General features: G+C 52.0%; 48 protein-coding genes, 1 tRNA gene and 1 pseudogene (2 of these 50 running past the window's edge). 23 read left to right on the top strand and 27 right to left on the bottom strand.

What is annotated here, in order from left to right:
- From dppA to JC793_RS00985, 3 genes are all read right to left on the bottom strand, one after another.
- Nucleotides 1-221, bottom strand: partial view of a dipeptide ABC transporter periplasmic-binding protein DppA gene (gene dppA, locus JC793_RS00995; RefSeq protein ID WP_107679951.1) — the 5' end (the start) only. It extends 1393 nt beyond the left edge of the window; the window shows 221 of its 1614 coding nt (coding positions 1-221); it begins with the start codon at nucleotides 219-221; its stop codon lies beyond the left edge, outside the window.
- A gap of 436 nt (nucleotides 222-657) precedes the next feature.
- Nucleotides 658-2205, bottom strand: coding sequence for a ShlB/FhaC/HecB family hemolysin secretion/activation protein (locus JC793_RS00990; RefSeq protein ID WP_218427198.1), 1548 nt, complete (start codon nucleotides 2203-2205; stop codon nucleotides 658-660).
- Nucleotides 2206-2369: 164 nt separating this feature from the next.
- Nucleotides 2370-2446 (bottom strand) — tRNA-Pro (locus tag JC793_RS00985).
- A gap of 267 nt (nucleotides 2447-2713) precedes the next feature.
- Here JC793_RS00985 and JC793_RS00980 point away from each other — a divergent pair.
- Complete coding sequence (locus JC793_RS00980; RefSeq protein WP_218427196.1) at nucleotides 2714-3946, top strand: two-partner secretion domain-containing protein; 1233 nt, start codon at nucleotides 2714-2716, stop codon at nucleotides 3944-3946.
- Nucleotides 3947-4051: 105 nt separating this feature from the next.
- Here JC793_RS00980 and glyS read toward each other — a convergent pair whose 3' ends face one another.
- Together glyS and glyQ are read right to left on the bottom strand one after the other, a co-directional pair.
- Nucleotides 4052-6121 (bottom strand): glycine--tRNA ligase subunit beta, encoded by a 2070-nt coding sequence (glyS, locus tag JC793_RS00975; RefSeq protein ID WP_218427194.1) that lies wholly within the window; start codon nucleotides 6119-6121, stop codon nucleotides 4052-4054.
- 9 nt (nucleotides 6122-6130) lie between these two features.
- Complete coding sequence (glyQ, locus tag JC793_RS00970; RefSeq protein ID WP_046891903.1) at nucleotides 6131-7039, bottom strand: glycine--tRNA ligase subunit alpha; 909 nt, start codon at nucleotides 7037-7039, stop codon at nucleotides 6131-6133.
- Between the two features lie 186 nt (nucleotides 7040-7225).
- On the opposite strand from glyQ, the gene JC793_RS00965 reads away from it, so the two are divergent.
- Together JC793_RS00965 and JC793_RS00960 are read left to right on the top strand one after the other, a co-directional pair.
- The gene (locus tag JC793_RS00965) at nucleotides 7226-7795 is read left to right on the top strand and encodes a DNA-3-methyladenine glycosylase I (RefSeq protein WP_218427192.1); all 570 of its coding nucleotides are present in this window, start codon (nucleotides 7226-7228) and stop codon (nucleotides 7793-7795) included.
- Between the two features lie 455 nt (nucleotides 7796-8250).
- On the top strand, nucleotides 8251-8589 hold the full coding sequence (locus tag JC793_RS00960) for a YceK/YidQ family lipoprotein (protein ID WP_247717298.1): 339 nt from the start codon (nucleotides 8251-8253) through the stop codon (nucleotides 8587-8589).
- 11 nt (nucleotides 8590-8600) lie between these two features.
- Here JC793_RS00960 and JC793_RS00955 read toward each other — a convergent pair whose 3' ends face one another.
- Complete coding sequence (locus JC793_RS00955; protein ID WP_218427191.1) at nucleotides 8601-9881, bottom strand: YidR family protein; 1281 nt, start codon at nucleotides 9879-9881, stop codon at nucleotides 8601-8603.
- A 138-nt stretch (nucleotides 9882-10019) separates the two neighbouring features.
- On the opposite strand from JC793_RS00955, the gene JC793_RS00950 reads away from it, so the two are divergent.
- From JC793_RS00950 to recG, 6 genes and pseudogenes are all read left to right on the top strand, one after another.
- Entirely contained in the window at nucleotides 10020-10637 is a 618-nt protein-coding gene (locus JC793_RS00950) for a trimeric intracellular cation channel family protein (protein ID WP_046891899.1), read from the top strand.
- Nucleotides 10638-10930: 293 nt separating this feature from the next.
- Complete coding sequence (gmk, locus tag JC793_RS00945) at nucleotides 10931-11554, top strand: guanylate kinase (RefSeq protein WP_046891898.1); 624 nt, start codon at nucleotides 10931-10933, stop codon at nucleotides 11552-11554.
- A gap of 54 nt (nucleotides 11555-11608) precedes the next feature.
- Nucleotides 11609-11884: a DNA-directed RNA polymerase subunit omega gene (gene rpoZ, locus JC793_RS00940; protein ID WP_004236565.1), complete on the top strand. Its 276-nt coding sequence runs from the start codon at nucleotides 11609-11611 to the stop codon at nucleotides 11882-11884.
- 17 nt (nucleotides 11885-11901) lie between these two features.
- A pseudogene (gene spoT / locus JC793_RS00935) lies at nucleotides 11902-14006 on the top strand (bifunctional GTP diphosphokinase/guanosine-3',5'-bis pyrophosphate 3'-pyrophosphohydrolase).
- A 9-nt stretch (nucleotides 14007-14015) separates the two neighbouring features.
- The gene (trmH, locus tag JC793_RS00930; protein WP_107679908.1) at nucleotides 14016-14711 is read left to right on the top strand and encodes a tRNA (guanosine(18)-2'-O)-methyltransferase TrmH; all 696 of its coding nucleotides are present in this window, start codon (nucleotides 14016-14018) and stop codon (nucleotides 14709-14711) included.
- Between the two features lie 18 nt (nucleotides 14712-14729).
- Nucleotides 14730-16811, top strand: a complete 2082-nt coding sequence (gene recG / locus JC793_RS00925) for an ATP-dependent DNA helicase RecG (RefSeq protein ID WP_218427189.1) — start codon at nucleotides 14730-14732, stop codon at nucleotides 16809-16811.
- Between the two features lie 48 nt (nucleotides 16812-16859).
- Here the strand turns inward: recG and gltS are convergent, their stop codons facing one another.
- Nucleotides 16860-18092 (bottom strand): sodium/glutamate symporter, encoded by a 1233-nt coding sequence (gene gltS / locus JC793_RS00920; protein WP_046891894.1) that lies wholly within the window; start codon nucleotides 18090-18092, stop codon nucleotides 16860-16862.
- 242 nt (nucleotides 18093-18334) lie between these two features.
- Between gltS and JC793_RS00915 the strand changes: the two genes are divergently transcribed.
- Both JC793_RS00915 and JC793_RS00910 read left to right on the top strand, forming a co-directional pair.
- Entirely contained in the window at nucleotides 18335-19720 is a 1386-nt protein-coding gene (locus tag JC793_RS00915) for a uracil-xanthine permease family protein (RefSeq protein WP_218427187.1), read from the top strand.
- Between the two features lie 129 nt (nucleotides 19721-19849).
- Nucleotides 19850-21610, top strand: coding sequence for an AsmA family protein (locus JC793_RS00910; RefSeq protein WP_218427185.1), 1761 nt, complete (start codon nucleotides 19850-19852; stop codon nucleotides 21608-21610).
- 235 nt (nucleotides 21611-21845) lie between these two features.
- On the opposite strand, the gene fabY is transcribed toward JC793_RS00910, so the two are convergent.
- From fabY to typA, 4 genes are all read right to left on the bottom strand, one after another.
- The gene (gene fabY / locus JC793_RS00905) at nucleotides 21846-22763 is read right to left on the bottom strand and encodes a fatty acid biosynthesis protein FabY (RefSeq protein WP_046891891.1); all 918 of its coding nucleotides are present in this window, start codon (nucleotides 22761-22763) and stop codon (nucleotides 21846-21848) included.
- Between the two features lie 50 nt (nucleotides 22764-22813).
- The gene (dtd, locus tag JC793_RS00900; RefSeq protein WP_032098009.1) at nucleotides 22814-23251 is read right to left on the bottom strand and encodes a D-aminoacyl-tRNA deacylase; all 438 of its coding nucleotides are present in this window, start codon (nucleotides 23249-23251) and stop codon (nucleotides 22814-22816) included.
- A 33-nt stretch (nucleotides 23252-23284) separates the two neighbouring features.
- A complete protein-coding gene (yihX, locus tag JC793_RS00895) occupies nucleotides 23285-23902 on the bottom strand; it encodes a glucose-1-phosphatase (protein ID WP_046891890.1) in 618 nt (205 codons plus the stop codon).
- 221 nt (nucleotides 23903-24123) lie between these two features.
- Nucleotides 24124-25944: a ribosome-dependent GTPase TypA gene (typA, locus tag JC793_RS00890; protein ID WP_107679901.1), complete on the bottom strand. Its 1821-nt coding sequence runs from the start codon at nucleotides 25942-25944 to the stop codon at nucleotides 24124-24126.
- Between the two features lie 562 nt (nucleotides 25945-26506).
- On the opposite strand from typA, the gene glnA reads away from it, so the two are divergent.
- From glnA to glnG, 3 genes are all read left to right on the top strand, one after another.
- A complete protein-coding gene (gene glnA, locus JC793_RS00885) occupies nucleotides 26507-27916 on the top strand; it encodes a glutamate--ammonia ligase (RefSeq protein ID WP_107679900.1) in 1410 nt (469 codons plus the stop codon).
- A gap of 154 nt (nucleotides 27917-28070) precedes the next feature.
- Nucleotides 28071-29120, top strand: coding sequence for a nitrogen regulation protein NR(II) (gene glnL, locus JC793_RS00880; protein WP_046895002.1), 1050 nt, complete (start codon nucleotides 28071-28073; stop codon nucleotides 29118-29120).
- A gap of 18 nt (nucleotides 29121-29138) precedes the next feature.
- On the top strand, nucleotides 29139-30593 hold the full coding sequence (glnG, locus tag JC793_RS00875) for a nitrogen regulation protein NR(I) (protein WP_218427183.1): 1455 nt from the start codon (nucleotides 29139-29141) through the stop codon (nucleotides 30591-30593).
- Here the strand turns inward: glnG and hemN are convergent.
- The 3 genes from hemN to yihI form a co-directional block, all read right to left on the bottom strand.
- Nucleotides 30590-31960: an oxygen-independent coproporphyrinogen III oxidase gene (gene hemN, locus JC793_RS00870; RefSeq protein ID WP_166706831.1), complete on the bottom strand. Its 1371-nt coding sequence runs from the start codon at nucleotides 31958-31960 to the stop codon at nucleotides 30590-30592. The genes glnG and hemN overlap by 4 nt on opposite strands.
- 138 nt (nucleotides 31961-32098) lie before the next feature.
- The gene (locus tag JC793_RS00865) at nucleotides 32099-32377 is read right to left on the bottom strand and encodes a SemiSWEET family transporter (RefSeq protein WP_046895005.1); all 279 of its coding nucleotides are present in this window, start codon (nucleotides 32375-32377) and stop codon (nucleotides 32099-32101) included.
- Nucleotides 32378-32640: 263 nt separating this feature from the next.
- The gene (yihI, locus tag JC793_RS00860) at nucleotides 32641-33144 is read right to left on the bottom strand and encodes a Der GTPase-activating protein YihI (RefSeq protein WP_166706830.1); all 504 of its coding nucleotides are present in this window, start codon (nucleotides 33142-33144) and stop codon (nucleotides 32641-32643) included.
- A gap of 216 nt (nucleotides 33145-33360) precedes the next feature.
- On the opposite strand from yihI, the gene JC793_RS00855 reads away from it, so the two are divergent.
- The gene (locus tag JC793_RS00855; protein ID WP_218427181.1) at nucleotides 33361-34833 is read left to right on the top strand and encodes a glycosyltransferase family 39 protein; all 1473 of its coding nucleotides are present in this window, start codon (nucleotides 33361-33363) and stop codon (nucleotides 34831-34833) included.
- 73 nt (nucleotides 34834-34906) lie between these two features.
- Here JC793_RS00855 and JC793_RS00850 read toward each other — a convergent pair whose 3' ends face one another.
- The 4 genes from JC793_RS00850 to JC793_RS00835 all read right to left on the bottom strand — a co-directional run bounded on the left by JC793_RS00850 (nucleotide 34907) and on the right by JC793_RS00835 (nucleotide 38794).
- Nucleotides 34907-36241: an NCS2 family permease gene (locus JC793_RS00850; protein ID WP_046895008.1), complete on the bottom strand. Its 1335-nt coding sequence runs from the start codon at nucleotides 36239-36241 to the stop codon at nucleotides 34907-34909.
- Nucleotides 36242-36370: 129 nt separating this feature from the next.
- Nucleotides 36371-37144 (bottom strand): amino acid ABC transporter permease, encoded by a 774-nt coding sequence (locus JC793_RS00845; RefSeq protein ID WP_218427180.1) that lies wholly within the window; start codon nucleotides 37142-37144, stop codon nucleotides 36371-36373.
- Nucleotide 37145: 1 nt separating this feature from the next.
- Nucleotides 37146-37883: an amino acid ABC transporter permease gene (locus JC793_RS00840; RefSeq protein WP_218427178.1), complete on the bottom strand. Its 738-nt coding sequence runs from the start codon at nucleotides 37881-37883 to the stop codon at nucleotides 37146-37148.
- 77 nt (nucleotides 37884-37960) lie between these two features.
- Nucleotides 37961-38794, bottom strand: a complete 834-nt coding sequence (locus JC793_RS00835; protein ID WP_046895011.1) for an ABC transporter substrate-binding protein — start codon at nucleotides 38792-38794, stop codon at nucleotides 37961-37963.
- A gap of 631 nt (nucleotides 38795-39425) precedes the next feature.
- On the opposite strand from JC793_RS00835, the gene JC793_RS00830 reads away from it, so the two are divergent.
- The 5 genes from JC793_RS00830 (at nucleotide 39426) to JC793_RS00810 (ending at nucleotide 45081) form a co-directional block, all read left to right on the top strand.
- Nucleotides 39426-40013, top strand: coding sequence for a fimbrial protein (locus tag JC793_RS00830; protein ID WP_046895012.1), 588 nt, complete (start codon nucleotides 39426-39428; stop codon nucleotides 40011-40013).
- Nucleotides 40014-40068: 55 nt separating this feature from the next.
- Nucleotides 40069-40761 (top strand): fimbrial biogenesis chaperone, encoded by a 693-nt coding sequence (locus JC793_RS00825; protein ID WP_218427176.1) that lies wholly within the window; start codon nucleotides 40069-40071, stop codon nucleotides 40759-40761.
- 14 nt (nucleotides 40762-40775) lie between these two features.
- A complete protein-coding gene (locus tag JC793_RS00820; RefSeq protein WP_218427175.1) occupies nucleotides 40776-43286 on the top strand; it encodes a fimbria/pilus outer membrane usher protein in 2511 nt (836 codons plus the stop codon).
- 9 nt (nucleotides 43287-43295) lie between these two features.
- Nucleotides 43296-44375: a fimbrial protein gene (locus tag JC793_RS00815; protein WP_218427173.1), complete on the top strand. Its 1080-nt coding sequence runs from the start codon at nucleotides 43296-43298 to the stop codon at nucleotides 44373-44375.
- Between the two features lie 124 nt (nucleotides 44376-44499).
- The gene (locus JC793_RS00810) at nucleotides 44500-45081 is read left to right on the top strand and encodes a fimbrial biogenesis chaperone (protein ID WP_247717297.1); all 582 of its coding nucleotides are present in this window, start codon (nucleotides 44500-44502) and stop codon (nucleotides 45079-45081) included.
- Nucleotides 45082-45113: 32 nt separating this feature from the next.
- On the opposite strand, the gene JC793_RS00805 is transcribed toward JC793_RS00810, so the two are convergent.
- From JC793_RS00805 to greB, 9 genes are all read right to left on the bottom strand, one after another.
- Nucleotides 45114-45365: a zinc-ribbon domain-containing protein gene (locus tag JC793_RS00805; RefSeq protein WP_247717296.1), complete on the bottom strand. Its 252-nt coding sequence runs from the start codon at nucleotides 45363-45365 to the stop codon at nucleotides 45114-45116.
- A 123-nt stretch (nucleotides 45366-45488) separates the two neighbouring features.
- Nucleotides 45489-46259, bottom strand: a complete 771-nt coding sequence (gene phoU, locus JC793_RS00800; protein WP_107679949.1) for a phosphate signaling complex protein PhoU — start codon at nucleotides 46257-46259, stop codon at nucleotides 45489-45491.
- Nucleotides 46260-46272: 13 nt separating this feature from the next.
- Nucleotides 46273-47049, bottom strand: coding sequence for a phosphate ABC transporter ATP-binding protein PstB (gene pstB, locus JC793_RS00795; protein WP_004237979.1), 777 nt, complete (start codon nucleotides 47047-47049; stop codon nucleotides 46273-46275).
- A gap of 31 nt (nucleotides 47050-47080) precedes the next feature.
- Entirely contained in the window at nucleotides 47081-47968 is an 888-nt protein-coding gene (gene pstA, locus JC793_RS00790; protein WP_107679889.1) for a phosphate ABC transporter permease PstA, read from the bottom strand.
- A 1-nt stretch (nucleotide 47969) separates the two neighbouring features.
- Nucleotides 47970-48926, bottom strand: coding sequence for a phosphate ABC transporter permease PstC (gene pstC / locus JC793_RS00785; protein ID WP_054423462.1), 957 nt, complete (start codon nucleotides 48924-48926; stop codon nucleotides 47970-47972).
- Between the two features lie 84 nt (nucleotides 48927-49010).
- Nucleotides 49011-50051 (bottom strand): phosphate ABC transporter substrate-binding protein PstS, encoded by a 1041-nt coding sequence (gene pstS, locus JC793_RS00780; RefSeq protein ID WP_107679888.1) that lies wholly within the window; start codon nucleotides 50049-50051, stop codon nucleotides 49011-49013.
- 295 nt (nucleotides 50052-50346) lie between these two features.
- On the bottom strand, nucleotides 50347-51681 hold the full coding sequence (gene envZ, locus JC793_RS00775) for a two-component system sensor histidine kinase EnvZ (RefSeq protein ID WP_166706823.1): 1335 nt from the start codon (nucleotides 51679-51681) through the stop codon (nucleotides 50347-50349).
- Nucleotides 51678-52397 carry an osmolarity response regulator transcription factor OmpR gene (gene ompR / locus JC793_RS00770; protein ID WP_046895021.1) on the bottom strand — a complete coding sequence of 240 codons (720 nt, stop codon included), beginning with the start codon at nucleotides 52395-52397 and terminating at the stop codon, nucleotides 51678-51680. Before ompR ends, envZ begins: the two co-directional genes overlap by 4 nt.
- 50 nt (nucleotides 52398-52447) lie before the next feature.
- Nucleotides 52448-52933 (bottom strand): transcription elongation factor GreB, encoded by a 486-nt coding sequence (gene greB / locus JC793_RS00765; protein ID WP_052927185.1) that lies wholly within the window; start codon nucleotides 52931-52933, stop codon nucleotides 52448-52450.
- A 185-nt stretch (nucleotides 52934-53118) separates the two neighbouring features.
- On the opposite strand from greB, the gene JC793_RS00760 reads away from it, so the two are divergent.
- The 3 genes from JC793_RS00760 to feoB all read left to right on the top strand — a co-directional run.
- On the top strand, nucleotides 53119-55446 hold the full coding sequence (locus JC793_RS00760; RefSeq protein WP_052927184.1) for a Tex family protein: 2328 nt from the start codon (nucleotides 53119-53121) through the stop codon (nucleotides 55444-55446).
- 325 nt (nucleotides 55447-55771) lie between these two features.
- The gene (feoA, locus tag JC793_RS00755) at nucleotides 55772-55999 is read left to right on the top strand and encodes a ferrous iron transporter A (protein WP_186725358.1); all 228 of its coding nucleotides are present in this window, start codon (nucleotides 55772-55774) and stop codon (nucleotides 55997-55999) included.
- An 85-nt stretch (nucleotides 56000-56084) separates the two neighbouring features.
- On the top strand, nucleotides 56085-57671 hold the 5' portion of the coding sequence (gene feoB, locus JC793_RS00750; RefSeq protein ID WP_052927183.1) for a Fe(2+) transporter permease subunit FeoB. Its footprint extends 735 nt past the window's final position; only the first 1587 of its 2322 coding nucleotides appear in the window; it begins with the start codon at nucleotides 56085-56087; its stop codon lies beyond the right edge, outside the window.

The raw sequence follows: 57671 nt of genomic DNA, 5'->3' as shown, positions 1-57671 counted from the left end.
TCTGTCGTACCGGCCTTAAACTCCACCAGCCGGTTATACAGCGGCACAGAGCTGGCATCATAGGTGGTTCCTGAGGTGAACAACTGCGGGTTAAATCCTTCCGGTGATCCCTCAGAACAAAAAACCAGTGTTCCCGCCGCATTGACGCTTGCTGACACCGCCAGGGCAACCAGTGTAATGCCCAGCTTCGCTAATCCTGTCTTACGTTTGGCGCTTCTCATCATCATTATCTCCGCCTGTCGTTGAATGTCGTGTTTGCTCTGTCGTCCGGCAGCGCCGGACCACAGATTTCAGTTTGTTTATTATTTTCTGACACTTCACTAAATCAACTGTCACAGAGGCAGTCAATACTATTGACTATGGATGATGACTACACATAAAACACATAAATCAAACGTTTTAATAACAAAAACAGCTAAAATGTTTGAGCAGGCGCACACCTGAGCATTTATTCACCTGCCCGGTAAAACGTTCACAGAATAAACAGCTGACAAAAATTATCCGGATTTTGTGACTGAATGCTTAATTACTGCGCGATTATTTTGTCTGATATCATTGTCACAGTGTTTTCCGTTGCACCTTTTGCCACGTTTGCCGCTGTAATCCGCTTCCGGCCTGATATACAGCGGAACTATCACGCAATGAAAGCAATTATCGTCAGTAGCTGACACTAACCGAGATCCCGCCCACCGGGGAAAATGCCCGCACACCCTCAGCCTCTTTCAGCGGCATACCGGCAAAAACCTGATAGCTCAGCGACTTGTAAAATCCCTTAATCCCGGTTTCAACACCCGCCAGGCCGTGTGACCGGGTTCCTCCGGACATCTTAACGCCGGGAAGTGCGGCATCCGCTGCCAGATACAGATTATGCCCCGGTAATACCTGCTGCCAGACCACTTCATTGCGGCTGATAAATGCCCGCGCAGAACTCATACTGTGGGAAAACGGATAACCGCGGACCGAATAGCGGCCGCTCAGCGATTCATAATCCATCTCATCCGCTTTATCCGCATTAACAGAGCCGCGCATCACATTTTCATAATAAAATGACTGACCGGCCAGACGGAACGGCACTGTCAGTGTTGTTTCCGCGATCAGCTGCCGGGTATGTTTCAGTTTTTTTTCTGTTACCGGCAAAGCACCAAAACGGTTCAGTGAATGTTTATACTGAACCTGATACTGAAGGGTGAAGGCCGGATGATGCCAGCGATGATTCAGCCCGGCGTTCCAGTAAACAGAACGACGCTCAGGTAATATCAGCGGCGAATGCCCGAGCGTAACCTGCCGGGTTACCGCAGAAATGCCGCTGCTGAGGGTGACATCATGCGCCGGGGTCAGCAACAATTTGCGGCCGAGATTCAGATCCAGTGTTTTACTGCGGGTAAAATAGTCCAGTGATCCCCGGTACACCGGGTATTGCTGCTTTTGTTCACTGTAACTGCCGCCTGCCGTAAATTCCCAGTGCCGGAAAGGGATTCGGTACTGACCATAAATAAATTTCACACCGGCAGAATGATCGCGGTCCATATCCCGCAACGCATAAATAAACAGACGATCATACAACTGCAACGGGTTCTCAATACTGAGCCGGTTACTTATCTGACTGCTGCCGGTTGACGGGCTGCCGTAATTGTTAACTTCAAACGAGCCGTTTATGCTGCGTTTTTTCTGCTGTGTAATCGTGATCACACTATTACCGGGATTCAGCGGATCGGGTTCCACTGCCGCCTGAGCCCCCAGTCCGGGCAATTGATTCAGATGTGTCATCCCCAGTTCGGTATCGCGGATATTCAGTTGCCCGTCAGACCGCTGCGGAAAAATCAGATTCAGACCGAATCGTGTATCCCCGCTTTCCTTATCGCGGTAACCGCTCAGATAACCGGGTTGATAGTGGAGTGTCAGCGTACCGTCACTGACATTCTGCGGCGGCACACTGATTTGTGCCGTAATAAACCCGGCCTCGTGCACCGCTGACTCCAGCTCAATAACCGCTTCCGCCATCTGTTCTGATGTCAGACAGTGCCCGGTAACGTTCTTTTCAAATTGATCCGCCAGATAAGATGGCCCGATTAATTCCCTCTGCTCAATCACCACCTCTGACAGTATGGCGCAGGATGCCGGAGAAACCGCAGAAGAAGTGTATGTGCTGCCCCATGCACAGCCACTGGCTGCCATCGCAACAGCAGCGATTGTTTTTTTTATCATGTATCCGTCCGTCTGATGAAATCCTTTTCAGCGGGCAGTAAAACGGATAACAGAAAACAGAGATATCAAAAAAGCGGCGTAATTTTTGAAAGGAACAGACAGAGGAAAATGCAGGATGCTGAAAAGCAAAAAACCCTGCTGTAAAAGCAGGGTTTTTCTTAATATGGTCGGCGAGATAGGATTCGAACCTACGACCCACTGGTCCCAAACCAGTTGCGCTACCAAGCTGCGCTACTCGCCGAAAGCGGGATGGATATTACTGCCGGAAAGGATAAACGTCAAGAGCTGAAACCGGAATTTTTTGTTTTTCGCCACATTATTTTTGTTTCGCCGGTTTATCCGCCAAATTTCTGTTTTTTATCCTCTTATCGGTAAACGATATGTTTTTTATTTGCTATCGGAATGCTGAAAACTGACAAAAAATAACCACTCTGTTCATATCTCCTGTCAGCGACTTTATTTATCCTGCCCGTGGATTTTATATCTCAACAACAACCAGGGAGTGGTTATGCAAAAAATAGTGAAGTTATCTGTTATCAGTAGTGCCCTTTTACTCAGCCAGTTCGCCTCCGCGGCAAATATTGACGTTAATCCTGCGTCTGCAGAAACAACTAAAGTCGTCCGCCAGGGAAATACTACGACCATTAATGTCGCACCGGCAAATACACACGGCATTTCTTATAACGCCTATGATAAATTTAATGTCGGGAAAAACGGTGTGGTTTTTAATAACCGCGAGTCTGACGCCGATATGATTATCAATGAAGTACTGTCAAATGAAAAATCACGACTGCACGGCCATATGCGTGTTGACGGTAAAAACGCACATCTGATTATTGCCAACCCGAACGGTATTGCCTGTAACGGGTGCAGTGTATCCGGTGCAAAAAAGCTGACATTGGTTGCCGGAAAAACCGGGATCACGCCGGAAGGTGAATTACTGGGTTATTATGATAATACAGGCTCCGTTTACTTTAATAAAATTAACAATAAAGCATTTTCATCAGTTCAGAGACTGGCCGTGATTGCCGGTAATATTAACTTTCGCGACAGTGAAGTCCTGACACCAAATCTGACTTTATTTGCCGGCCATGAATTAGTGAAATATACACCTCATCAGATACGTGACCTGGAAGCACTTCAGAGTAACAGCAAACAGACAGGTAAAGTAACTATCCTCTACGGCAGCCGGATTAAAACAGATGATATGCATATCAGTACAAATAATACTAAGGTAAGAAACCACGGTGAAATTGAAACCGGCCCGATAGGTGACCCGAAGACACAGAGTTATATGAACAGTCAACTGACAATAGACCTGGCGAATTCAACACTGACGAATGGCAGCAAAGGTATTATCCGTACCACCAAAATCGACTCTATACTGGATAACAGCATAATAACCAACAATGGTAACATTCAGGTTGACGGCGGCCATAAAATGGACGTTATTAACCAGGCTATTATTGATAATAAAGGCCATATGTCGGCAACTGCCACACACATCCGGGGATCAGGAAGTACCAACACCGGGATAGGTATTAATAATCATGGTCGTATGTCAGGCAATTTATTTGTCAAGACCAATCAAATTTCATTTAACAATAAAAAGTATCTGGAATCACCTAATATCTCAACCGACAGTGATGTTCTGGTCTATATTAATAATGGTAAAATAATAAATGGCACATCCGGGTTCAAAGCCTACGAGCTTTACCATTCCGGTAACGGGGAAATTTAATCTGCGCCGGTATTCGAATATGAAATAAAAAAACCACTTCCGTAAAAAATAAAGCCCGGCAACGCCGGGCTTTTCACTTTTTAGCTGATTACTGTTTTCAGCCGGTTACTGCAACAGCGAAATATCCGCAACACCCAGGAACAGGTTGCGCAGTTCATTTAATAATGTCAGACGGTTGCGGCGGATGTTGTCATCCTTATCCATCACCATCACACTATCAAAGAACGCATCCACTGATTCGCGCAGAGAAGCCAGTTCAGTCAGCGCTTCCTGATATTTGCCTTCCGCATAAAGCGGAGCCAGTTGGGTTTTCAGGTCAGTCACATACGCAGCCAGACGGATCTCTTCCGGTGCATTCATTAATGACGCCAGAACCGTATCATTCAGTACATCATCACTCTTCGACAGAATGTTAGATACACGCTTATTGGCTGCGGCCAGGGCAGCTGCTTCGTCCAGCGTGCGGAAGTGAGTGACCGCTTTCATACGGGCATCAAAGTCCGCAGGGCGGGTCGGACGGCGCGCCAGAACCGCCTGGATAGTATCAATCGCAAAACCCTGCTCCTGATACCAGGCACGGAAACGGCCTAACATAAAGTCAACCACGTCAGTGACCACATTCGCGTTCGTCAGCTTATCGCCATACAGACGAACCGCTTCCTGTGTCAGCGTTTCCAGGTCGAGGTTGTAACCTTTCTCAACGATGATACGCAGCACACCAAGCGCGGCACGACGCAGTGCAAACGGGTCTTTGTCCCCTTTCGGATGCTGGCCGATACCGAAGATCCCCGCCAGGGTATCCATTTTATCGGCAATCGCCAGTGCATCAGACACCGGCGTTGACGGCAGGTTATCACCGGCATAACGCGGCTGATACTGCTCTTTCAGTGCCAGCGCCACGTCTTCGGATTCACCGTCATGGCGTGCATAGTGCATCCCCATCACACCCTGGGTGTCAGTGAATTCAAAGACCATGTTGGTCATCAGGTCGCATTTGGCCAGCAGACCCGCGCGGGTGGCGTGATTCACATCCGCACCAATCTGCCCGGCAATCCAGCCTGCAAGCGCTTCAAGGCGATCGGTTTTATCACGCAGTGTGCCCAGCTGCTGCTGGAACAGGACGGTGCTCAGACGCGGCAGGTTATCTTCCAGACGTTTTTTGCAGTCAGTTTTAAAGAAGAATTCAGCATCTGCCAGACGCGGGCGAACCACTTTTTCGTTCCCGCTGATGATCTGTACCGGGTCAGAAGACTCGATGTTAGCGACAAAGATAAAGTTCGGCATCAGGTTGCCGTTTTTGTCGTAAACAGGGAAGTACTTCTGGTCACCTTTCATGGTGTAAACCAGCGCTTCTGACGGAACTTCGAGGAATTTTTCCTCGAATTTTGCTGTCAGCACAACCGGCCATTCCACCAGCGAGGTGACTTCCTCCAGCAGGCTGTCAGTCAGATCAGCCACGCCGCCCAGTGCCTGCGCGGCTTTTTCCGCGTCACGTTTAATCATGGCTTTACGGGCATCGTAATCCGCCATCACTTTACCGCGGGTTTCCAGAATAGCCGGATATTCATCCGCATGCGCGATAGTGAATTCCGCTTCACCCATAAAACGGTGACCACGGATAACGCGGTCAGAAGTGATCCCCAGGACTTCACCCGGAATAACATCCGCCCCCATCAGCATCGTGACAGTATGAACCGGACGCACAAAGTGAGTTTCTTTATCACCCCAGCGCATCAGTTTCGGGATTGGCAGTTTTGCCAGCGCACGGCTGACCATACCGGCCAGTAATTCTTTGGCGTTGTTCCCTTTTTCCACCGCGCGGTACAGCAGCCATTCACCTTTATCAGTGACCATGCGATCCGCCTGATCAACGGTGATCCCACAGCCGCGGGCCCAGCCTTCCGCCGCTTTGGTCGGTTTGCCTTCGGCATCAAATGCCTGAGCAATCGCGGGGCCGCGTTTTTCCACTTCGCGATCAGCGGCAGATTCCGCCAGACCGGCAATTTTTACCGCCAGGCGGCGCGGCGCGGCGTACCAGGTCACATCACCGTGAGTCAGGTTAGCCGCGGCCAGTTCTGCGGTCAGGTTAGCCGCAAAAGATTCAGCAAGAGAACGAAGCGCCTTCGGCGGTAACTCTTCTGTGCCGATTTCCGTCAGGAAAGTCTGTTGTGTCATGACAGCCTCTTAGTTCTTTTTACACATCGGGAAGCCCAGTGCCTCACGGGAGGCATAGTAAGCTTCGGCAACGGCTTTGGTCAGGGTACGGATACGCAGGATATAACGCTGACGTTCTGTCACCGAAATCGCTTTACGCGCATCAAGCAGGTTGAAAGAGTGAGCCGCTTTCAGAATACGTTCGTAGGCCGGTAACGGCAGCGGGGTTTCCAGTGCCAGCAGTGCCTGCGCTTCTTTCTCATACTGTTCAAAACAGGTGAATAAGAAATCTACATCCGCGTATTCAAAGTTATACGTGGATTGCTCAACCTCGTTCTGATGATAGATATCACCATAGGTGGTTTTACCCAGCGGGCCGTCACACCAGACCAGATCATAAACGCTGTCCACGCCCTGGATGTACATCGCCAGGCGCTCCAGACCATAAGTGACTTCCCCGGTAACCGGTTTGCACTCCAGGCCGCCGACCTGCTGGAAGTAAGTGAACTGAGTGACTTCCATCCCGTTCAGCCAGACTTCCCAGCCTAATCCCCAGGCACCCAGCGTCGGGTTTTCCCAGTTATCCTCAACAAAACGAATGTCATGAACCGTCGGATCAATACCCAGCTCTTTCAGCGAGCCGAGATACAGTTCCTGGATGTTATCCGGAGACGGTTTGATGATGACCTGAAACTGATAATAGTGCTGCAGGCGGTTCGGGTTTTCCCCGTAACGGCCGTCCGTCGGACGACGGGATGGCTGCACATAGGCCGCCGCAATCGGCTCCGGCCCTAACGCTCTCAGACACGTCATCGGGTGTGAAGTGCCGGCGCCGACTTCCATGTCCAGTGGTTGAACAATGGTACAGCCCTGGCGCGCCCAGTAATCCTGTAATGTCAGGATAAGACCCTGGAAGGTTTTGGTATCAAACTTTTGCATGTTGGATCCGCACGCGAGAAAATGAATAATAAAATAAAAGTCATTCAGTATACCCTCTGACCGCCTGACTATACAGCGCTTCTCTGATCTTTTTCCGCCCGGATCGAAAAACCGGGAACATCCCCGTTTACATGGATATTTATCCAGTATAAATTAATGAAAACGCCGTCTTCCGGGAGAACTTAAATGCCAATATCCGCTGCTGCTCAGACCCGCTGTGCCTGGGTTACTGATGATCCGCTCTATATTCAGTACCATGACACGGAATGGGGTGTCCCCGAGCGGGATAATCACAAGCTGTTTGAAATGATCTGCCTGGAGGGCCAGCAGGCTGGGCTTTCCTGGCTGATGATCCTCAAAAAGCGTGAAAATTACCGGCAGGCATTTTTTCAGTTTGATCCGGAAAAAATAGCCGCCATGACAGATGCAGATACCGACAGGCTGATGCAGAACCCCGGCATTGTCCGCCAGCGGGCAAAGATCAATGCCATTATCAGCAATGCCAAAGCGTATCTGGCGATGAGAGAGGCCGGTGAAGATTTCAGTGAATTTTTGTGGGCGTTCACCGGCAACACACCGCAGATTAATCACCATACAGACAGCAGCACAATCCCCGCGGATACCCCGCTGTCTCATACACTGGCGAAAGCGCTGAAAAAACGCGGATTTAAATTCTGCGGGCCGGTTATCTGTTATTCCTTTATGCAGGCCGTCGGTATGATTGATGATCACCTGGCACATTGCCGCTGCCGGTAAAAAAATCCCCGTTATGTGGTAAGAGCATAACGGGGTAAAGGTATAACGAGGACTTTGGATCTGTTAACTGACATCACTGACCGGTATAAAGCACAAGGCATATTTCCCTCACACCGTTCAGTAATGCGTCCCAGTTTACCCGGAAGATCTTCCCGCAATGGCTAAAATAATCCTGTAATTATCATTATGTTAGCGTCAAGAAATCATACTGTTTAATAAATTTCGTCACATTTTCTGACAGATTATTTTGCCGGTTCTGTTAAAACAGTTTCCGTGAATGATACCCTTTGTCTGTAACCTGTGTGTTTCAGCCGGTAACAGAACGCCGGCGGTAAGCAGAAATCCGGATCACACAAAAAAACAAAAACTTCTCAGTACACTCTATTTATGGAATAGTACGCCGGTCGGGTGAAATAATTACCGGTACCCGCCCGCTGTATATGCAGGGATATGTTATGACGCGCAAATATATGATGATAAGCGGATTGCTGGGACTGAGTACGATACTCGGCGGCTGCTCAAGTATTATGACCCGGACCGGCCCGACAGAGGGCTACTATTCCGGCACCAAAAACAGCATCGCGATGTTGCAGGATGACGAAACCGGCTGGGTAATGAAACCGATTGTCGCCATTGACCTGCCTTTCTCTGCTGTGCTCGATACCCTTCTGGCACCGGTCGATTATGCATTCGACGGTAAAGACAACACTGAGTCATCTCCTGCGGAACGGGTAAAACGCCTGGAAGCAGCGGAAACGGCTCATAATTCCCCGGCACCTGCACCACAGAAGTAATCTGCCCGCCGTTACAGCCCGGTATCTGCCACCCAGATCTGCTGCCAGCCATTTGTACGGCGCAGAAATGCCACCCGGCGGTTATCCGGTGAGAACACTACCGCATCTCCTGAAACCGGTTCTGCCGATGGTGCTGTCACCGCCCGGCACACACCGGTTTCTGCACAACACACCATCACCTGCCCTTTGCGGACAAAAGTCAGATACTGCCCGCGGCTGTCCCAGCTGAATGCAGATGCAATACCGTCACTGCCGGAAGTAACCTGACGCGGCTCTCCGCCTTGCGGGGAAATCGTCCACAGCTGAACAATTCCCTGATCGTCCTGCATCAGAAACGCAATTCTGTCACCCTGCGGTGAACTGCGCAGCCAGAAACGCGGCTGTTTTGCCAGCCCCGGGTATTTGCGCTGATGGGTAAACGTCAGACGTGTCTGAATAACACCGGCCGGTGGTGCGGGCATCGTACTGTCTGTTCCCTCAAGCGGCTGATCACCGGCAATGGCATAATCTTCAGGCATTTCCGGTAAATCGAGACGGAAAACCTCCGGGTTCACTTCCCCGTTTTCTGCCCGGGTGTCACCAATAAACGCAATCGCCCGCCGCTGACGGGTACCGTCGGCACGCAGATACCCCTGCTGACCAATCCAGCCCTCTTCATATGCACGACTGATATCATCACTGCCCGGCCGTGGTGCCGGCGTTGTCCGCGATACCACACAACAGAAAAACTCACCGTCATATTCACGCGGGTGATGTTTCCCTGTACATACCGGATGCAGCGGAACCGCCACCGCCACATTGCGCAGATCCTCCGCCGGATCCCGCTCATGCAGGACATGGTCGTTATACGTGAAACTCAGCCATTCCCCGTCCGGACTGAACACATGCACATGTGTTCCGCCGCGCAGAGCGCCGGGCTGATAAGGTGGTGTAATGCAGAAAGCATCAATATTATGTGCGATATCCGGCGCGTCATCGCTGACCATCACCCCCTGACGGTGGTGAAAATCATACTGCCACTGCTGATCCGGATTCAGCGGCCCGCGGATAAAGGCATAACGCACGGGGAGCTGCGGACTGACAGTCACCACACCGGCACAGGCACCGGCGGTTCCCCGGTAGATTTTACGGATCTCCTGTGTATTCACATGAATTTTTTCTATCGTTTCACCGGTAAATGACGATCCCTGAGGCCGGACATCATAAACAAGCCATTGGCTATCCGGCGTCCATATATTAATATTAGTAAGCTGATGATGACGGGGTGTTGTTGTTATCTGATATTCATTCATTAGAGTGATACTCTCTTTTTATACCATCAGTTCGGATAACCTCAGGTAATCCGATTGGGTCAGACTAAAAAAACTCAGTCGAGACTTACGGCTGCGCTGACTATGCTAACCTTCCGATAAACCGGCAATGATAAAACTATGTTACTCAGTATCCTGTACATTATTGGTATTACCGCTGAAGCCATGACCGGTGCTCTTGCTGCCGGCCGCCGTAAAATGGATGTCTTCGGGGTGATTATTATCGCCTCCGCAACCGCTATCGGCGGCGGATCTGTCCGCGATATGCTGCTGGGCCATTACCCGCTGGGCTGGGTCAAACACCCTGAATATATTATTACGGTTGCCTGTGCTGCCGTTATCACTATCTGGGTTGCGCCGATGATGAAACATCTGCGCCGCCTTTTCCTGATCCTGGATGCCATCGGTCTGATGGTATTTTCCATTATCGGCGCCCAGATAGCACTCGATATGAATTACGGCCCGATCATTGCCGCCATTGCCGCCGTTATCACCGGTGTTTTCGGTGGTGTGCTGCGCGATATGCTGTGTAACACCATCCCGCTGGTCTTCCAGAAAGAATTATATGCCGGCATCTCCTTTGCCGCCGCCTGGCTCTATATGGGATTACTGTTCTACACACCGCTGCCCCGCGATGCCGTCATTATTATTACCCTGGTGGCCGGTTTGTCATCCCGGTTAATTGCCATCCGCTACCGCCTCGGGTTGCCGGTCTTCAATTACGAAAACCAGGATTAGCCGTATCCGCCCCGCCCGGAACCGGACAATATCTGCTCCGGTTCCGGTTATCAGCCCTGTTTATCTGTTTTTTCCGGCTATCCCGCACTGTCATGTAATCCGGGAGTTGTACGTACATTTTTATTCCGCCGGAGCGGAAAAATGAAATATCCGTCCTCATCTGACCGGAAAAATAAGAAATTTTCAGCAGATAATCACCTGAACGCTGCATGTCGCTGCGCGTGTGTGTATACTATATACGGGGATTTATTCCCCGAGGCTTTTTCAACCCCCAATCAGACAAGACATCAACAATGACCCAAGGTACGTTATATATTGTCTCTGCGCCGAGTGGCGCGGGAAAATCGAGTCTTATTCAGGCATTACTGAAAACGCAGCCTTTATATGACACCCAGGTTTCTGTTTCGCACACCACCCGCGGTGTCCGCCCGGGCGAAGTGCACGGAGAGCACTATTTCTTCACCACTGAAGATGAATTCAAAAGCATGATCGGCCGTAATGAGTTTCTCGAGCATGCCTGTGTTTTCGGTAATTATTACGGCACCGCCCGTAAAACAGTGGAAGATATTCTGAACTCCGGTGTTGATGTTTTTCTTGATATTGACTGGCAGGGAGCCCGCCAGATCCGGGAACAAATGCCGGCAGCACGCAGTATCTTTATTCTGCCGCCATCCCGCGAAGAATTGCTGCGCCGCCTGCGCGGCCGTGGTCAGGACAGTGACGAAGTCATTGCCGGACGCATGGCACAGGCGGTCAGTGAAATGCAGCACTATGGCGAGTACGATTATCTGATTGTGAACGATGATTTCAATGTCGCGCTGACCGATTTGCAGACCATTATCCGTGCGGAACGTCTGCGTTCAGGTCGCCAGGTTCAGCGACATGATGCTTTAATCGCCAAATTATTGGCACAGTGATACAACTTTCAGTATCATGCCGAGTCATTTATTTATCTGTGGAGTAGCACACCTATGGCACGCGTAACAGTCCAGGATGCAGTAGAAAAAATTGGTAACCGTTTTGACCTCGTATTAGTGGCAGCACGCCGTGCGCGTCAGTTACAGGCCGGCGGCAAAGAGCCTCTGGTTCCGGAAGAAAACGATAAAGTCACCGTGATCGCCCTGCGCGAAATCGAAGAAAATCTGATCAACGGCCAGATCCTTGACGCCCGTGAGCGCCAGGAACAACAGGAGCAGGAAGCTGCTGAAATGCAAGCGGTTTCTGCAATCGCCGAAGGACGTCGTTAAGTTAAGGTAGGTCTGCCTTGTACCTGTTTGAAAGCCTGAACCATATTGTTAAGGATTATCTGCCGAAAGAGCAGATTGATCTGTTAAAACAAGCCTATGTCGTTGCGCGGGATGCTCACGAAGGGCAGACCCGTTCCAGTGGCGAACCGTATATTACCCATCCGGTCGCTGTTGCCTGTATCCTGGCCGAGATGCGTCTCGACCTCGAAACACTGATGGCTGCACTGCTGCACGACGTCATAGAAGATACACCTGCCACCTTTCAGGACATCGAACAACTGTTCGGCACGACCGTTGCCGGGCTGGTGGAAGGGGTATCAAAATTAGACAAACTGAACTTCCGCGATAAAAAAAGAAGCTCAGGCTGAAAACTTCCGCAAGATGGTAATGGCGATGGTAAAAGACATCCGCGTCATTCTTATCAAGCTGGCAGACCGCACGCACAATATGCGCACGCTCGGGTCTTTGCGTCCCGATAAGCGCCGCCGTATTGCGCGCGAAACCCTTGAAATCTACAGTCCTCTGGCTCACCGTCTTGGTATCCACCATATCAAAACGGAGCTTGAGGAGCTGGGATTCGAAGCCCTTTACCCGAACCGCTACCGCGTCATTAAAGAAGTGGTGAAAGCCGCACGCGGCAACCGTAAAGAGATGATCCAGAAGATTTTATCTGAAATCGAAGGACGTCTGACGGAAGCCGGTATCAGTTGCAAAGTCAGCGGGCGGGAAAAACACCTTTACTCCATCTACCGGAAAATGCACCTGAAAGAGCAGCGATTTCACTCGATCATGGACATTTATGCTTTCCGCGTGATTGTGAGTACCGTCGATACCTGCTACCGCGTACTGGGTCAGGTTCACGGCCTGTACAAACCACGTCCCGGCCGCGTCAAAGATTATATCGCTATCCCGAAAGCCAACGGCTATCAGTCATTACACACCTCCCTTATCGGTCCTCACGGGGTGCCGGTGGAAGTGCAGATCCGTACCGAAGATATGGATCAGATGGCAGAAATGGGGGTGGCGGCACACTGGGCTTATAAAGAGCACGGTGAATCCGGCACCACCGCACAGGTGCGTGCTCACCGCTGGATGCAGAGCCTGATAGAACTTCAGCAAAGCACCGGCAACACCTTTGAATTTATTGAGAGCGTAAAATCCGATCTCTTCCCGGATGAGATTTATGTCTTCACCCCGGAAGGCCGGATTGTTGAGCTGCCGACCGGCGCCACGCCGGTGGATTTCGCCTATGCCGTCCATACGGATATCGGCCACTCCTGTGTCGGCGCACGTGTTGACCGCCAGCCGTATCCGCTCTCCCAGCAACTGACCAGCGGACAAACCGTTGAAATTATTACCGCACCGGGCGCAAGACCGAATGCTGCGTGGCTGAACTTTGTTGTCAGCTCAAAAGCCCGGCAAAATCCGTCAGCTGCTGAAAAACCTCAAGCGCGATGATTCCGTCAACCTCGGCCGCCGTCTGCTTAATCATGCCCTCGGTAACGGTCGCAAGATCACCGACATTCCGCAGGAAAATATCAGCCGTGAGCTGGTGCGGATGAAACTGGCCACTCTGGATGATCTGCTGGCGGAAATCGGTCTGGGGAATGCCATGAGCGTGGTGGTTGCCCGTAACCTGCTGAATGAACCGGAAAGTAACACCGAAGAGAACACCACCCGCAAACTGCCGATCAAAGGTGCGGACGGAGTGTTGATCACCTTCGCCAAATGCTGCCGTCCGGTGCCGGGTGACCCGATTATCGCTCATATCAGCCCGGGTAAAGGTCTGGTTATCCACCATGAATCCTGCCGCAATATCCGCGGATATGAAAAAGAGCCGGAAAAATTCATGGCCGTTGAGTGGGACAGCGACATCGACACGGATTTCATTGCTGAAATCAAAGTGGATATGTTTAACCACCAGGGCGCGCTGGCTAACCTGACTGCCGCAATTAATGATGCCAATTCCAGTATTCAGAGCATGAATACCGAGGAGAAAGATGGCCGCGTTTACTGCGCCTTTATCCGCCTGACCGCAAAAGACCGTATCCAGCTTGCGAATATTATGCGTAAAATCCGCATTATGCCGGATGTCCTGCGCGTCAGCCGCAACCGGAATTAATCACACGGTATGAATTCCCAACGTTATGAGCGCATCTGCCGGATGATGGCGATGCGCCAGCCCGACCTCACTCTGTGTCTTGAGGAAGTGCATAAGCCGCACAATGTCTCCGCCGTGATCCGCAGTGCGGATGCCGTCGGTATCCATGACCTGCATGCCGTCTGGCCGGAAAAAATCAAAACCCTGGTCTCTTCCGCCGCCGGCAGCAACAGTTGGGTGAATGTGCATAACCACGATACACTCGGTGATGCCGTGACTCTGCTGAAATCTCAGGGTATGCAGATTCTTGCCACCCATCTGTCTGACAGTGCGGTTGATTTCCGGGCTGTCGATTTTACCCGCCCGACCTGCATTATCATGGGCTCAGAGAAAACCGGCATATCTCAGGAAGCGGTCAGACTGGCGGATCAGCATATTATGATCCCGATGTCCGGCATGGTACAGTCACTGAATGTGTCTGTTGCTGCCGCCGTGATCCTCTATGAAGCACAGCGCCAGCGCGAGGCAGCCGGTCTTTATGAACATCCCCGCTGCGCCCTGGCACAGGATGAACAACAGCGCCTGCTGTTTGAACGCGGCTATCCGGTGCTGGCACAGGTCGCCCGTGAAAAAAAACTGCCCCGTCCGCAGATTGACGAACAGGGCCATATCATTGCGCCGGACAGCTGGTGGGCTGCCATGCAACAGAAGAAACCATCCGCCTGATACGAAACGGAGCAGAAAATGAAAGGTCAACTGCTTGATGCTATCCCACTCACGACTTTGCACGGCGTCGGGGCCGGACAGGCGGGCAAACTGGCCGGTATCGGTCTGCATACCCTTCAGGATCTGCTTTTCCATCTGCCGCTGCGTTATGAAGACCAGACCCGGCTGTATACCATCACCGATCTGTTACCGGGAATTTATGCCACGGTCAGCGGTGAAGTGCTGCGCACCGATGTGGTCTTTGGCCGCAAACGGATGATGACCTGCCAGATAAGCGACGGCACCGGCATCTTAACCCTGCGTTTCTTTAATTTTTCGGCGGCGATGAAAAATGCACTGGCGGCCGGCAAACAGGTCACGGCCTACGGCGAAATCCGGCGCGGCAAAAACGGCCCGGAAATTTTTCACCCCGAATACAAAGTCCGTCAGAGTGATACTTCCGTTGAGTTACAGGAAACACTCACCCCCATCTATCCGACCACCGAAGGTGTCCGCCAGGCCACGCTCCGCAAACTGCTCGATCAGGCGCTGGAGCTGCTCGATACCTGTGCCATCAATGAATTACTGCCGCCGGAACTGACCCGCTCTATGATGAGTCTGCCGCAGGCGCTGAAAACGCTGCACCGGCCACCGGCGGATACACAGCTTGCCGAACTGGAAAGCGGGCAGCATCCGGCACTGAAACGGATTGTGCTGGAAGAACTGCTGGCACATCACCTCAGTATGCTGGCGGTCAGGGCGGGCGCGCAGCGCTACCATGCACTGCCTCTGCCGCCACAGGAGACGCTGAAAAGTCAGTTCCTGGCACAACTGCCTTTCTCTCCGACTAACGCCCAGCAGCGCGTGGTGGCGGAAATAGAGCAGGATCTGGAAAAACCGGTGCCGATGATGCGCCTGATTCAGGGGGATGTCGGTTCCGGGAAAACGCTGGTCGCTGCGCTGGCGGCACTCCGTGCTATCGCACACGGCAAACAGGTCGCGCTGATGGCACCGACAGAGCTGCTGGCTGAACAACATGCCAATACCTTCCGTCAGTGGCTGGAGCCGCTGGGTATCAGTGTCGGCTGGGTGGCCGGAAAACAGAAAGGCAAGGCACGGCTGGCGCAGGAAGAAGCCATTGCCGCCGGTGATGTGGCGATGGTTATCGGCACGCACGCCATATTTCAGGAACATATCCGTTTTCATTCCCTGGCGCTGGTGATTATTGATGAGCAGCACCGCTTTGGTGTCCACCAGCGGCTGGCGTTATGGGAAAAAGGCGAACAGCAGGGATTCCATCCGCATCAGCTGATTATGACAGCCACTCCGATCCCGCGTACCCTGGCCATGACCGCCTATGCGGATCTCGACACCTCCGTTATCGATGAACTACCGCCGGGCAGAACCCCGGTGACCACGGTAGCCATTCCGGACAGCCGCCGCCATGAGATTATCGAACGGGTGCGCAGCGCCTGTCAGGATGAAAAACGCCAGGCCTACTGGGTCTGCACACTGATCGATGAATCTGATTTGCTGGAAGCACAGGCCGCTCAGGTGACGTTTGATGAACTTTCCGCCACTTTGCCGGATCTGCGGGTCGGGATGGTGCACGGCCGCATGAAACCGGCAGAAAAGCAGGCGGTGATGGCGCAGTTTAAGGCCGGAGAACTGGATCTGCTGGTCGCAACCACGGTTATCGAAGTCGGGGTGGATGTGCCGAATGCCAGCCTGATGATCATCGAAAACCCGGAACGGCTGGGCCTGGCGCAACTGCATCAGCTGCGCGGCCGGGTCGGACGCGGCTCTGCAGTCTCCCACTGTGTGCTGCTGTATAAAACCCCGCTGACCCAAACAGCAAAACTGCGTCTTCAGGTACTGCGGGACAGCAACGACGGCTTTGTTATCGCGCAGAAAGACCTCGAAATCCGCGGGCCGGGTGAACTGCTCGGTACACGGCAGACCGGTAATGCGGAATTTAAAGTCGCGGATTTACTGCGCGATCAGGGCATGCTGCCGGAAGTACAGCGTGTGGCACGTCATCTGCACCAGAATTACCCGGAGCAGGCAAAAGCGCTGATCGAGCGCTGGCTGCCGGAACGCACGCAATACACTAACGTATAACGAAAAAAGCCACCCCGGAAGGTGGCTTGCCTGCTTAAGCGTTGTTTGTTACCCGCCCGCAACCGGGAAGATAGGTAATGCCAGGAAGAACGGGATAACCAGTGCGTTAATCAGATCGAGGAAGAACGCCCCCACCATCGGTACCACCAGGAAAGCCACATGGGAAGGACCGAAACGATCCGTCACCGCCTGCATGTTGGCAATCGCGGTTGGTGTGGCCCCCATCCCGAAACCACAGTGACCGGCCGCCAGAACTGCCGCATCATAGTTTTTGCCCATCACACGGTAAGTGACGAAGACAGCATATAACGCCATCACGATAGTCTGTACCGCCAGGATGACCAGCATCGGGACCGCCAGAGAGGCAATTTCCCACAGTTTCAGGCTCATCAGTGCCATCGCCAGGAACAATGACAGACTGACGTTACCCAGTACCGATACCGCCCGCTCAAACACACGGTAAAAGCCCATCAGTGACAGACTGTTGCTCAGGATAACCCCGATAAACAGAACACACACGAATGCCGGGATCTGGAACTTCCACTGCATCGACGTGAAGAAATCCGTCAGAACACCATACAGATACGTTCCTGCCAGCAAACAGATAGCAATCAGTGCAATTGTTTCAAGCAGAACCATTGAAGTGATCATGCGTCCGGCCTGCGGTTTTTCAAACGCGGTCGGTGCTTCATCATCCTGTAATTTCACATCGCTCATGGCCGTTTTTTTGATCAGGAAACGGGCTACCGGACCACCAATCAGGCCGCCGAGTACCAGACCAAAGGTTGCGCAGGCAATCGCGATTTCTGTTGCGGAGCTGAAACCATAGCTGTCGCTGAAAATTTTACCCCATGCAGCCCCGGTACCGTGACCACCGGAGAGCGTGATAGAACCGGCCAGCAAACCAATCAGCGGGTCAAGCCCCATCATTTTTGCCAGAGAGATACCGACTGAGTTCTGCACAATCAGTAAACCCACAACCGCAATCACAAAGATAAATAACGTTCTGCCGCCCGCCTTAAGGCTGGCTAAGTTGGCGTTTAAGCCGATGGTGGCAAAGAAAGCCAGCATCAGCGGGTCTTTGAGTGAATCATCAAATTTCACTTCCAGATCCATACCGGATTTGAACCCCAATAATACGATCGCAACCAGAAGACCACCGGCCACAGGTTCAGGAATTGTATACTTTTCGAGGAATGGTACAGTTTTTACGAGTTTACGTCCCAGTAATAGGACGAGTGTGGCCGCAACCAGCGTGCCGTAAACGTCGAGTTGATACATTCACGTACCCCTTTTATTGTTGGTATTTGTTACATCAATATCGCGTTAATAACGTCCCTGTTACGCAAAAAGAAAAAGCAGGTATCCGGATTAAAGAAAAAAAAAGCGGATAAAGACAAGTTAAAATAAATAAAACTGTGATTATATTCCGCTATAAAAAATAACATCTCATCGGCGCAAACGATTGCTTTTGTGCCCCGGATCATTAAAATACGGTAATTGCTTATCCCGGACCTGTTGATATGAACTCTGCAATTTCTGATAAAACCAGTGAAAATCCCGCAACTAACACAAATAGTGAACTCATCTACCGGCTGGAAGATCGTCCGCCGCTGCCGCAGACGCTCTTTGCCGCCTGTCAGCATCTGCTGGCGATGTTTGTGGCAGTAATTACACCGGGGTTGCTTATCGCCCAGGCGCTCGGCCTTTCCGCCCACGACACCCAGCGGATTATCAGTATGTCACTGTTCGCCTCCGGACTGGCATCACTGCTGCAAATCCGCACCTGGGGGCCGGTCGGTTCCGGGCTGCTCTCTATCCAGGGCACCAGCTTTAACTTTGTGGCTCCGCTGATTATGGGCGGTATGGCGCTGAAAAATAATGGTGTGGATACCGAAGGGATGATGGCTGCACTGTTCGGCACTCTGATGCTGGCGGCCATGACAGAAGTGATCCTCTCCCGTTTTCTGCATCTGGCTCGCCGCATTATCACGCCGCTGGTTTCCGGTGTGGTGGTGATGATTATCGGGCTGTCGCTGATCCAGGTCGGGCTGACCTCCATCGGCGGCGGTTATGGTGCCATGGCGGATAACACCTTCGGCTCTGCCAATAATCTGATCCTCGCCGGTATTGTGCTGGCGGTGATTGTGCTGCTTAACCGCCAGAAAAACCCGTATCTGCGTGTCGCTTCTCTGGTACTGGCGATGACAGCAGGCTATCTTGCTGCCTGGTGGATGGGTATGCTGCCGGATAACCATGCGGAAATCCCGGAGGAAGTGGTGGTGATCCCGGCGCCGCTCTATTACGGCTTATCCATTGACTGGAACCTGCTGCTGCCGCTGATCCTGATCTTTATGGTGACTTCGCTGGAAACCATCGGTGATATCACCGCGACGTCCGACGTCTCCGAACAGCCGGTATCCGGCCCGCTCTACATGAAGCGTCTGAAAGGCGGTGTGCTGGCAAACGGCCTGAACTCCGCCCTGTCGGCGGTCTTTAATACCTTCCCGAACTCCTGTTTCGGGCAGAATAACGGGGTGATCCAGCTGACCGGCGTTGCCAGCCGCTATGTCGGTTATGTGGTGGCGCTAATGCTGATCGTACTGGGGCTGTTCCCGGCCGTCGCCGGATTTGTGCAGCATATTCCGGAACCGGTGCTCGGCGGAGCCACCATTGTCATGTTCGGGACGATTGCAGCATCCGGTGTGCGGATTGTCTCACGCGAAACCCTGAACCGCCGGGCGATTATGATTATCGCGCTGTCACTGGCTGTCGGCATGGGCGTTTCCCAGCAACCGCTGATCCTGCAATTTGCGCCGGACTGGCTGAAAACCCTGCTCTCTTCCGGGATTGCGGCGGGCGGCCTGACCGCGATTGCCCTGAACCTGATTTTCCCGCCGGAGAAATAATCATCTGTTTAACCGCGTGACCGGAAACGGTCACGCGTGCTGCTCTGTGCGGAAAAACCGCGATAATCCTTGTCACCGTAAAGAGCCTCACGCTAGTATGCCCTCAGGATTATCTCTCGGGAGCGCATTATGAAATGGTTGGGACGGGCTGTTTTCTGGCTGATAACACTGGTCATTATTCTTATCGTTGCCACTGCCCTTGTGGTGCAGACATCATGGGGTACAAAACAGATTTCAGCCCTTATCAGTGACAATACACGCTACAAGGTGTCACTTTCTGCGATAAGTCACTCGCTCTCCTCCCCTTCACTTATTTCACTCAGTGATATCAGTATCAGCACGGTATCGGGAGATTTTGCCCTGGAAGCAGCCAATGTTGAGCTGACGCTGGACTGGCGCAGTTTCTCTGAACCCGGCTGGTTTGCCCGCATTATTGTGCAGAAAGGGGATATCGAAATTTCTGATGCTGCTGACAGCGGCACACTGCCGGTCAGCGCCGGGTTATTGCAGCTCAATCAGACAAATGTCCGCCGCACCGACGGCAACCGCAGTATTGATGCAGAGGGCGTCACCGGAGGTATCACCCCGTGGCAGCCGCAGGGCAGCAACCTGACCGGTAACGGCAAATATCAGTTTTCCGCTAACGGCCTGAATTACTACGGCCTGCCGCTGAAAAATATCCTGACGCAGGGTGAGGTCAGCGGAAAACAATTCACGTTTGATAACCTGACCGCCACCCTGGAAAACGGGCTGATCACCGCGACCGGCCGCCGCAGCGCCGAAGGTCAGTGGCAACTTGATACTCTGCTGCTCAATGACATCCGCTGGCAGACACCTCAGTCTCTGACACAACTGGCAGACAGTACAGAAAGTCTGCCGGATATTCAGGCCAAAAATATCACTGCCACCAATATTAAACTTGAAGGCCATCAGTGGGCGGTTAACTATCTGGAAGGCACGATCAAAAATCTGGCCTTTAAACAGGGACGCTGGCAGACGGACAACGGACAGGCAGATATCGCCGCAGCGGATCTGACACTCAGCGGGCAGCACTTTTCTGACATTATCAGCACGCTGGAACTGCGCGGCGATCAGATTGACGTCAACCGCCTGACCGGCCGCTATGACAAGAGTATTCTGCGCTTTACCGGGAACTGGAACCGCGCCACCCGGACACTCGATATCACCAGCGGCGTTACCGACAATCTGCTGTACAGCTTCCCGGAACAGTGGTTCTCTGCATTACAGGAAGCGGCCCCGCAGGGGATTGATGCTATCCGCTTGCAGGATATAAAAGTCTCCAATGCCCTGCTGATTGATACACAAGCGATTTTTCCGTTCCAGCTCACCAATGTGAACGGCTACATCAAAACCATGCAGATCCTGAAATCCGGTCAGTGGGGATTATGGGACGGCGAACTGTCGGTCAGTGCGGGCAATGCCACCTTTAACCGCGTCGAACTGCACCGTCCGTATCTGACACTGACGGCCGGGGCGGACAGCGCGGCAACCACACAATTTGCGGCTTCCGCCGGAGAGGGACTGCTGAAAATGCAGTTTCAGGTCACCCCGTCCGGGACTGCGCCTTTCCGTTTCGCATTACAGGCTACCGGGGCTGACAGCCAGATCCTGTCACAATGGGGCTGGCAGCCTGCTCCGCTGACCGGCAGTGCCAATTACACACTGCACCTGAACGGACAACTGCGGGCAGAGGATATCCGCAGCACACTGAGCGGTATGCTCTCCGGACAGGATAAACAGGGGAATCAGATAAACCGGGCTATCACGCAGGGGCAGATGGATAACGCCCCGGTATCCGCAGAGCCGGTACCTTCAGCTCCGCCGGTACAGCGGGTGATCCCGGATAGCGGGGAAACCGGGGAAATTTAGCAGCACCTGCTGATACAGAAACAGCGCCGTAAGGCGCTGTTTTTCTTTATCGGTAACACGGCGGGTTATGTACCGTGATGATAACAGGCAGGCAAACGAAAAGCGTAAGCGCCATGGATGGCGCGATCCGAGCGCACAGGGATGTGTTTACAGCGTCTTTTCGTTTTGCCTGTTATCAGAGCATCCCGGATCTGACAAATTCGATCAACAGCGTCGTAAGACGCTGTTTTACCCGTTACTCCGCGCTGTGTTTCTGTCCGGGCAACACCATATAGGTGCCGGTAAAGACCGCACCGACCTCATCGCCCTGTCCGACGGTCACTTCCAGCTTAATCCGCGCCTTACTGCCGCGCGCCAGGCGATCCAGATCGCCGCTGAGTTTATCGCGGGAAGCAATCGCCTCCGGCCGGCCTGCCACTGCCTTGCGGTAACGGATGTTGGCATCCACCAGCACGATATCGCCGTCCAGTGAGTTCTCCTGTAACAGCAGCCAGATAAGTCCCCAGCCGGTCAGTGTCGCCATAGAAAACTGGCTGCCTGCAAAAATTGTCTGATGCAGATTCTGATTCGGGCCTTCCGGCATGGTGGTCATAAATTTCTGACCGGTATACTGCGTAATACGAATCCCCATTTTTTCACTCAGGGGGATGGTTTCATACCATGCTTTCTGTAACTCAGCACACCAGTCGGGACGATGCAGAATCGCATCGAGGGTTTCAACGGATTTAATCATAAAAAAATGACGAACAGGCGTCGTTTGCGGGCCTGTAATCGGTCCTCTGTTTTCAAAACCTGATTTTTCAAAAAATGCGACCGCTTCCTCACGGGCACTGCACACAATCCGCTTCACGCCCTCCTGACGGGCCACTGACTCCAGTGCGCGTGCAATCAGTGTTCCGAACCCGCGTCCCTGCATCTGCGGATCAACAGCCAGAAAGCGGATCGCGCCTTCATTTTCTGCATTGATATACAAACGGCCGACAGCCACAGGCTGCCCGGTTTCATCCACCACCATCTGATGATGTGCATAGGTATCATAGCCGTCCTTTTCCGACCCCTGCGGCTGATTCAGCGGTTTGCGCAGCATCGCCCAGCGGAAATGAAAATAGCTTTCCAGCTCCTGATCGGTTTTGGGTACCCGTAAATGATACATTGCACTTTCTCCTGTCAGTGGTAACCGGTGACCGGCCTGAGACTGTTGTATCATACCTGCAGCCAGAAAGTGACCGGACCATCGTTTGTCAGACTGACCTGCATATCTGCCGCAAACCGGCCTGTTTCCGTCACCATTCCTGCTGCCCGGCACTGTGCCACAAAGTGCTCATATAAGGCATTGGCTTTTTCCGGTGCCGCGCCGTTTGAAAATCCCGGGCGCATTCCTTTTTGTGTTTCTGCTGCTAACGTAAATTGTGACACGACCAGCAGCTGACCGCCGGACTGCGCCACATTCAGGTTCATTTTTCCGTCCGCATCACTGAAAATGCGGTAACCCATCACTTTCTCACTCAGGCGTTTCGATTTCTGTTCGTCATCATCCCGCTCAACACCCAGCAGAACCAGTAATCCGGGACCGATTTCACCGGCAACTTCCCCGGCGATCCGGACATCCGCGCGGGTCACACGCTGTATTAATGCAATCATGTCATATCCGTTTAAAAAACAATCAAATCTGAATTATTCAGTCACTTCTGCGGAAAAATCATATTCTGCAAAATAACGGGAGACAGTATCGCGATCAGTAACAAGCACGCCTTTGATACCGAGTTCGGTTGCCGCATCCACGTTCTCACGGACATCATCGAAGAACACGACATCCTGCGGTTCAAACTCTTCGGTTTCAAGCACATACTGATAAATATCCGGGTCCGGCTTGCGCAGCCCCAGATCCTGGGAAAGATACAGAAAATCGGCGGAAGCGGCGATTTCCGGATAGTGCTGCGGCCAGTAATCCTGATGCAGACGATTAGTGTTAGAGAGTACCACCACGCGGTGTCCCTGCTCACGCAGCCTGTTCATGATATCAATCACATCAGGGCGGACAGAAATAAAGATGGCCTGCCAGCCTTCGGCAAACTCATCGAAACTCAGCGACATTCCCAGCTCATCATTAATGGCTTCGGCAAATTCAACATCGGAAATTTTGCCGCATTCATGCTGTTTAAAGGTTTCGCCGTGAATAAAATCACTGCTCAGTTCAGACAGCGGCTTGCCGCTCAGATTACTCCAGACTGATAAAACACGTTTAAAATCAATATCAATAATGACATTACCCATGTCAAAGATATAAAGCATACCATCCCTCCGGGTTGATGAATTATTTTTACTCTACCCGCAGACTCTCTTCCTGAACAGAGTGAAAACCGTTTTCGGTGAGAAAAAATATCCGGGACTGCGATCCCCGCCCATATTTCCGCACGGTTATCAGCCTGTAACCTGTATGTAACGGCAGACAGAAAAAGCTCAGGGCGCCCGGAGGCGCCCTGAGTGGCATGAATCAAAACAACCGGCAGAGATTAATCTTTGCTGCGGTGTGCGCGTTTGCGGTCGTTTTCAGTCAGGTGGCGTTTACGCAGACGGATAGACTTCGGCGTAACTTCCACTAATTCGTCGTCATCGATAAATTCTAACGCCTGTTCCAGGGTTTTCTCGATAAACGGAGTCAGTGTGGTCGCTTCATCTGTACCGGACGCACGCATGTTGGTCAGTTTCTTACCGGTCAGGCAGTTAACTGTCAGGTCGTTTGAACGTGAGTGAATACCGATCAGCTGGCCTTCATACACTTCTGTACCGTGACCGACAAACAGCTTACCGCGATCCTGCAGGCTGTACAGTGCATAAGCAACTGCTTTACCCTGACCGTTGGAAATCATCACACCGTTCTGACGGCGGCCGATTTCACCCTGTTTCACATCATCATAGTGACTGAATGTGGCATACAGTAAACCGGTACCGGAAGTCATGGTCATGAATTCAGTACGGAAACCGATCAGACCACGGCTAGGGATACTGTAATCCAGACGTACGCGGCCTTTGCCATCCGGCATCATGTTACTCAGTTCGCCTTTACGCTCACCGAGTGCGCGCATGACATCACCCTGATGCTGCTCTTCGATATCCAGAGTCACCTGCTCGAACGGCTCTTGTTTACGGCCATCGATAGTACGGAAGATAACGCGCGGACGGGATACCGCCAGCTCAAAACCTTCACGGCGCATGTTTTCGATCAGAACAGATAAGTGCAGCTCACCACGGCCTGATACACGGAATGCATCCGGGTCTTCAGTTTCTTCAACGCGCAGTGCCACGTTGTGAACCAGTTCTTTCTTCAGGCGGTCAAGGATCTGACGGGAAGTCACATATTTCCCTTCTTTACCGCAGAACGGAGAGGTGTTAACGCAGAAATACATGCTGACGGTTGGTTCATCAACGGCCAGTGGTGTTAATGCCTCAACACAACCGGTGTCACAGATAGTATCGGAGATATTCAGTTCGCCCAGACCGGTCAGTGCGATGATATCACCGGCTTCCGCGATTTCAGATTCAATACGATCCAGACCTAAATGGCTCAGCACTTTACCGATTTTAGCGTTACGGGTTTTACCTTCCGCATCAATAATCGTTACCTGCTGGTTTGGTTTGACTTTACCGCGCTTGATGCGGCCAATCCCGATAACACCTAAATAGTTGTTGTAATCGAGCTGGGAGATCTGCATCTGGAACGGGCCGTCGAGGTCAACCTGAGGCGGCTCAACATATTTCACGATAGCTTCGTACAGCGGGGTCATGTCATCCGCCATATCGTTATAATCGGTACCCGCAATACCATTCAGCGCAGATGCGTAAATGATCGGGAAGTCGAGCTGCTCGTCAGTTGCACCGAGGTTGTCAAACAGGTCAAACACCTGGTCGATAACCCAGTCAGGACGTGCGCCCGGACGGTCAATTTTGTTGATAACAACGATTGGTTTCAGGCCGTTTGCAAACGCTTTCTGCGTTACAAAGCGGGTCTGCGGCATAGGACCGTCCATCGCATCCACCAGCAGCAGTACGCTGTCAACCATGGACATCACACGTTCTACTTCACCACCGAAATCGGCGTGCCCCGGGGTGTCAACGATGTTGATGTGATAGTCGTTCCACGTAATCGCGGTATTTTTTGCCAGAATAGTAATGCCGCGCTCTCTTTCCAGATCGCCGGAGTCCATTACACGCTCTTCCGGTTTTGAACGCTCATCAAACGTACCGGACTGCTGTAATAATTTATCGACCAGCGTGGTCTTGCCATGGTCAACGTGAGCGATGATGGCAATATTTCTTAATTTCTCGATAGACAAAGACTTGTACCGTTTTCGTTAATGGATGGGAATTACGTCACAGATAGCATTCTTTTCAACAACGCCCATCTATGGTGTAGATGTTTGGTGGTATTTTACACGTTCTCTGAGGCAAGTGAAAGAAGTGTGATACATCTCACTTAAAAAATAAATGATTATAAAACATAGAGATAAAATCCATCCTGCCATTTTTTTACAAAATCAGCGGCGCATACCACGCTCAGCGACGAATTCAGAGGGGCATATCATAAACCTATTCAGGATAAAAGAGATACTTTTTTTGCGTTTGCGGCCGGGAAACAAGAGGGCCGTCCTGATTGCACCACATTGGTGCACCAGCATCTCACAGACAGAATCAGAAACGCACCAATATGGTGCAATTTACGACATTTCCGCTATCCTTATTTGAGTAATACGCTGCTGTAACGCGGTTTACCCCCTTTTAAAAAAGTTGGCACGCTTTTCGCTTTATATTTATCAAGCAATGTGAGAACCGCAATCAGTGTCCCTCCGGGTGACCACCAGAGGATTGACGGAACATCCCAAACCAGGAGATCTGAATATGTCTGTTGAACATGTATTGACCATGATGGAAGAGCACAACGTTAAATTCGTGGACTTACGCTTTACCGATACCAAAGGCAAGGAACAGCATGTATCGATCCCTGCTCATCAGGTAGATGAAGATTTCTTCGAAGACGGAAAAATGTTTGACGGTTCCTCAATGGCCGGCTGGAAAGGCATCAACGAATCCGACATGGTACTGATGCCGATTGCGGAATCTGCCCTGATCGACCCGTTCTTTGAAGTCCCGACCCTGGTTCTGCGCTGTGATGTGTTAGAGCCGAACACCATGCAGGGTTATGACCGCGACCCGCGCTCTATCGCCAAACGTGCCGAAGATTTCCTGCGCACCAGCGGTATTGCGGATACCGTCCTGTTCGGGCCTGAACCTGAGTTTTTCCTGTTCGATGACATCCGTTTCGGTGCTGATATCTCCGGCGCTTACTATCATATCAATGATATCGAAGCAGCCTGGAACACCGGTACTGTCTATCCGGAAGGCAACAAGGGCCACCGTCCGCGTGTGAAAGGCGGTTACTTCCCGCTGCCGCCGGTCGATTCCTCACAGGATCTGCGTTCTGAAATGTGCCTGGTTATGGAAGAGATGGGCCTGGTTGTTGAAGCGCATCACCATGAAGTCGGTACTGCCGGCCAGAACGAAATTGCCACCCGCTTCAATACCATGACACTGAAAGCGGACGAAACCCAGATGTACAAATACGTGGTGCAGAATGTGGCGCACCGCTACGGTAAAACCGCAACCTTTATGCCAAAACCGCTGATCGGTGATAACGGCTCCGGTATGCACTGCCATATGTCTCTGTCAAAAGACGGCGTTAACCTGTTCTCCGGGGATAAATATGCCGGTCTGTCAGAAATGGCGCTCTATTACATCGGCGGGATCATCAAACACGCCCGTGCCCTGAATGCCTTTACCAACCCGACCACCAACTCTTATAAGCGTCTGGTGCCGGGCTATGAAGCACCGGTGATGCTGGCATACTCCGCGCGTAACCGCTCGGCCTCAATCCGTATTCCGATTGTGTCCAGCGCGAAAGCCCGCCGTATTGAAGTCCGCTTCCCGGACCCGGCAGCTAACCCGTACCTGGCCTTTGCCGCACAGCTGATGGCCGGTCTGGATGGCATCATCAATAAAATTCATCCGGGTGATGCAATGGACAAAAACCTGTATGACCTGCCGCCGGAAGAAGCGAAAGAAATCCCGACAGTCGCACCGTCTCTCGGTGATGCACTGGATGCGCTGGCAGCTGACCACGAATTCTTAACCCGTGGCGGTGTGTTTACCGAAGATGCGATTAACACCTATATCGACCTGCTGCGTGCTGATGTTCAGCGCCTGAATATGACTCCGCATCCGGTTGAATTTGATATGTATTACAGCGTGTGATTCTGATTGTGCCGCCGTTTGGCGGCACTCAGAGTGACAGGCTCCGGTTTATTTTGTTGCCGTGAAGCACTTGACCCGCCGTTGGGCGGGTCCTTTTCTCCTGCGGGGTAAATACGCTACAATGCACCAAATTGGTGCAAAGAGGTGGATGACGATGAACCCGGATAACAGACCGCAGGCGGAACAACTCCTTGATTCACTGATTAACTGTGTCCTGCTGCTGGATAATGATCTGATTATCCGCTACGCCAATCAGTCGGCCATGCAGTTATTCGCCCAGAGTGCCCGTAAACTCACCGGCACACCGCTCCCTATTTTATACAGTTACCTTTCCCTCGATACCGCCGCCTTTCAGTCCGCACTGGCAGAAGGCCACAGTTTTACTGACAACGATGTGACCCTGGTGGTGAATAATCAGATGCATGCACTGTCCCTGAGTGCACAGCCGGTATCCGGGAATTTTATTCTGCTGGAACTGACCCCCCTCGACAGCCACCGGCGCATTACCCAGGAACAGTTACAGCAGGCGCAACAGGCTGCTGCCCGTGATCTGGTGCGCGGACTCGCTCACGAAATCAAAAATCCGCTCGGCGGGCTGCGCGGTGCCGCACAGCTGTTATCCCGTGCGTTACCGGACCCGTCACTTCAGGAATACACACAGGTTATTATCGAACAGGCTGATCGCCTGCGGGCGCTGGTTGATCGCCTTCTTGGTCCCCAGCATCCGGGCCGGAAAAGTATGCAGAGCATTCACCATGTGGCGGAGCGGGTCTTTCAGCTTATCAACCTGGAAAAGCCGGACAATATCACGCTGGTCAAAGATTATGATCCCAGTTTGCCGGAGTTATCGCATTATCCCGACCAGATCGAACAGGTTATCCTCAATATTATGCGTAATGCCCTGGAAGCCCTGCACGCCTCAGGGGGCACGATTATTCTGCGTACCCGCACTGCATTCCAGGTGATGCTGCACGGCGAGCGCTACCGGCTGGCAGCCAGAATTGATATTGAAGACAACGGCCCGGGAATTCCGCCGCATATCCTGGATACCCTGTTTTACCCGATGGTCAGCGGCCGTGAAGGCGGCTCCGGGCTGGGTTTATCCATTGCCCGTAATCTGATCGATCAGCATAACGGCAAAATTGAATTCAGCAGCTGGCCGGGTCACACCTTATTTTCACTTTATCTGCCAATCCGTCAGTAAGCCTGTTGAGGAGGTCATATGCAGCCGGGAAAAATCTGGGTCGTTGATGATGACAGCGCGATCCGCTGGGTGCTTGAACGTGCACTGAACAGCGCCGGTTATAACTGTATCTGTTTTGACAGTGCTGAAAATGCCCTGGCGGCGCTGAACAGCGGGCAGCCGGACGTACTGATCTCCGATATCCGGATGCCGGGCATGGACGGATTGTCCCTGCTGGCGGCTGTCAAACAGCATAACCCCCTGCTGCCGGTGATTATCATGACCGCCCATTCCGACCTGGATGCCGCGGTGAATGCATACCAGCAGGGCGCGTTTGATTATCTGCCGAAACCCTTTGATATTGATGATGCCGTTACGCTGGTCGCCCGTGCTCTGGAACATTACCGGGAACAGCATCTGCCGGTGCGGCAGGAAGTCACTGCTGATCCGGTTTCCGGTATTATCGGGGAATCCCCGGCAATGCAGGAAGTGTACCGGGTAATAGGCCGGTTATCCCGCTCCTCCATCAGTGTGCTGATTAACGGTGAATCCGGGACCGGGAAAGAGTTGGTGGCTCACGCTCTGCACCATCACAGCCCGCGCGCGGACGCGCCGTTTATTGCGCTCAATATGGCAGCGATCCCGAAAGACCTGATTGAGTCAGAACTCTTCGGCCATGAAAAAGGGGCGTTTACCGGCGCCTTACAGGTACGTCAGGGGCGTTTTGAGCAGGCTGACGGCGGCTCGCTGTTTCTCGATGAAATCGGTGATATGCCGCTCGATATTCAGACCCGGCTGCTGCGCGTGCTGGCGGAAGGCCAGTTTTACCGCGTTGGTGGTTACGCTCCGGTGAAAGTGGATGTCCGGATTATTGCCGCGACTCACCAGGATCTGGAACGGCTGGTAACAGAAGGTAAATTCCGCGAAGATCTGTTTCACCGCCTGAATGTTATCCGCATACAGTTACCGCCGCTGCGGGAACGGCCGGGGGATATTCCGCGCCTGACACGTCATTTTCTGCAAAAAACAGCAAAAGAGCTGGGAACTGAGGCGAAAACACTGCATCCGGATACGGAAAAATTACTGATGCAGCTGCGGTGGTCCGGTAACGTCCGCCAGCTGGAAAACGTCTGCCGCTGGCTGACTGTGATGTCCGCCACTCAGGAAGTGCTGCCGCAGGATCTGCCTGCTGACCTGACAATGACCGCTGCCGGAGAACAAATCCGTTATGAAAACAGTTATGACCCGGCTGCCGGCAGCTGGGATAAACAGCTGGCACAGTGGGCGGATGCACAGTTACAGACCGGAAAAACAGATTTGCTGGCGGATGCCCTGCCGCTGTTTGAACGCACCCTGTTGCAGTGCGCACTGAATTACAGCAACGGACACAAACAGGATGCCGCCCGTCTGCTGGGCTGGGGGCGTAATACACTGACACGGAAACTGAAAGAGGCCGGGATTGATGACACCGCATCAACCCCGGAAGCAGATTAAATCACGCGGGAGAACTGACGCTGCCGCATCTGGTTACGCAGGTAAGTATCAAAACACATACAGATATTACGGATAAGCAGACGTCCGCGCGGCGTGACCACCAGAGCATCGTCGCGGATCTCAACCAGCCCGTCATCGGCCATCGGCTGTAATAATTGCAGATCTTCGGTGAAATGGGTTTTAAAATTCAGGTTGTACTGTTTTTCAATCTGCGCATAATCCAGGCGGAAATTACAGATCAGCGCCTTAATCACATCACGGCGCAGGCAATCCTCTTCCGTCAGCACCAGCCCGCGGCACAACCCGTTGCCGCGTTCTTCCACCTGTGCATACCAGGTTTTCAGGTCTTTCTGGTTCTGGGCATAGTGATCACCCAGCATGCTGATCGCAGAGACGCCAAAGCCCAGCAAATCACACTCTTCATGGGTGGTATACCCCTGGAAATTGCGGTGCAGAATACCGTTATTCTGAGCGATAGCCAGTTCATCATCCGGTTTGGCAAAGTGATCCATCCCGATAAACTGATAGCCGCTGCCGGTCAGGTTTTCAATTGTCTGCTGTAAAATCGTCAGTTTCTGCTCTGCGGATGGCAGGTCTTCATCTTTGATTTTCCGCTGGGCGGCAAACAGGTTCGGCAGATGGGCATAGTTAAAGACACTCAGGCGATCCGGTGACAGTTCCGCCACCCGTTTCAGGGTAAACGCAAAGCTTTCCGGGGTCTGTTTCGGCAGACCGTATATCAGGTCGATACTGACGGATTCAAACCCGGTTTCACGGGCACGCTCCACCAGGGCAAAAATCGTGGCTTCATCCTGCTCGCGGTTGACCAGGCGCTGTACTTCTTTATTAAAATCCTGCACACCCATACTCAGGCGGTTAAATCCTTCCGCCCGCAGATGGTCGATAACATCCAGTTCTATTTCACGCGGATCAATTTCAATGGAAAGCTCGGCATCCGCCGCAAAATCAAAATGTTTGCGCAGCATACCGGTCAGACGGCTGATCTGCGCTTTATCGAGATAGGTCGGCGTGCCGCCGCCCCAGTGCATCTGATGCACTTCGCGTCCGGCAAATAACGGGGCACGGGCGGCGATCTCTTTCTCCAGCACAGCCAGATATTCATCCGCCTTATGCTTCTGCCGGGTGACTAATTTATTACAGCCGCAGAAATAGCATAATTTATGGCAGAACGGGATATGCACATATAACGACAACGGACGCTGCGGATAGCGGTGTGCCGAGGCGATAAAATCACTGTCACTGTACTGCTGATTAAATTCCAGTGCAGTCGGATACGACGTGTATCGCGGACCGGAATAGTTATATTTCCGGATCAATGCCAGATCCCAGATGATCGCGTCAGACATGCTCTCCCCTTTGCTCACCTTTGCAGAATTAATATGTTTCCGTTCTCTGACGGTTTAGTGTGCCGCACAGTTTATCGGATCTGCCGCCCGATTAATATGATCACACCACAGACAGACAATCCGGTGCCGGTGACATAACTACAGAGCAGTCAGCATCGCCGCTAATCCGAACAGAACACCGGGCGCATTGGCGACCGCCACCGGCAGATCTTTCACTTTAATGCCGTAAATCACCCAGAGTGTACAGTTAAATGCGGCAGCCAGCGGCTGTAACGGGGATGTTTTATGCCCCGCCAGATTGTCCATTATCTGAGGAATATACGAGACATACATGCAGAATGCTGTAAAGGTTGCCACCCAGCCAAGGCAGCGGATAAAGCGGCTGTGATCATGCGGCTGACGTTGTGTATTACTCATTGGAATCTCCCGGAGAACCGTATCAGCATAACTTTGCATTATTCTTCAGAATTATTTATTATTTTCAATAATATATCTGCCCGTGCCGTCACAGAAAAAACGCACTGATATTGCAGATAACCACCTTAATGCCGGTATTTAATCCGCTATTAAGGCAGATAACACGGCAAACACGTAGGCTGAATATAAGAAAACCGGCATAACAGTCGCCTGTTACGCCGGTTTTAATGCAGTACCGCCGGTTTCAGCGGAATAACGGAAGATCAGCGCCCTTTCAGCAGTTGCATGATGTCGTCGGTTTTCTCTTCATCATCATCTTCATCAAGAGAAATACCGAGTTTTTCCATCAGCGCATCGATACGTTCAAGCATAGTATCGACGTAAGTATTTTCTTCTGCGGTCAGGGTTTCATTGTTCTCAAGGCGCTGCAGTAATGCATCGAGACGCTCGTCGTTCTCGAGTTTTACCAGCTCATCTTCCGGAGACAATCCGGCTTTGAGCGGCTCAGCCGGTTTTTTTACCGCCGGTTTGACAGAGGTTCTGCCTTCAGCAATCAGCGGAACCGGTTTTTTACTGCCGATACGCGGATCAGCAACCGCATTATCCGTACCACGGCCGGTCTTGCGGGCATCATCCTGCTGACGGGCACCGGACGGATTACCGCGGTGCTTTTTCTGCCGTTTACGTTCACGGCCTTCCGCGTTGAGCTCCTCACGGCTTTTTTTGGGTGTCCGTGACCGGGATGGTTTTTTTGAAATAGCGGCCATATACCTTACTCGCTTAAAAATTAACTGATTAATTTGTGTTAACATTTACCACGTAAATGAACAGTACAAAACTATATTCACGGCTTCCGGGTTACCCGCAGCTATGACAGTGATTCGCTGGCGGCTAGTTTACCCTGATTTCCGTCAAAACGATCTATCATTTCGCCTCCGGGTGAATAATGAACACAGCTATTATTTTAACCAAGATATAGAATTATGCACTTTTCACAACAAACGTCACACCGCCCCGTCTGGTTTTGGGTCGCAGCTTATGTCACGCTCTGGATTATTATCAGTTACAGATTCGATCCGACAGTACCGTATGATGCAGTAGAAGCCCTCAACTGGGGAAAAACCGGTGAATGGGGTGCGCCGAAAAATCCGTGGCTGGTCGGCATGCTGATGTATCCGGTCATCGCCTTCCCTGATCTGATTGCCGCCGATTTCTACTGGTATTTCATCCATTTTACCGGCATCGGTATCGGTATGGGCGGCGTGTGGTATCTGACACACCGCCTCACGCAGCGTACTGATTTTGCCTGGCTGGCACTGCTGTCACTGAATCTGTCGGGGATCATTAATTTTGATTTAATTCCTTATAATGATAACTATATCCTGGTCACCTTCTGGCCATGGGTGCTGTACTTTTTTGTCCGTGCCGTTTATGACAATCCCGCCTGGTGGATGGGTTTTGCACTGACGTCGGGGCTTGCCACCATGGGCAAATATTCCACCCTGGCGCTGGTCGGTATGGTCTTTCTCTTCACGCTGTTTGTACCGAAAGCGCGGGAAAGTTACCGCTCGCCCTGGTTTTATGCCGCTATCGCCCTCTGGTTTGCTCTGGTCATTCCGAATGTTATCTGGCTGGTTAACAATGATTTTGCCGCCTTTAAATGGGTCGATTCACAAATTAAAACCGGTTTAACCCTGAAAACCACCGGTTCACTGTTCACGGTTTTTTATCCGCTGATCATTATTGCCGTCATTATCCGTCTTAAAGGCGGCCGTTTCAGCTGGCCAAAAGAACAGGCAAAACGGCTTATCAATATTATGATTCTGGCACCGCTCGCCGTAATTTATATCTGGTTCACCTTCCATAAAGGCGGACGCATTACCGAGTGGTTACAGCCTTTTGTCCTGCTCAGCATCCCCGCGCTGATCTGCTCGGTGGTAACACCGCCGGTAAAACCGCTGAAAAACGTGATGAACGGGCTGATAGCCTTTGCGGTTATCGTTATCGCAGGCTATGCCGCAGTGATGAGTCTCAATATCCGCGATGCCGGACAGAAAAATATCGGGCTGAAAACCTTTACTGCGGAGGCGGAAACCTGGTGGGAGCAGGAAACCGGAAAACCGCTGAAATATACCGGCGGGGAATACCTGCATGAGTGGCTGACCTTTTACGGTAATCACCAGCCGGAAACTATCCAGCCGTGGATCAATGAGTTTGGCCATACCTACCGGGCAACCAATATTTATAACCTGCATGTCACCCGTGAGAATATCCGCCGGGACGGTGCCCTGCTGATCGGCAAAGCGAACCGCACCTGCGCGGATGAGCCGTTTACCGGCGCGCTGGAAGACTGGCCGGATCTGGTTATCACGAAGCGGAAACAGGTCATATATCAGTCACAGCCCGGCACAAAAGAAGAAGCCGTCTGTCTGGGAATTGTGTATCCCGCCCGCTAAAACAGAGACAAAAAAACCGCGCCGGTATCACTTCACACCGCGCGGTTTTTTCACATCTGACTGACGGCCTGAATCAGGCGTCCACAAATACCATCTTCAGAATAAACAGCAGTGATACCACCACTACACACAGGTTCAGCTCACGCCAGCGGCCGGTGCCCAGCTTCATGGCGCAGTAAGCGATAAACCCTAATGCAATCCCTTCAGTGATAGAGAAACTGAACGGCATCATCACAGCGGTCACAAACGCCGGAACCGATTCGGTCAGATCATTCCAGTTCACACGCACCAGGCTGGAGGTCATCAGCACGCCGACATAAATCAGCGCCCCGGCAGTCGCGTAAGCAGGAACCATCGCTGCCAGCGGCGAAATAAAGATTGCCGCGAGGAACAGCAGACCAACCACAATGGCGGTCAGACCGGTACGTCCGCCGACAGAAACCCCGGAAGTACTTTCAATAAATGCGGTCACGGAGGATGTCCCCATCGCAGAGCCGGCGACGGAGCTGATACTGTCCACATACAGCGCTTTTTTCATGTTCGGGAAACGGCCTTTCTCATCCGCCAGCCCGGCTTTGTCTGTCACACCGATCAGCGTACCGGAGGAGTCAAACAGGTTCACCAGCATAAACGAGAAGATAATCCCGGCGAGGGATAAATCCAGCGCGCCCATGATATCCACATGGCCGACCACAGAGGTAATTCCCGGCGGCACATCAAATATGCCCTTATAGGTGACATCGCCGAGGAAAAGCCCGATGGAGGTGGTCACCACGATTGACACCAGTACAGCCGCGTGGATATTACGGGCAGCCAGAATGGCGATAATAAAGAAGCCCAGTGCGCCCAGCACCACACCGTGATCGGTAAACTTACCGATAGTCACCAGCGTATCCGCGTTCGGCACAATAATACCGGCGTTTTTCAGCCCCATCATGGCGATAAACAGCCCGATACCGCTGGTGATCCCCACCCGCAGACCCAGCGGGATATGCGCAATCAGCCAGTAACGGATGCGCAGCAGGGTCAGGATAAACAGCCCGACCGCCCCCCAGAAAATCGCGCCCATCGCCACTTCCCAGGAGTAGTGCATTGCACCCACCACCACAAAGGCGAAAAAGGCATTCAGCCCCATCGCCGGCGCAACCGCCACCGGCAGGTTAGCAAATAACCCCATCCCGATACTGCCGATGGCCGCAATCAGACAGGTGGTGACAAACACCGCTTTGATATCCATCCCGGCGAACGAGAGGATTTGCGGGTTTACAAAGATGATATACACCATGGTGAGGAACGTGGTCAGCCCGGCAATAATTTCTGTGCGGACAGTTGTGCCGTGTTCCTGTAATTTAAACACGCGCTGGAGCAGGCCCTGATGAGGATCAGTGCCGGAAGTCGGAGTAGTCATGAATAAGGAGTCCCGGAAATTTGTTTTTTTCGGCTTATCCTACCGCATCATTTTCAAAAAGAAAACGTTTGCGTTTCATTGCGGGAAAATCCCGGCCATTAACTGTACCGGGATTGTCACTGATCAAACTTATGATGTACAGGCAGCCGGTTTCTCTGACAACTGTACCGGTTTCTCCCTGCCGCGGCCAAACAGACGGGCGAGCCATGACTGACGGGGCTGCAGCTGTAATGAATAACGGCGCATCAGGGCATTTGCGCCCAGTTCCAGCCCGGAGCACATCACAAAATAGATAAAGGCGACAAACAGGAAAATCTCTGTCGGATACACCATACTGCGGTTATTGACCTGAGTCGCAAGAAACGACAGTTCCCCCACACCGACAATATAGGCCAGCGAGGTGTCTTTAATCAGCGCAATCCACTGATTAATAAAGGACGGGATCATCATCCGCAGTGCCTGCGGTAACACAATATGCCACAGCACTTCCCACCGGCTGAAGCCGAGAGACATACCCGCCTGCCACTGTCCTTTGCCGATCGCCAGAATCCCCGCTTTCACGCCGTGGGCGATATAGGCCGAGGTGACCAGCGCCAGCGCACAGACCACCGTGGTGATTTCCGGCACATCCACACCGAACGCGATAGGCAGCAGGAAATAAACCCAAAATATCAGCATAATGATGGGAATAGCGCGGAAAAAACCGAGAAATGCGGCAAACAGGTTCACCCACCAGCCGCGCAGCATCGCCAGCATCACCCCGCCGATAGTCCCCAGCACCACGGAAATGGCCCCGGCAATCAGGCTGATCACCAGCGTCAGTGCCGCACCTTCCAGCGGTCCGTCAGGAAAAGTGCCGAACAGCAGATATTCCCAGTTATCACGAATTACAGAAAAATCCATCTTAATACCCCCGTGCCAGTGCCCGCTGTGTCCGCCACTGTCCGAATGCTTCCATCACAGCGATAATGGCGATATAGAGGATCGTCGCGACACCGAAAGCTTCAAAAGTTTGTAAGGACTGACTTTCTACCTGACGCGAGGCGTAAGAGAGCTCAGCCACGCCGATCGCCATGGTCAGGGACGAATTTTTCACCACATTCATATATTGGCCGAGCAGCGGCGGCATGGCGATTCTGACCGCCTGCGGCAGCACCACATACCGCATGGACTGCCACGGTGTCAGCCCGAGCGCCAGTGCCGCTGATTTCTGCTGACGCCCGGTACCGGCAATGCCCGCCCGCAGTTCTTCCGCAATAAACGGTGCGGAGTAGAGCGTCAGCCCGAACCATCCGGCGATAAATTCAAATGACGGCCAGGCGAGTGTCAGCCCGGCCAGTTCAATCTCATGCGGCGTATTCAGCCAGATTTTCAGCGCCTGCGGCAGAATTTCCCCCGAGGCGAAATACCAGAAAAACAGCTGTACCAGCAGCGGCGTGTTACGGAATACACTGGTGTAAGCACTGACTAACCAGCGGGTCGGTGCAAACCGGCTGTCCCGTCCTGCCACCAGCAGAAAACCGAGCAGCGTGGCCGCAAGGATTGTCCAGAATGCGATTAGCAGGGTGATAACAAACCCCTGCCCCAGCCATTCCAGATATTCCGGCGCAAGTAAGTGTGTACTTATAAATTGCTCAAACATCCGCTAATCCCGTCTGTTACCGCAGAAATGCAGGAAGCCTCACCGGAGTGAGGCCTGAATCAGATAATACAATCACATTACTTCGGCTGGTCAGCCAGCGGTGCAAACTTAAATTCACCGCGTGGTTGTTCCGCTTTGGTACCCGGACCAAACCACTGGTTATAAATCTGCTGTGATTTGCCGTCGCTTTCGAGTTTCAGCAGGGTTTTATTCACAGCCTCAACCAGACGGGTTTCCCCTTTTGGTGCTGCCAGTGCCTGGTATTCACGGGTCAGGCTGAACGGTGAGAGTTCAAATTCCGCTTTTACTGACTCCGGCAGATTGCCCAGTAACCCGACCAGCTTGGCATCATCCTGGGTAATGGCATCGACGTTACCATTGCGCAGCGCCGCAAAAGCCAGCGGGGTGTCATCATAAGAAATCACTTTGGTGCCCGGATATTTCTCGCGCAGCGTTACTTCCTGAACGGTGCCTTTATCCGCACCGATGCGCAGTTTGGCCACATCTTCCGGCGTTTTCAGCACACCTTTGCGGGCGATAAATTTCTGTCCGGTCTGAAAATCAGGAATGGAGAAATCCACCTGTTTGGCGCGCTCATCCGTAATCGTGAAGTTCGCCCCGATTAAATCCACTTTGCCGGAAACCAGCAGCGGAATACGGTTTGCCGGGTTGGTCGGGCGCAGCTCCAGTTTAACACCCAGGTCATCCGCGACAGCCTGCGCAATATCCACATCATAACCGGCCAGTTTTTTGGTCTGCGGATCGATAAATCCGAACGGCGGGTTGCTGTCAAAAACCGAAATACGGATCACACCGGCTTTCTGAATATCATCAAGCTTATCCGCCTGTGCGGTACCACTTACTAACGCTAAACCGGCAAGCAGAGCCGGAACAAATAATGTCGGTTTCATACACACCCCTGGAATCAGTCACGGAAAACGTCAATTTGTGTAAATCACACTCTCACGCTATCAACTCCTGCTTAGTTCCTGAAATACTAAGAAAGAATAATTCCATAACTTATTGTTCTAAGATGAACATAAGAACAGGTGCTGCTTTTGCAATAACAAGCCATTATCTTTAATTCATCTATTTTTATCAAAAAAACTAATTACATTATTTATGATTATTCACTGAAATAAAATAACACCTTATTTTCCCGGCGGAAATATTCCCGAATCACGATAAGAAACACTTAACAAGCTGTGCAGTCGTTAATTAAAATTAATGACACAGGAAAATTATTCATGAATAACCATTTAAAAAACAACTATATTTTGTAATTTTCACATTTAAACACAAGACACTATCAAAATAAAAAATGAATACTACATTTCATGAAAATGACAAACTATGAAAATAAAAATTTATAAAATTTGATAATAATCACATATCTGTAAAATACAAAATTAAGCACTGGTAAATATACCTGGTGATTCTAGATTTAAAGAGACTAATCCACATAGTCTCTTTAAATGAAAAACCGCAAAAATAGACGCTTATTTTTGTCAGTCTGGTATCTTATTTTTACCGGAGTTAACCATGTTAAAGAAAACGCTTATTACAGCAGTAGTTTCTGCCGCTCTTTTTTCAGGCTCCGCGTCTGCAATAACAGCAGCAGGCGGTATTATTAACATCACAGGTGCTATCAGTGATACTACATGTACTATTAACGGAGGCAACAGCGCCGACTTCGCCGTATTATTAGATCCGATTACCGTAACGGATGCCGGAGTGACGGCAAATACCGTCATTACCAAAAATCAGAAAGCATTTACCATGACGTTCTCTGATTGTGCACCCGCGTCAGTCCCGCCCGGAAGTAACCTGAAAATACATTTCGCATCCCCCAATAATATATCGTCAACCGGGAATTACCTGATTAACGATACTGTTAATGAAGGGGACCCGGCTGTCGCGAAAAATGTCGGGTTCAGTTTATCGTCAACAACCGCACCGTCAGTGGCACTCTCACTGAATGCGGCGTATGACACCGGAGTGAAGGGCGATAAAACGGCACCGGCATCGGATCAGGTGACATTAATTGCCAGTTATTACAAAACCAATACATCTCCTGCAAAAGTCGGGCCTGTACATTCCAACGTGATTTATACAGTCTCTTATTTATAACCATTGTCAGACAGTCAGGCTTGTCAAAAAGCCTGACTGTTTACGGGTGAATATAATGAAACGCCGATTCTTTTTCCTGATAATGCTTATTTTGTCCGGTAATGCCGCTGCAAATATCGTGATTAACGGTACGCGGCTTATTTACCATGAAGAAAATGACAGCATTACTGTTCAGCTGAATAACAACAGTCAGACATCATCATTAGCCCAGAGCTGGACTGATGACGGTGATATTAATGCAACACCGGAAAACAGCAATTCCCCGTTTTATGTTTATCCGCCGATTGTCAAAATAGACGGAATGCAGGGACAGCAGCTTAAAATAAAGAAAAATAATGAAAAACTGCCGGATGACCGGGAAAGTGTCTTTTATCTCAGTGTGCTGGATATTCCGGCCACACCCGCCAATGCCAAAGGAAAAAGTGTGCTGCAGGTAGCCCTGCGGTCACGGATAAAGCTGTTTTACCGCCCTGCCGGGCTGACCGCAAACCCGGAAACCGTCATTGATAATATTCAGTGGCAGCTTAAAGGTGATCATTTATCCGTCACCAATAACTCCCCGTACCATTTTACTATTGCGGCAATCAATGCCAATGACAGCAGCCGCACATGGCTGGCGGCATCCGAAATGATCCCGCCCTTTTCTGAAAAACAATTGCCTCTGAAAAATACACTCCCGGCCCGTAATGCCTCAGTAACCTATGTGGATGATTACGGTGTGTATAAGCCGAAGAATATTACTTTCTGACGGACGATAATAACGTGAAAACACAACATTGCCTGCCGATTCTTATTATTGCCGGATTATGGAGTTATCCCCGCGAAGGCGTTACGGAAGAATTCGATACCACCCTGCTGGCCGGAGAGTCCGCCAAAGGGGATATTTCACGTTTATATCAGGAAAATACACTGCCGTCCGGCAAACAGCTGATGGATGTTTATGTCAATAATACCTGGAAAGGCCAGTTCACCGTTGAGGTGGGAGAACACAATAATACCCTGAATTTTCAGCCGGAAGATATTAATAAGCTCGGGCTGAACCTTTCTGATGATGCAAAAAAATTATCCGCAGAGAAACAGCCGGTTCCGGCAGATACTCTGACATCCGGGCTGACTTACCACCTGAATAAAAGTACATTACGGTTAGATCTGTCCGTTCCGCAAATCGGGGTAAAAACAGCCGATGCCGGTTATATCGATCCGGAATTATGGGATCACGGACAACCCGCCTTTATTCTCGGCTATAACGCCAATTACTATAACGCCAGACAAAAAAAGAATAACAAACAAAACAACGACAGCTTTTTTGCCACGGTAAATACCGGGCTGAACCTCGGTGTCTGGCAATTTCGTGATGAATCCGTTTACTCCGCTTATTCCGGCGGACATAAGGGCTGGAAAAATAACAGCCGTTACCTTTATCGTCCGCTCAGCCGTATTTTATCTGCGCTGACGCTGGGGGATTTTTATCCCCCCCCTTCTCTGTTCGGCAGCTTTAAATTCAGAGGGGTATCACTGGCCACGGATATGAATATGCTGCCGCCGTCCGGCCAGGGATTCGCGCCGATCATCCGGGGTGTTGCCCGGACTAATGCTCTCGTCAGTATTTACCAGAACGGTAATCTTATTTTTCAGGAAAATGTGCCGCCGGGTGAGTTTATGTTCCGTGATATTCAGCCGACCGGCGGCAGCGGTGATTTTTCTGTCGTGATTCAGGAAGCAGACGGCCGGAAAGAATCATTTACCGTCCCCTTCTCCGCGGTACCCGATATGCTGAAAGAGGGGATTTATAATTACAGTCTGACCGCCGGTCAGGCGCGGCTGGATAATACACATTACCGCCCGGAGTTTATTCAGGGAGAATTCCGTTACGGGCTGAATAATACCGTAACGCTCTACACCGGCGGGATTGCCGGAAAAGATTACCGTTCCGTTCTGGCGGGCAGTGCCTGGAACCTGCCGTTCGGCGCGCTTTCCGTGGATGTCACTCAGGCAAATGCGGACTTTAAAACCGGCCGGAAAAGCGGCCAGAGCTACCGTATCGCATACAGTAAGTTTGTCAGCACCACATCCACAAACCTGACGCTGGCGACATACCGCTACTCCACCGGGAATTTTTACAGTTTCACGGATGCTGTCTATCAGCAGGATAATTACCGGGCCTGGGATGCTTACCGCGATGCACAGGAAAATACTCCGGATAACACGCCGCGGCAGATACCGGATCTGATGACACTGGATGCCATGCGTGGTGCACGGGCTAAAAATACGTTCACCGTGAATTTAAATCAGTATCTGGGGGAAAACCGGGGGGTCATTTATATCTCCGGTACCCACCGGGATTACTGGAATTCCGGTGGCAGCAACCGCGAATATCAGCTCGGATATTCAAACAGTTATAACGATATCAGCTATACCGTGTCCGCATCACGGACACGTAATTTCGATGATAAAAATGAAACCCGGTTTTACCTGAATGTCAGCGTGCCGGTTTCTGTTTTCGGCAAAAGTGCATCACTCAGCAGCGGTATTTACGCCACCGATTCCCGTTATCAGCAAACAACAGTCAGCCTGAGCGGTACTGCCGGTAAAGATGACCTGGTCAACTACACGCTGACCGGCTCAAATCAGAACGGCGGCAACAACATGGCGGGCGCGAACCTCAATTACCGCAACCCGTACAGCACGTTGTCCGGCTCATTCAGTGAGGGCAGTGATTACCGTCAGGCGGGAGCCGGGGCGAAAGGCACTATCGTCGCGATCCCGGGCCATATTGCCATGTCCGGTGACACCGGCAATACCTATACCATTATTGATGCCCCGCAGGCCGGTAACCGGATGGTGAATTCGGATAAAGCGTCACTGACAAACAGTGATGGTGTGGTGCTGATGACACAATCCGTCCCTTACCGCACTAATTCATACACGCTGTCAGACACAGAAAAAAGCTCCGGTGCCGAAGTGACCGGTAATATCGGCCAGATCAGCCCGTATAAAGGCGCGGTCAGTTATATCCGCATGGAAACCGATCCGCGGCAGACCTTCATTCTGCGGGCGGCACGGGAAAACGGCGGCACACTGCCGTTCGGTACAGAGGTAACTGACGCGCAGCATCAGTCACTGGGGTATGTCGGACAGTCCGGGCTGCTCTATCTGAAAAGCGGGCAGTTGCCGTCCTCGCTGCTCATAAAACTGACGGCGGACGGGAAACAGCAGTGTGTTATCCGCAATCCGGTGGTGACGCCGGATAAAAACCACAATATCTGCCGGTAAAAGGAAACAATGATGAAAACCTCCGCCGCTGTATTACTTTTATTCCTGACAGTGATAAGCAGCAGGGCGGCTTATGCCACCTGTTCGGTAACATCCACCCAGACAGCACCGGCCGTAATGCTGGATATTTCCACTGATCTGACAGGCGCCACCACACCGGTATCGAAAGTATCTCAGACCAACTTCAGCGGCCAGTTTACCTGTACGACAGCAGTGGTGCTGTTTCCGAATACCATCGGAATCGACTCCCCTTTTAATGGCCGGACAGCGACAATCGGATTTAATAACGGTGCACAACTCGTCAATATCACCCTGACGGCTCAGACAAAAAAGAGTGTTTCCGGCCTGGCGGCAGGTACTCACAACGGGACAGAACTCAATACCGGTTTCACATTGCGTTTTGATCTCGTCACTACACCAACCGGTAACTACACTAAAGTCCCGGGTGACACAGTGACGATTACACCCGTCATTTTTGCCTCTGATGCCACCACGCTGGGGCTGGTCGGCTGGCTGGCCGCGCTTGTCAGTAAGATTCTGCAGTTTTTACTGACACTGCAATGGCCGGCTGACCCGAATGATATGTTTTTGCAGCCGGTGCAGATTACCTACAATCCGCCGGTGACCACCTGTACTTTTACCAACGCCGGGCTGACCGTCAATCTGCCGCTGATGAGTATCAATGCCGTTAAAACCACGGATAAAGCCGGATATACCCCGTTCCGCCTGAATTTTACCTGTGGCGGCCTCCTCCCGGGTAACACCGCGTCCCGGGATATTGCCATGTTCCTGTCGTCGTCAAATTTACAGCCGTCCGATAAAACCGTGCTGACCAATACCGTTTCCGGCGGTGCGGGCGGTGTCGGCTTCCGGGTGGTAAAAGCCAATAACCTCAGCAGCCCGGTACAATTTTCTGACAGTGCCAATGCTCAGGGCAGCGCCACCAGTATTTTCACTGCCGCCAAAGGCAGTGCGGTTTCACCGGCTTTCTCTGTCGATCTCGGTGCATATTACTATCCCTACAGTCCGGGTACGGTGACACAGGGAAAAATGAGCAGTTCCGCGACCCTGGTCTTCTCCTACAACTGAACCGCCGGAGGACACTATGCGGACAGCTGTTTTTATTATCATGCTTATGTGTATTCCGGCGGGATATGCGGGAGTGATGATTAATACAACCCGGGTCATTTTTCCGGGAAATCAGGATAATACTGTGATCCAACTGACCAACAGCGGAGAAATACCATCACTGGTACAGAGCTGGGCAGATGAGGGGGATATCAATTCCTCACCGGAAACGACCGGCGCGCCGTTTATGGTGGTGCCGCCGGTGACGCGGATCGCCGGAGGTGGCGGGCAGCAGCTGAAAATCCGGATTACGGAGAACAGCCTGCCCCATGACCGGGAATCTGTTTTTTATCTCAATGTAGTGGATATTCCGGCGAAAACCGCCGCCACCGGCAATACTCTGCAATTTGCCCTGCGGACGCGGATAAAGCTGTTTTACCGGCCGGATGACCTGCCGCTGCCGCCGGAGGACGTCCCTGAACAAATTTCTGTTTCTCTGTCAGGAGAGACGCTGATTCTGAAAAATCCGTCACCTTACTATTTCACATTATCCGCACTCGTTTCCGGCGGAGATAATACACCGTCACATATCAGCACCGTGATGCTGGCCCCTTACTCAGAGAACCGAGTGGCATATGCAGGGCATTTATCTGCGGGAGAGTCTGTCACACTGATCAGTATTAATGATAAAGGGCACAATACGCGGACAGAGAAAACGCTGAATTGAAAATGCCGGTCAGGTGATGACCGGCATTTGCCTTACGGATTGAGTGTATTCCCGCACCGGCCGCAGAAACGGCTGTCCGGCGGATAGCCGGTGCCGCACTTCTGACAATATCCGCTGATATTCTGCGGTGCTTCCCTGCTGATCTGCTCCGGGTAACCATTATTGTCACGGCCATGCTTGTTGTAACCGGTATTACCGTGTTTGCTGCCATGACCACCGCCGCCGCGGTTTCCGTGACCGGAACCGGAGCCGCCATTAAAAAACCGGTTGAATAAACTCATCATATACACCTCCGGAAACACTGTTTTGTCTGTTTTAAAAAGTATAAACCCCGGAGTTAACTCCAGGGTCAAATCAAAACGGGTACTTTTACAAAAACAGACAATATCGCCGGAGAAGCCGCCCCGTTACGCCGGATCATCCCCTTTTTCACCGCTGTTACTGTGTGCGGAAACTTCAATCACATGCTCACCGAGCAGGATGCGTTCCACATCATCCCCTTTCACATGACGGAAATCCTGTCCCTTCACATAGTAGAAGATAAATTCACAGATATTCTGGCAACGGTCACCGATACGTTCGATAGAGCGGGCGCAGAACAGTGCGGTCAGGACACTCGGGATAGTGCGCGGATCTTCCATCATATAAGTCATCAGCTGACGGACAATCCCCTCATATTCCTGATCGACTTTCTGGTCTTCGCGGTAGATACGGATAGCTTCCTGAATATCCATACGCGCAAAAGCATCCAGGACATCATGCAGCATCTGAATCGCGTGACGGCCAAGGGATTCAAGGCTGACCAGCAGCGGCTGATGCTGTTGTGAGAATTTTTCCAGTGCGGTTTTGGCAATTTTATCACCCACATCGCCAATGCGCTCAAGTTCGGCGATTGTCTTTGAAATTGCCATAATCAGGCGAAGATCACTCGCCGTCGGCTGCCGCTTGGCAATAATACGGACGCAGGCCTCATCAATCATCACTTCCATGATATTGACCTGCTTGTCACCGGCGATAACTTCACGCGCCAGGTCTTCATCCTGGTTATGCATGGCGGTGATCGCTTTGCTGAGCTGCTCTTCCACCAGCCCGCCCATCGTCATCATTTCTGTGCGGATATGCTCTAATTCAGCATTAAACTGCCCGGAAATATGTTTATTGTGATTCAGATTTTCCATGATTGTCTCCGCATCAGCCATAACGACCGGTGATGTAATCTTCGGTTTGTTTCTTACCCGGGGTGGTAAACAGGGTATCAGTATCACTGAATTCAATCAGTTCGCCCAGATACATAAACGCAGTATGGTCAGAACAACGCGCCGCCTGCTGCATGTTATGGGTGACGATCACCACGGTATATTCCGATTTCAGCTCACTGATAAGTTCTTCAATACGGCCGGTGGAGATTGGATCCAGCGCCGAGCACGGCTCATCCAGCAGCAGAACCTCAGGGCGGATAGCAATACCGCGCGCAATACACAGACGCTGCTGCTGACCGCCGGAGAGGCTGTAGCCGCTCTGATGCAGCTTGTCTTTGGTTTCATTCCACAGCGCCGCTTTGGTCAGCGCCCACTGTACCCGCTCATCCATTTCGGCACGCGGCAGTTTTTCAAACAGGCGGACACCGAAAGCAATATTGTCATAAATAGACATCGGGAACGGCGTCGGTTTCTGGAACACCATACCCACTTTGGCGCGTAATAACGCGATATCCTGGGTATCTGTCAGAATATTGGTGCCATCCAGCAGGATTTCACCTTCCGCACGCTGCTCATTATACAGCGCGTACATTTTATTGAAGGTACGCAGCAGGGTCGATTTCCCGCAACCGGACGGACCGATAAAGGCCGTGACTTTATTTTTGGCAATATCCAGCGAAATGTTTTTCAGCGCGTGGAACTGGCCGTAATAGAAGTTCAGATCACGGACCTGAATTTTGCTTTCAGTTACGTTTTGAATTTTACTCATGACTCTCTCTCATTCATCCGCAGTCATTTAATCAGTGCTTTTTCTTCGCAAACAGCACACGCGCCACGATATTAATTAACAGCACACACAGTGTGATCAGCAGAACACCCGCCCAGGCCAGACTCTGCCACTCCGCAAACGGACTCATGGCAAACTTGAAGATAGTGACCGGCAGGTTGGCAATCGGCTGCATCAGATCCGTACTCCAGAACTGGTTGGAGAGGGAGGTAAAGAGCAGCGGTGCCGTTTCCCCGGCAATACGGGCAATCGCCAGCAGCACCCCGGTGATAATCCCGGAAACCGAGGCTTTCAGGGTAATCGCTGAAATCATTTTCCATTTCGGTGTGCCGAGGGCATACGCCGCTTCACGCAGGCTGTCCGGCACCAGACGCAGCATGTTTTCCGTGGTACGGATAACAATCGGGATCTGTAACAGCGCCAGGGCAATCACCCCCGCCCAGCCGGAGAAGTGCTGCATTTGCATCACCACAATGGTGTAAACAAACAGCCCGACCACAATCGACGGTGCGGATAATAAAATATCGTTAATAAAACGGGTCACTTCCGCCAGCCAGGATTTACGGCCGTATTCCGCCAGATAAACCCCGGCGAGAATGCCCAGCGGTGTCCCGATAACCGTAGCCCATAAAATCAGCAGGCCGGAACCGACAATGGCGTTCGCCAGCCCGCCGCCTTCCGTATTCGGCGGTGGTGTCATTTCGGTGAACAGCGCCAGCGACATGCCGTCCATCCCTTTGGTGACTGTCGAGAACAGGATCCAGATTAACCAGAACAGCCCGAATGCCATCGTGGACATGGATAAGAACAGAGCAATACGGTTTTTCTGACGGCGCCAGTACTGACGTTTCTGCCGTGCGCTGATATCCACTTTCGGTTGTTGAATATTCATTTCAGCCATCTCAGCGCCCCTCTTTCTTATTCAGACGCATCACCATAAATTTGGAGATAGCAAGGACGATAAAGGTGATGACAAACAGGATCAGCCCCAGCTCCATCAGTGCTGCGGTATGCAGCCCGGATTCCGCTTCGGCGAATTCGTTCGCCAGTGCCGAGGTAATACTGTTGCCCGGCATATACAGCGAGAAGCTGTCCAGCTGATAGGTGTTACCGATGATAAAGGTCACCGCCATGGTCTCACCCAGGGCGCGTCCCAGACCCAGCATCACGCCGCCGATCACCCCGTTTTTGGTGTACGGCAGCACAATCCGCCAGATCACCTCCCAGGTGGTACAGCCGATGCCGTAAGCCGATTCTTTCATCATCACCGGCGTCTGCTCGAACACATCACGCATGACCGAGGCAATATAAGGGATGATCATAATGGCGAGGATAACACCCGCCGCCAGAATACCGATACCGAATGCCGGACCGGAGAACAGCTCGCCGACAATCGGGATGCTCGACATCACCTCGCCGACCGGCTGCTGGAAATAGGTGGCAAATAACGGGGCAAAGACAAACAGTCCCCACATGCCGTAAACGATACTCGGAATGGCCGCTAACAGTTCGATTGCGATACCCAGCGGGCGGCGCAGCCAGTTAGGTGCCAGTTCTGTCAGGAACAGCGCGATCCCGAAACTCACCGGGACGGCAATCAGCAGTGCGATAACCGAGGTCACGATGGTGCCGTAAATCGGTACCAGTGCCCCGTACTCTTCCGCCGGCGGGTTCCACTCTTTATTCCATAAGAAACCTAAGCCAAATTTTTCAATACTCGGCCAGGACGCAATAATCAGTGAAATAATAATTCCGCCCAGCAACAACAGCGTAATCAGTGCCGCCAGTTTTACCAGGGCACTGAAAAATTGATCGCCGCGTTTGCCGGGTGGTTTCATTGCCGTTTTCAGTTCGGCCATAGTCGCTTCCGTCTTTAACACAGATCCCCCCGGTACGGGGGGATCAATTACTGGTAATTCAAAATCACTTCATCATCTGCCGTATCAGTACAGCGGCTTACCGCTGCTGTCTTTGACACTGGTTTTCCATGATGCACGGACTTGTTCAATCACTTCCTGCGGCAGTACTGCATAATCCAGTTTTTCTGCCTGCTCACCGCCGTTCTTGTATGCCCAGTCAAAGAATTTCAGAACTTCCTGCCCTTTGGCGGCATCTTTCTGATTGGTGTGGACCAGGATGAAAGTGGTGGAGGTAATCGGCCATGCGTTCGGACCCGGCTGGTTAGTCAGATCCTGAGCGAAGCTTTTTGTCCACTCGGCTTTACGTGCTGCGTTACTGAAGCTTTCACCGGTCGGGGATACCGCATCGCCGTCCGCAGAAATCAGCTTGGTGTAAGCCAGTTTGTTCTGTTTGGCGTAGGCGTATTCCACGTAACCGATAGAGCCCGGCAGACGCTGAACAAAGGCCGCAATACCGTCGTTACCTTTACCGCCCAGACCGACCGGCCAGTTAACGGTAGAGCCTGCGCCGACTTTCTCTTTCCAGTCAGGGCTGACTTTGGACAGGTAGCTGGTGAAGACGAACGAGGTGCCGGAACCATCCGCACGGCGGACAACCGCGATATCCTGATCCGGCAGTTTCACTGACGGGTTCAGTTTGGTAATTGCCGGGTCATTCCATTTTTTGATGTTACCCAGGTAGATATCACCCAGGGTTTTACCGTCGAGCACCAGTTCACCGGATTTCAGACCCGGCAGGTTGACGGCCAGCACCACACCGCCGATTACGGTCGGGAACTGGAATAAGTTATCAGCGGCCAGTTTATCTTCGGACAGCGGCGCATCTGACGCCCCGAAATCAACAGTGTTGGCGACAATCTGCTTCACGCCGCCGGAGGAGCCAATCCCCTGGTAGTTTACTTTGTTACCGGTTTCTTTCTGGTAAGTATCAGCCCACTGCGCATACACCGGCGCAGGGAATGTTGCACCCGCCCCGGTCAGACTGGTCGCGGCAAATGCAGAAAATGCAGAGAGAGAAAGTGTCGCTGCCATAACAGTGGCTACTGCGGTACGCATCGGTTTCATGATCCCTCCTGACGGGATTTATAGATAATGACGATAAACGTTGTATCTGGTTAATGTCGGAACATGAGGGAAAATAGGACAATCTGGTGACAATAATATGTAGGTTATATGACAGTTTTATGACACTGCAGGTGCGCGGGAACACAAACGCGGAAAAATGATGCGAAAGAACAAAAGCAGGATATACAACCAACAAACTGATTTTATTGAGATTAAAAACAAAATCCCCGGGATAATCGCTTACCGCGGGGATTTATGACAGCCACATGACGATGACATGCCGCTGTCATAATAATTAATCGTCTCTGTCATCCGGCAGCGGCAGCATCACGCGGATACGGAATCCGCCGCGCTGACTGCGGCCGACCTCGATTTTACCGTCATGCGCATCCACAATACGGCGCAGAATAGCCAGCCCCAGCCCGGTGCCTTTATTGCTGCGCGCTTTCTCACCCTGCACAAACGGCTGGAACAAATGCGGGATATCCGCCTCATCAATACCGTTGCCGTCATCTTCCACCTGAAACCAGGCAAAATGTGCATCCAGACCACTGCTGACACGTATCCAGCCGTTACCGTAGCGGGTGGCATTCACCAGCATGTTGCCCAGCGCGCGTTTAATCGCAATCGGGTTACCGGTGAGATAAACCGGTGCCTGAATAACATCATTCTGAAGTGTGACATCCGAGTGGATGTGCGCTTCAGTCACCTCATTAAGGACAGATGTCAGTTCCAGATGCACCATCTCCATTTCACGGCCGGTACGCAGATACGCCATAAACTGCTCAATGATACCGTCACACTCTTCGATATCATTGTTAATGGATTCCGCCAGATAGTCATCCTCCGGGCTCATCATTTCCGTTGCCAGACGAATGCGCGTCAGCGGCGTGCGCAGGTCATGACTGACACCGGCCATCAGGACAGTACGATCCTGCTCCAGCGTTTTGATATCGCGGGACATCTGGTTAAACGAACGGATCACCGAGCGCACTTCCGCGGCGCCGGCTTCCCGTACCGGGACCAGCGGCCCGCCGGTACCGATTTGCCGCGCAGCGGATTCCAGCTCGGTCAGCGGGCGGTTCTGATAACGGATAAATAACCAGACCCCGGCAAAGACAATCAGCAGAAAGGCAAAAATATAACGGAAGACCGGCGAGAACTGATCCTGACCAATTTCAGTCAGCGGCACTCTCACCCAGACATCCGGCGCAATATAGGAGTTCAGCCACAGCACGGGATAATCACGGCTGACTTCCAGCCGGACATCCGCGTAGCCATCCAGATAATGACTCATCTGTTTACTGAGGGATTCAAAATGACGCGCCCAGCGCAATCCGCCCTCATCAGCTGTTTCTTCGGTAAAAAAGGTAATGCCCAGCTCTTCATAAATTTTCTTACGCAGTGCCGGCGAAACACGTACTGCGGTTCCGTCCTTCAGCACCATTTTTTCGCTCATCAGTGTGCGCACTTCATAAGCCAGAACCCGGTTAAACTGTTGCAGACTGGGCATGACAATAAAGTTCACTACGGCCAGATAACTCGTTGTTATAGTTGCAAACAACAGGAAGATGACCAGAAATAACGAGCGCGAAAAGGTACTTCTCGGCGAGAACCGCAGCCGCTTCATGCTTTATTGCCGTCCGGAACGAAGACGTAACCCAGTCCCCAGACGGTCTGGATATAACGCGGATGTGTCGGATCTTCCTCAATCATGCGGCGCAGACGGGAAATCTGCACGTCGATTGAACGTTCCATCGCACTGTATTCACGGCCGCGCGCCAGGCTCATCAGCTTATCGCGGGACAGCGGTTCACGCGGGTGTGACACCAGCACTTTCAGTACGGCAAACTCACCGCTGGTCAGCGGCATGTTTTCATCTTCGTGGAACATCTCGCGGGTGCCGAGGTTCAGCCGGAACTTACCGAACTGAATCACAGCGTCATCCTGGGACGGCGCACCCGGCAGTTCATTCGCCTGACGGCGCAGCACCGCACGGATACGTGCCAGCAGTTCACGCGGGTTAAACGGTTTCGGAATATAATCATCCGCCCCGATTTCCAGCCCGACGATACGATCCACTTCTTCCCCTTTCGCCGTCACCATAATGATCGGAATCGGGTTATTCTGGCTTCTCAGACGGCGGCAGATAGACAGCCCGTCTTCGCCCGGTAACATCAGGTCCAGGACAATAAGATGAATTGATTCGCGCGTCAGCAGACGATCCATTTGTTCCGCGTTTGCGGCGGTACGGACCTGGAAACCCTGCTCACTCAGATAGCGCTCAAGCAGCGCACGCAGACGCATGTCATCATCAACGACAAGGATCTTATAACTTTCCTGCATGTTTGACTCCCGGGTTCATTTTTTCATGCAACTCTTCAGATTAATTGTGCCTATTCAGCAATCGGCTGATAGCGGATAGACAAAATGACATAATTCACTTCACCGTTAGGTGTTATTACCGTTACTTCATCTTCCGCCTGTTTTCCGATTAATGCCCGGGCCACAGGGGAATCAACTGAAATCCATTTCTTTGCCGGTGAAAATTCATCAGGTCCGACGATGCGAAAAGTCTGAATTTCTTCATCATCATTTTCCAGCTCCACCCACGCCCCGAAAAATACTTTTCCTTCCTGGCGGGGGTCCGGCTCAACTATTTTTAAATTATCCAGACGTTTTGAAAGAAACCTCACGCGTCTGTCAATTTCACGCAGACGTTTCTTTCCGTATATATACTCGGCATTTTCCGAGCGATCACCCTGCGCAGCGGCTTCTGACACTGCCTGAGTGACTTGCGGGCGTTCTGTTTTCCAGAGATATTTTAACTCCTGATCCAGCGCATCCCATCCTTCACGGGTAATCAGGTTACTTTTTGCCATATGTTACCTAAACAAAAAATAAATTATTTAAATAAATTGTAATACTAAATGCATTTTCTGAAAGATAACAGCAATGCATAATTCATTTATATTACTTTATATCGGCTGGTAATTCCCGTTTTGAACACGTATAACTGTCCCCTGAAATTTTTTTACGTCAATTTATCGCAGCCGGAAAGAATATCATGATGAATGAATCTCTGAGCCAGATTATTGCCGGTGAACTGAAGGCACAAACCCGCCAGGTCACCGCCGCAATTACCCTGCTGGATGAGGGAAATACTGTCCCTTTTATCGCCCGCTACCGGAAAGAAGTTACCGGCGGCCTGGATGATACTCAGCTGCGTCAGCTGGAAACCCGTCTCAGCTACCTGCGCGAACTGAACGACCGCCGTCAGACCATCCTCAAATCCATTGAGGAACAGGGCAAACTGACCCCTGAACTGGCGGGGGCGATTAACGGTACTCTCAGCAAAACAGAGCTGGAAGACCTCTACCTGCCTTACAAACCCAAGCGCCGCACACGCGGACAGATTGCGGCAGAAGCCGGTCTGGAACCGCTGGCAGACACGCTGTGGCAGGACCCGTCACAGACCCCGGAAACCCTCGCCGCCACCTATATTGACAGCGAAAAAGGCGTGGCAGACACCAAAGCCGCCCTTGACGGTGCACGCTACATTCTGATGGAGCGTTTCGCGGAAGATGCCGGTCTGCTGGGGAAAGTCCGTGATTACCTGTGGCGTAATGCGCACCTGGTTTCCGTTGTGATCAGCGGTAAAGAAGCGGAAGGCGCAAAATTCAGTGATTATTTTGATCACCACGAACCGATTGCCAATGTCCCGTCACACCGCGCCCTGGCAATGTTCCGCGGCCGTAATGAGGGAATTCTGCAACTCTCCCTCAATGCTGATCCGCAGTGTGAGGAGCCGCCGAAAGAGAGCTATTGCGAAGAACTCATCCGCGATTACCTCGGTGTCCGCTTTAACAATGCCCCGGCAGACAGCTGGCGCAAAGCGGTGGTGAGCTGGACATGGCGGGTGAAAGTGCTGCTGCACCTCGAAACCGAACTGATGGCCGCGCTGCGCGAAAAAGCAGAAGATGAGGCCATTAATGTCTTCGCCCGTAACCTCAGTGATTTACTGATGGCGGCACCGGCCGGTATGCGCGCGACGATGGGACTGGACCCGGGTCTGCGTACCGGGGTGAAAGTGGCGGTGGTGGATGCCACCGGTAAAGTGCTGGCCACTGACACCATTTATCCGCACACCGGACAGACCGCCAAAGCAGCGGCGTCAGTCGCGGCACTCTGCCTGAAATACCATGTTGAACTGGTGGCTATCGGTAACGGTACCGCCTCCCGCGAAACCGAGCGTTTCTTTGCGGATGTGCAGAAACAGTTCCCGGATATCAAAGCCCAGAAAGTGATCGTCAGCGAAGCCGGAGCCTCAGTTTACTCCGCGTCAGAACTGGCAGCGGCAGAGTTTCCGGATCTGGATGTCTCACTGCGCGGGGCGGTTTCTATCGCCCGCCGGTTACAGGATCCGCTGGCTGAGCTGGTAAAAATCGATCCGAAATCCATCGGGGTCGGCCAGTATCAGCATGATGTCAGCCAGACACAACTCGCCCGCAAGCTGGATGCGGTGGTGGAAGACTGCGTAAACGCCGTCGGCGTTGACCTCAATACCGCCTCTGTCGCCCTGCTGACCCGCGTTGCCGGACTGAGCAAAGTCATTGCACAGAATATTGTTGACTGGCGTGATGAAAACGGCCGTTTTGCTGACCGCAAACAGTTGCTGAAAGTCGCACGTCTCGGCCCGAAAGCCTTTGAGCAGTGTGCCGGATTCCTGCGTATCGCGGGCGGAAAAAATGCGCTGGACGCCTCCACTGTTCACCCGGAAGCCTATCCGGTGGTGGAAAAAATCCTTCAGGCCACAGAAAAAACCCTCAGCGACCTGATGGGTAACAGTGATGTGCTGCGTAACCTGAAAGCGCAGGACTTTGTTACTGAACAATTCGGTGTGCCGACGGTTTCTGACATCCTCAAAGAGCTGCAGAAACCCGGCCGTGACCCGCGTCCGGAGTTCAAAACCGCGACCTTTGCCGATGGCATTGAAACCATGAATGACCTGCGTCCGGGTATGGTACTGGAAGGCGCGGTCACCAACGTGACCAATTTCGGTGCTTTTGTGGATATCGGTGTTCATCAGGACGGACTGGTGCATATCTCCTCGCTGGCAAACCGCTATGTGGAAGATCCGCATACTGTGGTGAAAGCCGGGGATATTGTCAGCGTCAAAGTGCTGGATGTGGATATCGCCCGTAAGCGTATCGCGCTGACCATGCGGATGGATGAGGAGCCGGAAACGGCAGCCCGCCGCGGCGGCGGCAGTGATAAGCCACGGGCGGAAAAACGGCAGAACAGCCGCCCTGCCCGTAACGGTAACAGTGACACCTCTGCCGGCAACAGCGCGATGGGTGATGCCCTCGCCGCCGCTTTCGGTAAGCGTAAGTAACTCCCCTCTGTATCCTGTACGCGGCAGCGCCTGCTGCCCGTACTTTCCCCTCCCGTTAGTCGTGTATTGCGTTAATCAGTGGTAAAAATTGTTACTAACGTAAATCAATACGTGAAATATCTGCTCTCAATTGTTTTATACGCCGGATATCTTGATATACATCAAACTTCACTGGTTACTTTTCGGGCTAAATAGGTAAAACATTGTTGGTTATGATTTGCATTTACAGTATCAATTAAGTTTGTAAGGATATTTTTCTGCCGGACTGTTCGTGCGATAATCATTTGCAATATCATTCCTTTTTGCATGGTTAACCGGAGCCTTTATGACACTTCAGCCACAACACAGTTATAAAATTCTGGGCTTTTCCGGGCAAATCAGCCCGGCATACCGTCAGAAATTATTGTCTCTGGGCATGCTGCCCGGCTCCGTTTTCCGGGTGATCCGCAGCGCACCGCTGGGCGATCCGATCCAAATCGAAACCCGGCACGTCAACCTGATGCTCAGAAAAAAAGACCTGGCGCTGCTGATGCTTGATGACGTGCAGGTATAACCCGCCGCACATCCCGCGCTGACTCACTTCTTTCCTTCTGCCTCCGGCAGGAGGGGTTTGTATTTATTGATTGGCATATGACACTATGAAAGCACTCACCCTGGGACTCATCGGTAATCCCAATTCAGGGAAGACCACGCTGTTCAACCAGTTAACCGGTTCCAAACAACGCGTCGGCAACTGGGCCGGTGTGACCGTGGAACGGAAAATCGGTTATTTCACCACACCGGAACACAAGATTGAGCTGGTGGATTTGCCCGGTACCTACTCACTGACCACCATCTCCGAGCAAACGTCCTTAGACGAACAAATTGCCTGTCACTTTATCCTCAGCGGTGAAGCGGACATGCTGATTAACGTCGTCGATGCATCCAACCTCGAGCGTAACCTTTATCTGACACTGCAACTGCTGGAACTGGGTGTTCCCTGCATTATTGCCCTCAATATGCTGGATATCGCTGATAAAGCGAATATCAATATTGATATCAAAGCCCTGTCAGAACGTCTCGGCTGCCCGGTCATCCCGCTGGTCTCCACCCGCGCGTCCGGTATCTGTGAGCTGAAAGCGGCGATCGATAAACACTCAATGGCACCACATGACGTGCTGGTGAACTATCCGGCGGCACTGCTCGACAGCATGAACAGCCTCGCACAATCTATTCCCGCAGAGGAATTCAGTGCCACACAGCGCCGCTGGCTGGCACTGCAAAGTCTGGAAGGGGATATCTACAGCCAGGCCCGCGCCGGTTTCACACCGGAGCATGTACAGTCCGTCCGTGATGCGATGCAGGCACAGCAGCAGGAAGAGCCGGAACTGGTGATTGCGGATGCCCGCTACCAGACGATTGCGGATATCTGCGAAAAAACCATTGATAACAGCCATTCCGAGCCGAACAAACTGACCGCTTCGATGGACAGAATTGTCCTCAACCGCTGGCTGGGCGTGCCGGTATTCCTGTTTGTGATGTATCTGATGTTCGTGCTTGCCATCAATATCGGCGGGGCATTACAGCCGTTGTTTGAAGGCGGTTCGGAAGCCATTTTCATTAACGGGACACAATGGCTGGGGATCACCCTCGGCTTCCCGGACTGGCTGACCATCTTCCTCGCCCAGGGGGTCGGCGGTGGTATCAACACCGTGCTACCACTGGTGCCGCAAATCGGGATGATGTACCTGTTCCTCTCCTTCCTGGAAGATTCCGGCTATATGGCCCGCGCCGCATTTGTGATGGACAGACTGATGCAGGCACTCGGACTGCCGGGCAAATCCTTTGTGCCGCTGATTGTCGGTTTCGGCTGTAACGTGCCGTCCATTATGGGTGCCAGAACCCTGGATGCGCCGCGTGAGCGGCTGATCACCGTCCTGATGGCACCGTTTATGTCCTGCGGGGCACGGCTGGCAATCTTTGCGGTTTTCGCCGCGGCGTTCTTCGGCAAAAGCGGCGCAAGCATTGTATTCTCCCTGTATATCCTCGGGATTGTGGTGGCTATCCTCACCGGTCTGCTGCTCAAGCACACTATCATGCGCGGGGAAGCCTCACCGTTTGTGATGGAACTGCCGGTGTACCATGTGCCGCATATGAAAACCCTGTTTATGCAGACCTGGCAGCGCCTGAAAGGCTTTGTGGTACGTGCGGGTAAAGTAATTATTGTCGCCAGTATGGTGATCGGT

The sequence above is a fragment of the Morganella morganii genome (assembly GCF_019242955.1).
In the GTDB taxonomy this organism is placed as follows: domain Bacteria; phylum Pseudomonadota; class Gammaproteobacteria; order Enterobacterales; family Enterobacteriaceae; genus Morganella; species Morganella sibonii.
The sequence above is the reverse complement of the archived record's forward strand: the minus strand, read 5'-3'. Positions and strand labels throughout refer to the sequence as shown.

Coding starts and splice junctions, on each gene's coding strand:
- JC793_RS00990 (WP_218427198.1), bottom strand. CDS start 2,205: ATGATAAAAAAAACAATCGCTGCTGTTGCGATGGCAGCCAGTGGCTGT.
- JC793_RS00980 (WP_218427196.1), top strand. CDS start 2,714: ATGCAAAAAATAGTGAAGTTATCTGTTATCAGTAGTGCCCTTTTACTC.
- glyS (WP_218427194.1), bottom strand. CDS start 6,121: ATGACACAACAGACTTTCCTGACGGAAATCGGCACAGAAGAGTTACCG.
- glyQ (WP_046891903.1), bottom strand. CDS start 7,039: ATGCAAAAGTTTGATACCAAAACCTTCCAGGGTCTTATCCTGACATTA.
- JC793_RS00965 (WP_218427192.1), top strand. CDS start 7,226: ATGCCAATATCCGCTGCTGCTCAGACCCGCTGTGCCTGGGTTACTGAT.
- JC793_RS00960 (WP_247717298.1), top strand. CDS start 8,251: ATGACGCGCAAATATATGATGATAAGCGGATTGCTGGGACTGAGTACG.
- JC793_RS00955 (WP_218427191.1), bottom strand. CDS start 9,881: ATGAATGAATATCAGATAACAACAACACCCCGTCATCATCAGCTTACT.
- JC793_RS00950 (WP_046891899.1), top strand. CDS start 10,020: ATGTTACTCAGTATCCTGTACATTATTGGTATTACCGCTGAAGCCATG.
- gmk (WP_046891898.1), top strand. CDS start 10,931: ATGACCCAAGGTACGTTATATATTGTCTCTGCGCCGAGTGGCGCGGGA.
- rpoZ (WP_004236565.1), top strand. CDS start 11,609: ATGGCACGCGTAACAGTCCAGGATGCAGTAGAAAAAATTGGTAACCGT.
- trmH (WP_107679908.1), top strand. CDS start 14,016: ATGAATTCCCAACGTTATGAGCGCATCTGCCGGATGATGGCGATGCGC.
- recG (WP_218427189.1), top strand. CDS start 14,730: ATGAAAGGTCAACTGCTTGATGCTATCCCACTCACGACTTTGCACGGC.
- gltS (WP_046891894.1), bottom strand. CDS start 18,092: ATGTATCAACTCGACGTTTACGGCACGCTGGTTGCGGCCACACTCGTC.
- JC793_RS00915 (WP_218427187.1), top strand. CDS start 18,335: ATGAACTCTGCAATTTCTGATAAAACCAGTGAAAATCCCGCAACTAAC.
- JC793_RS00910 (WP_218427185.1), top strand. CDS start 19,850: ATGAAATGGTTGGGACGGGCTGTTTTCTGGCTGATAACACTGGTCATT.
- fabY (WP_046891891.1), bottom strand. CDS start 22,763: ATGTATCATTTACGGGTACCCAAAACCGATCAGGAGCTGGAAAGCTAT.
- dtd (WP_032098009.1), bottom strand. CDS start 23,251: ATGATTGCATTAATACAGCGTGTGACCCGCGCGGATGTCCGGATCGCC.
- yihX (WP_046891890.1), bottom strand. CDS start 23,902: ATGCTTTATATCTTTGACATGGGTAATGTCATTATTGATATTGATTTT.
- glnA (WP_107679900.1), top strand. CDS start 26,507: ATGTCTGTTGAACATGTATTGACCATGATGGAAGAGCACAACGTTAAA.
- glnL (WP_046895002.1), top strand. CDS start 28,071: ATGAACCCGGATAACAGACCGCAGGCGGAACAACTCCTTGATTCACTG.
- glnG (WP_218427183.1), top strand. CDS start 29,139: ATGCAGCCGGGAAAAATCTGGGTCGTTGATGATGACAGCGCGATCCGC.
- hemN (WP_166706831.1), bottom strand. CDS start 31,960: ATGTCTGACGCGATCATCTGGGATCTGGCATTGATCCGGAAATATAAC.
- JC793_RS00865 (WP_046895005.1), bottom strand. CDS start 32,377: ATGAGTAATACACAACGTCAGCCGCATGATCACAGCCGCTTTATCCGC.
- yihI (WP_166706830.1), bottom strand. CDS start 33,144: ATGGCCGCTATTTCAAAAAAACCATCCCGGTCACGGACACCCAAAAAA.
- JC793_RS00855 (WP_218427181.1), top strand. CDS start 33,361: ATGCACTTTTCACAACAAACGTCACACCGCCCCGTCTGGTTTTGGGTC.
- JC793_RS00850 (WP_046895008.1), bottom strand. CDS start 36,241: ATGACTACTCCGACTTCCGGCACTGATCCTCATCAGGGCCTGCTCCAG.
- JC793_RS00845 (WP_218427180.1), bottom strand. CDS start 37,144: ATGGATTTTTCTGTAATTCGTGATAACTGGGAATATCTGCTGTTCGGC.
- JC793_RS00840 (WP_218427178.1), bottom strand. CDS start 37,883: ATGTTTGAGCAATTTATAAGTACACACTTACTTGCGCCGGAATATCTG.
- JC793_RS00835 (WP_046895011.1), bottom strand. CDS start 38,794: ATGAAACCGACATTATTTGTTCCGGCTCTGCTTGCCGGTTTAGCGTTA.
- JC793_RS00830 (WP_046895012.1), top strand. CDS start 39,426: ATGTTAAAGAAAACGCTTATTACAGCAGTAGTTTCTGCCGCTCTTTTT.
- JC793_RS00825 (WP_218427176.1), top strand. CDS start 40,069: ATGAAACGCCGATTCTTTTTCCTGATAATGCTTATTTTGTCCGGTAAT.
- JC793_RS00815 (WP_218427173.1), top strand. CDS start 43,296: ATGATGAAAACCTCCGCCGCTGTATTACTTTTATTCCTGACAGTGATA.
- JC793_RS00805 (WP_247717296.1), bottom strand. CDS start 45,365: ATGATGAGTTTATTCAACCGGTTTTTTAATGGCGGCTCCGGTTCCGGT.
- phoU (WP_107679949.1), bottom strand. CDS start 46,259: ATGGAAAATCTGAATCACAATAAACATATTTCCGGGCAGTTTAATGCT.
- pstB (WP_004237979.1), bottom strand. CDS start 47,049: ATGAGTAAAATTCAAAACGTAACTGAAAGCAAAATTCAGGTCCGTGAT.
- pstA (WP_107679889.1), bottom strand. CDS start 47,968: ATGGCTGAAATGAATATTCAACAACCGAAAGTGGATATCAGCGCACGG.
- pstC (WP_054423462.1), bottom strand. CDS start 48,926: ATGGCCGAACTGAAAACGGCAATGAAACCACCCGGCAAACGCGGCGAT.
- pstS (WP_107679888.1), bottom strand. CDS start 50,051: ATGAAACCGATGCGTACCGCAGTAGCCACTGTTATGGCAGCGACACTT.
- envZ (WP_166706823.1), bottom strand. CDS start 51,681: ATGAAGCGGCTGCGGTTCTCGCCGAGAAGTACCTTTTCGCGCTCGTTA.
- ompR (WP_046895021.1), bottom strand. CDS start 52,397: ATGCAGGAAAGTTATAAGATCCTTGTCGTTGATGATGACATGCGTCTG.
- greB (WP_052927185.1), bottom strand. CDS start 52,933: ATGGCAAAAAGTAACCTGATTACCCGTGAAGGATGGGATGCGCTGGAT.
- JC793_RS00760 (WP_052927184.1), top strand. CDS start 53,119: ATGATGAATGAATCTCTGAGCCAGATTATTGCCGGTGAACTGAAGGCA.
- feoA (WP_186725358.1), top strand. CDS start 55,772: ATGACACTTCAGCCACAACACAGTTATAAAATTCTGGGCTTTTCCGGG.